Annotated in this window: 50 protein-coding genes and 1 pseudogene (2 of these 51 only partly in view); 20 read left to right on the forward strand and 31 right to left on the reverse strand. The window is 72.9% G+C overall.

Annotation, left to right across the window (positions count from 1 at the left end):
- Positions 1-198, reverse strand: partial view of a glycosyltransferase family 4 protein gene (locus BS83_RS15460; protein ID WP_037604404.1) — the start only. 939 nt of this gene lie to the left of the window's left edge; 198 of the gene's 1,137 nt are visible here — the first part of the coding sequence; the start codon lies at positions 196-198; its stop codon lies beyond the left edge, outside the window.
- A 572-nt stretch (positions 199-770) separates the two neighbouring features.
- Positions 771-2,180 (reverse strand): hypothetical protein, encoded by a 1,410-nt coding sequence (locus BS83_RS15465; RefSeq protein ID WP_037604405.1) that lies wholly within the window; start codon positions 2,178-2,180, stop codon positions 771-773.
- Positions 2,181-2,573: 393 nt separating this feature from the next.
- Between BS83_RS15465 and BS83_RS15470 the strand changes: the two genes are divergently transcribed.
- Entirely contained in the window at positions 2,574-3,098 is a 525-nt protein-coding gene (locus BS83_RS15470; protein WP_051943090.1) for a PAS domain-containing protein, read from the forward strand.
- 45 nt (positions 3,099-3,143) lie between these two features.
- On the opposite strand, the gene BS83_RS15475 is transcribed toward BS83_RS15470, so the two are convergent.
- Complete coding sequence (locus BS83_RS15475; protein ID WP_037604406.1) at positions 3,144-4,619, reverse strand: DNA-binding protein NsdB; 1,476 nt, start codon at positions 4,617-4,619, stop codon at positions 3,144-3,146.
- 373 nt (positions 4,620-4,992) lie between these two features.
- Between BS83_RS15475 and BS83_RS15480 the strand changes: the two genes are divergently transcribed.
- Positions 4,993-6,078 (forward strand): phosphotransferase, encoded by a 1,086-nt coding sequence (locus BS83_RS15480; RefSeq protein ID WP_037604407.1) that lies wholly within the window; start codon positions 4,993-4,995, stop codon positions 6,076-6,078.
- A gap of 158 nt (positions 6,079-6,236) precedes the next feature.
- Here BS83_RS15480 and BS83_RS15485 read toward each other — a convergent pair whose 3' ends face one another.
- Both BS83_RS15485 and BS83_RS15490 read right to left on the reverse strand, forming a co-directional pair.
- Entirely contained in the window at positions 6,237-7,280 is a 1,044-nt protein-coding gene (locus tag BS83_RS15485) for an acyl-CoA dehydrogenase family protein (RefSeq protein ID WP_037604408.1), read from the reverse strand.
- Between the two features lie 12 nt (positions 7,281-7,292).
- On the reverse strand, positions 7,293-7,787 hold the full coding sequence (locus BS83_RS15490; RefSeq protein WP_037604409.1) for a hypothetical protein: 495 nt from the start codon (positions 7,785-7,787) through the stop codon (positions 7,293-7,295).
- A 113-nt stretch (positions 7,788-7,900) separates the two neighbouring features.
- Here BS83_RS15490 and BS83_RS48915 point away from each other — a divergent pair, with 113 nt between their 5' ends.
- Together BS83_RS48915 and BS83_RS15495 are read left to right on the forward strand one after the other, a co-directional pair.
- Positions 7,901-7,996 carry a putative leader peptide gene (locus tag BS83_RS48915; protein ID WP_408641005.1) on the forward strand — a complete coding sequence of 32 codons (96 nt, stop codon included), beginning with the start codon at positions 7,901-7,903 and terminating at the stop codon, positions 7,994-7,996.
- Between the two features lie 413 nt (positions 7,997-8,409).
- Positions 8,410-9,903, forward strand: a complete 1,494-nt coding sequence (locus BS83_RS15495; protein ID WP_037604410.1) for an ankyrin repeat domain-containing protein — start codon at positions 8,410-8,412, stop codon at positions 9,901-9,903.
- A gap of 23 nt (positions 9,904-9,926) precedes the next feature.
- On the opposite strand, the gene BS83_RS15500 is transcribed toward BS83_RS15495, so the two are convergent.
- Positions 9,927-10,268 (reverse strand): MerR family transcriptional regulator, encoded by a 342-nt coding sequence (locus tag BS83_RS15500; RefSeq protein ID WP_037604411.1) that lies wholly within the window; start codon positions 10,266-10,268, stop codon positions 9,927-9,929.
- Between the two features lie 64 nt (positions 10,269-10,332).
- Here BS83_RS15500 and BS83_RS15505 point away from each other — a divergent pair, with 64 nt between their 5' ends.
- The gene (locus BS83_RS15505) at positions 10,333-11,118 is read left to right on the forward strand and encodes an amidohydrolase family protein (RefSeq protein ID WP_037604412.1); all 786 of its coding nucleotides are present in this window, start codon (positions 10,333-10,335) and stop codon (positions 11,116-11,118) included.
- Between the two features lie 24 nt (positions 11,119-11,142).
- On the opposite strand, the gene BS83_RS43975 is transcribed toward BS83_RS15505, so the two are convergent.
- The 5 genes and pseudogenes from BS83_RS43975 to BS83_RS15530 all read right to left on the reverse strand — a co-directional run bounded on the left by BS83_RS43975 (position 11,143) and on the right by BS83_RS15530 (position 15,749).
- The gene (locus BS83_RS43975; RefSeq protein ID WP_084713540.1) at positions 11,143-11,427 is read right to left on the reverse strand and encodes a DUF397 domain-containing protein; all 285 of its coding nucleotides are present in this window, start codon (positions 11,425-11,427) and stop codon (positions 11,143-11,145) included.
- 124 nt (positions 11,428-11,551) lie between these two features.
- Positions 11,552-12,730, reverse strand: coding sequence for a thiolase domain-containing protein (locus BS83_RS15515; RefSeq protein ID WP_037604413.1), 1,179 nt, complete (start codon positions 12,728-12,730; stop codon positions 11,552-11,554).
- Positions 12,731-12,785: 55 nt separating this feature from the next.
- The gene (locus BS83_RS15520; protein ID WP_037604414.1) at positions 12,786-13,850 is read right to left on the reverse strand and encodes a thiolase domain-containing protein; all 1,065 of its coding nucleotides are present in this window, start codon (positions 13,848-13,850) and stop codon (positions 12,786-12,788) included.
- Positions 13,847-14,832, reverse strand: a pseudogene (locus tag BS83_RS45440) (Zn-ribbon domain-containing OB-fold protein). Before BS83_RS45440 ends, BS83_RS15520 begins: the two are co-directional and overlap by 4 nt.
- A 113-nt stretch (positions 14,833-14,945) precedes the next feature.
- Positions 14,946-15,749, reverse strand: coding sequence for a crotonase/enoyl-CoA hydratase family protein (locus BS83_RS15530; protein ID WP_037604415.1), 804 nt, complete (start codon positions 15,747-15,749; stop codon positions 14,946-14,948).
- 161 nt (positions 15,750-15,910) lie between these two features.
- On the opposite strand from BS83_RS15530, the gene BS83_RS15535 reads away from it, so the two are divergent.
- Positions 15,911-17,524 carry an acyl-CoA synthetase gene (locus BS83_RS15535; protein ID WP_037604416.1) on the forward strand — a complete coding sequence of 538 codons (1,614 nt, stop codon included), beginning with the start codon at positions 15,911-15,913 and terminating at the stop codon, positions 17,522-17,524.
- Positions 17,525-17,702: 178 nt separating this feature from the next.
- Positions 17,703-18,347, forward strand: coding sequence for a hypothetical protein (locus BS83_RS15540; protein ID WP_198035244.1), 645 nt, complete (start codon positions 17,703-17,705; stop codon positions 18,345-18,347).
- Between the two features lie 132 nt (positions 18,348-18,479).
- Here BS83_RS15540 and BS83_RS15545 read toward each other — a convergent pair whose 3' ends face one another.
- A complete protein-coding gene (locus BS83_RS15545; RefSeq protein WP_037604417.1) occupies positions 18,480-19,154 on the reverse strand; it encodes an NUDIX domain-containing protein in 675 nt (224 codons plus the stop codon).
- 49 nt (positions 19,155-19,203) lie between these two features.
- On the opposite strand from BS83_RS15545, the gene BS83_RS15550 reads away from it, so the two are divergent.
- Both BS83_RS15550 and BS83_RS15555 read left to right on the forward strand, forming a co-directional pair.
- A complete protein-coding gene (locus BS83_RS15550) occupies positions 19,204-19,962 on the forward strand; it encodes a DeoR/GlpR family DNA-binding transcription regulator (RefSeq protein WP_037604418.1) in 759 nt (252 codons plus the stop codon).
- A 61-nt stretch (positions 19,963-20,023) separates the two neighbouring features.
- A complete protein-coding gene (locus BS83_RS15555) occupies positions 20,024-20,680 on the forward strand; it encodes a GNAT family N-acetyltransferase (RefSeq protein ID WP_037604419.1) in 657 nt (218 codons plus the stop codon).
- 311 nt (positions 20,681-20,991) lie between these two features.
- On the opposite strand, the gene BS83_RS15560 is transcribed toward BS83_RS15555, so the two are convergent.
- Positions 20,992-22,104 carry a DUF2332 domain-containing protein gene (locus BS83_RS15560; RefSeq protein ID WP_232248347.1) on the reverse strand — a complete coding sequence of 371 codons (1,113 nt, stop codon included), beginning with the start codon at positions 22,102-22,104 and terminating at the stop codon, positions 20,992-20,994.
- Between the two features lie 130 nt (positions 22,105-22,234).
- Between BS83_RS15560 and BS83_RS47560 the strand changes: the two genes are divergently transcribed.
- Positions 22,235-22,747, forward strand: a complete 513-nt coding sequence (locus BS83_RS47560; protein WP_037604420.1) for a DUF2087 domain-containing protein — start codon at positions 22,235-22,237, stop codon at positions 22,745-22,747.
- On the opposite strand, the gene BS83_RS15570 is transcribed toward BS83_RS47560, so the two are convergent.
- The 4 genes from BS83_RS15570 to BS83_RS15585 all read right to left on the reverse strand — a co-directional run bounded on the left by BS83_RS15570 (position 22,711) and on the right by BS83_RS15585 (position 27,907).
- Positions 22,711-23,736, reverse strand: coding sequence for a ketopantoate reductase family protein (locus BS83_RS15570; RefSeq protein ID WP_037604421.1), 1,026 nt, complete (start codon positions 23,734-23,736; stop codon positions 22,711-22,713). The two genes, BS83_RS47560 and BS83_RS15570, sit on opposite strands and share 37 nt — an antisense overlap.
- A gap of 390 nt (positions 23,737-24,126) precedes the next feature.
- Positions 24,127-25,677 (reverse strand): acyl-CoA synthetase, encoded by a 1,551-nt coding sequence (locus tag BS83_RS15575; protein ID WP_037604422.1) that lies wholly within the window; start codon positions 25,675-25,677, stop codon positions 24,127-24,129.
- A gap of 5 nt (positions 25,678-25,682) precedes the next feature.
- Entirely contained in the window at positions 25,683-26,810 is a 1,128-nt protein-coding gene (locus BS83_RS15580) for an NAD(P)H-dependent flavin oxidoreductase (protein WP_037604423.1), read from the reverse strand.
- A gap of 131 nt (positions 26,811-26,941) precedes the next feature.
- Positions 26,942-27,907 carry a serine/threonine-protein kinase gene (locus BS83_RS15585; RefSeq protein ID WP_051943092.1) on the reverse strand — a complete coding sequence of 322 codons (966 nt, stop codon included), beginning with the start codon at positions 27,905-27,907 and terminating at the stop codon, positions 26,942-26,944.
- 86 nt (positions 27,908-27,993) lie between these two features.
- Between BS83_RS15585 and BS83_RS15590 the strand changes: the two genes are divergently transcribed.
- Positions 27,994-29,172, forward strand: coding sequence for a CopD family protein (locus BS83_RS15590; RefSeq protein ID WP_037604424.1), 1,179 nt, complete (start codon positions 27,994-27,996; stop codon positions 29,170-29,172).
- Between the two features lie 12 nt (positions 29,173-29,184).
- Here BS83_RS15590 and BS83_RS15595 read toward each other — a convergent pair whose 3' ends face one another.
- Together BS83_RS15595 and BS83_RS15600 are read right to left on the reverse strand one after the other, a co-directional pair.
- Positions 29,185-29,679, reverse strand: a complete 495-nt coding sequence (locus BS83_RS15595) for a carboxymuconolactone decarboxylase family protein (protein ID WP_037604425.1) — start codon at positions 29,677-29,679, stop codon at positions 29,185-29,187.
- Between the two features lie 181 nt (positions 29,680-29,860).
- Positions 29,861-30,880: an AraC family transcriptional regulator gene (locus BS83_RS15600; RefSeq protein WP_051943093.1), complete on the reverse strand. Its 1,020-nt coding sequence runs from the start codon at positions 30,878-30,880 to the stop codon at positions 29,861-29,863.
- A 98-nt stretch (positions 30,881-30,978) separates the two neighbouring features.
- Between BS83_RS15600 and BS83_RS15605 the strand changes: the two genes are divergently transcribed.
- Complete coding sequence (locus tag BS83_RS15605; RefSeq protein ID WP_037604426.1) at positions 30,979-32,241, forward strand: APC family permease; 1,263 nt, start codon at positions 30,979-30,981, stop codon at positions 32,239-32,241.
- 447 nt (positions 32,242-32,688) lie between these two features.
- Positions 32,689-33,240, forward strand: coding sequence for a universal stress protein (locus BS83_RS15610; protein ID WP_051943094.1), 552 nt, complete (start codon positions 32,689-32,691; stop codon positions 33,238-33,240).
- A gap of 121 nt (positions 33,241-33,361) precedes the next feature.
- Here the strand turns inward: BS83_RS15610 and BS83_RS48330 are convergent, their stop codons facing one another.
- Both BS83_RS48330 and BS83_RS15615 read right to left on the reverse strand, forming a co-directional pair.
- A complete protein-coding gene (locus tag BS83_RS48330) occupies positions 33,362-33,493 on the reverse strand; it encodes a hypothetical protein (protein WP_269664898.1) in 132 nt (43 codons plus the stop codon).
- Between the two features lie 345 nt (positions 33,494-33,838).
- Entirely contained in the window at positions 33,839-34,684 is an 846-nt protein-coding gene (locus tag BS83_RS15615; protein WP_232248350.1) for an SDR family NAD(P)-dependent oxidoreductase, read from the reverse strand.
- Positions 34,685-35,160: 476 nt separating this feature from the next.
- Here BS83_RS15615 and BS83_RS15620 point away from each other — a divergent pair, with 476 nt between their 5' ends.
- Complete coding sequence (locus tag BS83_RS15620) at positions 35,161-35,565, forward strand: winged helix-turn-helix domain-containing protein (RefSeq protein ID WP_051943095.1); 405 nt, start codon at positions 35,161-35,163, stop codon at positions 35,563-35,565.
- Positions 35,566-35,578: 13 nt separating this feature from the next.
- Here the strand turns inward: BS83_RS15620 and BS83_RS15625 are convergent, their stop codons facing one another.
- The 6 genes from BS83_RS15625 to kdpF all read right to left on the reverse strand — a co-directional run bounded on the left by BS83_RS15625 (position 35,579) and on the right by kdpF (position 43,427).
- Positions 35,579-36,262: a response regulator gene (locus BS83_RS15625; RefSeq protein WP_037604428.1), complete on the reverse strand. Its 684-nt coding sequence runs from the start codon at positions 36,260-36,262 to the stop codon at positions 35,579-35,581.
- Positions 36,259-38,820: a sensor histidine kinase gene (locus BS83_RS15630; RefSeq protein ID WP_408641092.1), complete on the reverse strand. Its 2,562-nt coding sequence runs from the start codon at positions 38,818-38,820 to the stop codon at positions 36,259-36,261. Before BS83_RS15630 ends, BS83_RS15625 begins: the two co-directional genes overlap by 4 nt.
- A 76-nt stretch (positions 38,821-38,896) precedes the next feature.
- Positions 38,897-39,526, reverse strand: coding sequence for a potassium-transporting ATPase subunit KdpC (gene kdpC, locus BS83_RS15635; RefSeq protein ID WP_051943097.1), 630 nt, complete (start codon positions 39,524-39,526; stop codon positions 38,897-38,899).
- Positions 39,527-39,547: 21 nt separating this feature from the next.
- Entirely contained in the window at positions 39,548-41,674 is a 2,127-nt protein-coding gene (gene kdpB / locus BS83_RS15640; protein WP_037604430.1) for a potassium-transporting ATPase subunit KdpB, read from the reverse strand.
- Positions 41,674-43,338 carry a potassium-transporting ATPase subunit KdpA gene (gene kdpA, locus BS83_RS15645; RefSeq protein ID WP_037604431.1) on the reverse strand — a complete coding sequence of 555 codons (1,665 nt, stop codon included), beginning with the start codon at positions 43,336-43,338 and terminating at the stop codon, positions 41,674-41,676. Before kdpA ends, kdpB begins: the two co-directional genes overlap by 1 nt.
- Positions 43,338-43,427 carry a K(+)-transporting ATPase subunit F gene (kdpF, locus tag BS83_RS42835; RefSeq protein WP_037604433.1) on the reverse strand — a complete coding sequence of 30 codons (90 nt, stop codon included), beginning with the start codon at positions 43,425-43,427 and terminating at the stop codon, positions 43,338-43,340. Before kdpF ends, kdpA begins: the two co-directional genes overlap by 1 nt.
- A gap of 573 nt (positions 43,428-44,000) precedes the next feature.
- Between kdpF and BS83_RS15655 the strand changes: the two genes are divergently transcribed.
- The 4 genes from BS83_RS15655 (at position 44,001) to BS83_RS15670 (ending at position 49,403) form a co-directional block, all read left to right on the forward strand.
- Positions 44,001-45,515, forward strand: a complete 1,515-nt coding sequence (locus BS83_RS15655; RefSeq protein ID WP_051943098.1) for a hypothetical protein — start codon at positions 44,001-44,003, stop codon at positions 45,513-45,515.
- 248 nt (positions 45,516-45,763) lie between these two features.
- Positions 45,764-48,292 (forward strand): ATP-binding protein, encoded by a 2,529-nt coding sequence (locus BS83_RS15660; protein ID WP_269664856.1) that lies wholly within the window; start codon positions 45,764-45,766, stop codon positions 48,290-48,292.
- A 1-nt stretch (position 48,293) separates the two neighbouring features.
- The gene (locus tag BS83_RS15665; RefSeq protein WP_037604434.1) at positions 48,294-48,989 is read left to right on the forward strand and encodes a response regulator; all 696 of its coding nucleotides are present in this window, start codon (positions 48,294-48,296) and stop codon (positions 48,987-48,989) included.
- A 33-nt stretch (positions 48,990-49,022) separates the two neighbouring features.
- A complete protein-coding gene (locus BS83_RS15670) occupies positions 49,023-49,403 on the forward strand; it encodes a hypothetical protein (RefSeq protein WP_037604436.1) in 381 nt (126 codons plus the stop codon).
- 30 nt (positions 49,404-49,433) lie between these two features.
- Here the strand turns inward: BS83_RS15670 and BS83_RS15675 are convergent, their stop codons facing one another.
- The 3 genes from BS83_RS15675 to BS83_RS15685 all read right to left on the reverse strand — a co-directional run bounded on the left by BS83_RS15675 (position 49,434) and on the right by BS83_RS15685 (position 52,386).
- On the reverse strand, positions 49,434-49,817 hold the full coding sequence (locus BS83_RS15675; protein WP_037604437.1) for a DUF3592 domain-containing protein: 384 nt from the start codon (positions 49,815-49,817) through the stop codon (positions 49,434-49,436).
- A 577-nt stretch (positions 49,818-50,394) separates the two neighbouring features.
- Entirely contained in the window at positions 50,395-51,033 is a 639-nt protein-coding gene (locus tag BS83_RS15680) for a class I SAM-dependent methyltransferase (RefSeq protein WP_051943099.1), read from the reverse strand.
- A 174-nt stretch (positions 51,034-51,207) separates the two neighbouring features.
- Positions 51,208-52,386: an acyl-CoA dehydrogenase family protein gene (locus tag BS83_RS15685; RefSeq protein WP_037604438.1), complete on the reverse strand. Its 1,179-nt coding sequence runs from the start codon at positions 52,384-52,386 to the stop codon at positions 51,208-51,210.
- 170 nt (positions 52,387-52,556) lie between these two features.
- On the opposite strand from BS83_RS15685, the gene BS83_RS15690 reads away from it, so the two are divergent.
- Together BS83_RS15690 and BS83_RS15695 are read left to right on the forward strand one after the other, a co-directional pair.
- Positions 52,557-54,209, forward strand: coding sequence for an FAD-binding dehydrogenase (locus BS83_RS15690; RefSeq protein WP_037604440.1), 1,653 nt, complete (start codon positions 52,557-52,559; stop codon positions 54,207-54,209).
- Between the two features lie 2 nt (positions 54,210-54,211).
- Positions 54,212-55,243 (forward strand): 2-dehydropantoate 2-reductase, encoded by a 1,032-nt coding sequence (locus BS83_RS15695; protein WP_232248352.1) that lies wholly within the window; start codon positions 54,212-54,214, stop codon positions 55,241-55,243.
- A 206-nt stretch (positions 55,244-55,449) separates the two neighbouring features.
- Here the strand turns inward: BS83_RS15695 and BS83_RS15700 are convergent, their stop codons facing one another.
- On the reverse strand, positions 55,450-56,465 hold the 3' portion of the coding sequence (locus BS83_RS15700) for a HEAT repeat domain-containing protein (RefSeq protein WP_037604441.1). Its footprint extends 343 nt past the window's final position; the window shows 1,016 of its 1,359 coding nt (coding positions 344-1,359); its start codon lies beyond the right edge, outside the window — the gene reads right to left on this strand; the stop codon is at positions 55,450-55,452.

A 56,465-nucleotide genomic window follows, 5' to 3' on the forward strand; every position in this document is an offset into this window, starting at 1 on the left:
CGGGTAACCGGGCAGCGGCATCGCGGGCACCCTGACCACCGGGCAGGGGTCGGCCCCGGCCGGCGGCGTGGCGGGAGCGGGAGCGATGACGAGGGGGTGGTGTCCGCGACGCACCAGGTGCTCGGCGGTCCTGAGCACGGAGTGGGCGACGCCGTTGATGTCGGGAGGAAAGGACTCGGTGACGAGGACGACACGCATGTCAGCGTTATTCCGAGCCGGAGCGTGCAGGGAGGCACGTCGATCTGACCGAACGGCGAACGCCGCACGAATCCTCGTGCACACGCGTTCGAGACGCCCCCTGGCAGGCGCTCCCGTCCGCCGCGACGGGCCCCACGCAGGCCCGCTCCCGGCCGGAGGCTGTGGAGGGCGACAACCGCCGTTGCCCGTCACCACCACAGCTCGCGGGCCCAGCCCGCAGAGACCCGCACCCTGGCCGAAGCGGCCGCGCCGCCCAGCCCAGGGGCGGGTGCCGCCCGGCCGAAGACCGTGGGGGCAAAAGTGCTCCTGGGGCCGCTGGCCTGCGCGCCTCCGGACGTGGCCGTCCACCGGGGGGTGGGTGCCGCCAAAACCGAATGCCGTGGGAGGCCGTGTCGGTCGCTGGGGCCCGGGCACCACACCTCAAGGTCCGGCCGCGTGGCCGCTCAGGACGCAGCGGCCCGGGGCGCGAGGCCTCTGTCGCGGGCTGTCGCGGGCCGCACAGATCTCCGCAGCCCCGGCCGACCGCAGCGCCGCTTCGGGCCGCGGTGGCGCGCCTCAGGAGCGGCGGGCGGTCAACCCGCGCTGAGGCGGCCGCGGACCGCAGCGTGGACCTCGGCTTCTTCGCCCGGGTCGGCCGCCATGCGGCGCAGGCGGTCGAGGACGCGTACGTCGCCCTTGGTCAGGACGTGGCGGGCGGCCAGCTCGCGGGTCGCCTCCTCGCAGTCCCAGAGGCATTCGACCGCGGCGCCCGTCGCGAAATAGGGGTCGACGACGGCCAGGCCCCTGGCCGCGCTCTGGCGGAGCTGGGAGCAGACGGTCTCGGCGTAGATGTGGCGCAGGACCGACACCGCCTGCACGGCCTCCAGCCGGCCGACGCCCTCGACCAGCGGGAAGAGCAGCTCGCTGTCCGTACCGGTGGCGGAGACCTCGCGGTGCAGGGCGGCGACGACGTGGGGGGCGTCCTCGGGGCCGCCGGCGCAGGCGAGCAGCCGGGCCGCGGCCTCCGACAGGCGTCCGCCTTGGTGGCGGCCGGCCCAGGCGCGCGCGTGCGCGAGAATGCGCTCGCCGCGCATCCGGCCCAGGGTGTCCAGCGCGAAGTCGGCCACGGGCTCCGAGCCGTCCTCGACGGCGAGCTCCATCAGGCCCGGCAGGGACTCGTCCTCGGCCTCGGCCAGGTGGCGCAGCGCGGCACAGCGCGCGGCGGGACGGCCCTCGCGGGCCGTGGTCCGCAGCAGCGGGAGGTCCGCGGGACCGGCCACCGCGCCGAGCAGCCGGGCCGCCGCGGCGGCCTTGCGGACCAGGGCGGGTCCGTCGGCGGCGGGGTCCGCGTCGGCCCAGGCCAGGACGGCGGTGGTGCTCCACTCCGGCGTCTGCGGGCGTTCCATCTGGCGCTGCCACAGGTCGAAGGGCGCGCGCTCGGTCGCCGCGGCGACCCGCGGGTGCTCGGCCGCCCAGAGGTGCCAGGGCCTGGGCTCGTAGGCGTCCCGCACGGCGGCGCGCAGTTCCGCGTCCCCCTCGGGGCCCTGCGGGAAGCGCGCCAGCACCGGTTCGGCGAGCGAACGCAGGCCCTCGTCGGTCTCCCGCACGGCCAACTCGTCCAAGGCCCAGGCCCAGTTGCTGCCCTCGGCCGTGTAGCGCCGCAGCAGTTGCAGCGCGTCCCGGCGGCCGTAGCCGGCGAGGCGACCGAGCACGGCCAGGGTCAGGCCGGTGCGCGACTCGCTGTCGTCGAGCGAGTCCCACGCGTCGAAGAGGTGCGCCTCGAGCCCGGAGAGCGGCGCCTCCAGCTCCATGTAGAGGCGCGCGTAGTAGAGGGAGCGGTTCTCCACCTGCCAGTTGCGGCGGGGGTCTCTGGTGACGCACTCCTCCAGGGCGGCGAGCGCGTCGAGACGCTCGGCCGCCAGAGCGTGCAGGGTGCCGTCCCCTCGGCCCCGCTGAAGCAGGCCGAGAAGGGAGGCGCTGGGCGCTATCGCGGGCTCGAACATGAGGTCAGCATCCGTTGCGGCGGTCCTGGTGGCAATGGAATTTCAGTACGCGGGGCGGTGGACCTGGTCGGTCCTGCCCGCGTACGGGGGTGGTTCGGGTCCGCGACGGTGGCCGCGGGGGAATTCTGGCACCGGCTGTCGAGAGGCCGCCAGCCGGAAGCACGGAATCCTACCGTCCGCCCAGCTCCCCGCGCATCCGCCGCCCCTCCGACATGGGGTCGGCGACGGGCCGGAGAGGTGGAGGAACGGGACCGGACCGCGCCGGGACCGGCCGTCTGAGGCATATGCCAAAGGCAAAACTTGCCCTACTTTCGAAAAAGCCACCCCCCGTCGCCACGCTCTGTGCAAGAGTCGTAACGGTCACCGGTCACCCCGAGAAAACCGTGGGACGCCATGCACCCCCAGCTACCTCCCCCGTCACTGCCCCAGCAGCTCCAGGCCCTGCGCGAGCAGCTGGACGCCGCCTTCGGCGCGACCAGGGACCGGAGCGAGCGAGCGCTTCTGGGGCATGCCCGCTCCCATCTCGAGGAGCTCGCGCGCGTCGTCGAGGCCCTGACGGGCGCCGCGACGCCGGGCGACGGCGTCGCCCTGCTCGGCGACGCCGAATGGGATCTCACGAACGACAGGGTCGCCTGGTCCGCCGAGATGTACCGGATCTTCGCGCGCGCACCGCAGGAGGGCCCGCTGACCCTCGACCAGCTGCCCAGCGCGCTGCACCCGGAGGACCGCCGCACGGTCTCCGGCCTGCTCACCGCCGCCCTGGTCGACGGCAAGCCGATCGACGCCGAGTTCCGGCTCCAGTTCGAGGACGGCTCCGTCCGCACCGTCCACTGCGTCGGCGCCCCACAGCTCGCCGACGACGGCGGCGTCCACGCCGTCTGGCTCGCCCTCCGCGACCTCGGCCGCGCCGCGGCCTGAACGGCCACGCAGCGCCACGCCGCGCCAAGCTGGCGCGCGGCCCTGTCAGATGATCTGCGGGCGAGCCTTGCGCGGCATCGCCCTGCTGATCTCCGAGCGCAGCTCGGAAACGGCCGGCAGTCTCTCGTAACGCGCTGTCAGGCGGTACATCTGCCGCAGCCGGTCCCAGGTGCGGTGCGAGGACATCTCCCCGGTCGCGCTGAGCGCGAGCTGCGCGTAGCGCTGCGCCTCGTCCGGCTTGTTGGCCAGGTAGCAGGCGGAGGCCATCGAGATGTGGTCGAACAGCTTGGACCTGTCGTGGCCCCCCTCGCGCAGCTCCAGCGCCAGCAGGGCGTGCCGCTGCGCCAGGGGCGCCGCCGTGGGGTCGTGGTCGGCCAGGGTGCGGTAGGTCAGCGCCTGCATGCCGTGCAGGTCGGCCAGGTCGAAGAACTGCAGCCAGCTCGGCCCCGGCTCACCGGTGTCCTGGGCGAAGAGGTCCTCCGCCTCGCCCAGGGTGCGCCGGGTGGCCTGGCTGTGGCCCAGTGACGCGTGCGCCCAGGCCTCCACCGTGCGCAGCATGGCGCGCGTGCGCGGCAGGGTGCCGCCGCCCGCGCCGGCCTCGGCGACCCGCATCAGGTCCAGGGCGTCGCCGGCGCGGCCCAGGTGGACCATCTGACGGGCGGCGCGCGCCAGCGCCTCGCTCGCCCGCGGCTTGTCCTCCGCCTCACGGGCGGCGTGCACGGCCATGACGAAGTACTTCTGCGCCGTCGGCTCCAGCCCCACGTCGTGGGACATCCACCCGGCCAGCACGGCCAGGTTCGCCGCCACGCCCCACAGGCGGCGCTCCAGGTAGTCGGGGTGATCGTAGGTCAGCATGCCGCCGACCTCGTTGAGCTGGCCTACCACCGCCTTGCGCTGCAGTCCTCCGCCGCGGGAGGCGTCCCACCGGCGGAAGACCTCCACCGACTCCTCCAGCGCGCTCACCTCGTCCTCGCCCACGGGGCCGGCCTCGTAGAAGTCGAGCGCCGGCAGGGCCGAGGGGCTGCGCACCGCGGCGGCCGACGAGCCGGCCGGGGGCGGTGGCGCGGCCGGGGACCGCATCCAGTCGTACAGGGGGTTGGCGATGGCGGCGCCCGCCGCGAGGGCGGTGCTCGCGCCCATCAGTCCGCGTCGATTGAGCATCAGGTCCATTCCCGTGAACTCGGTGAGGACCGCGGCTGTCTGCCCTGGCGCCGGTCTGGAGCTGTCCGGCGCGCCTCGTCGCGCGCCGGGCCCACTGTGCCGTTCCCGTTGGAAGCCGAGGTCCTCTGGCGTGACTACTCGGCCGAGCTGCTCGCTGAAGAGAGCCGCCAGGATGCGCGGGACGGGATCGCGGGGAATCTCCCCGCGCTCCATCCAACGGCGCACCCGCGAGGTGTCGGTCGACAGCTGCTGCTGTCCGGCCGCCGCCCCACGGCGGTTGACCATCCGCGCCAACTCGCCTTTCGACCAGCCCGTCAGGGCGAACAGATCGGCGAATCGGGTGTTCGGTCCTCGGTTCACGTCAAGCCCCCAGGTTCCTCGGCACTTTCGAGGCTAACCACCCGTCATGTGCCAGGCGAGCATTCGCCAGGGTTCGCCAGGGTCCGCTAGCTGTCCCGCTATCTGTGCCTCGGTGTGTTGTAGAGCTGCGCCACCCCAACCTGGTCCATCGCCGGTCCGAGAGTCGGGGAACAGCCCAGGGGCAGGGGTGGCGCGAGGGGTGGCGTGCGGATCGCCACGCGCCAGGACTCGCCCGGGAGGCACAACTCCCCAGGGTGTGCCATCCGGGCCCCGGCCCGTCACGAGCCGCGCGCCACCCCGAGCAGCGGCAGGCCGACCAGGCCCGCCGGCGGCAGCCCGCCACCGGACACACGAAGGGACCAGGACCCACCCCATGTACTCACAGGCTCTCTCCCCCGCCCCGGTGTCCCGACCGCAGCAGCCGTCCCCCACCGGCCCGCTGCGGCGCCGGCCCGCGCTGGGCCTCGACCCGCGCCCCCGCGAGATGAGCGGCCCCCACGCCGCCCAGCAGCTGCGTCGGCCGATGCCCGCCCCGGCCCGTCCGGGCGTCGCGGCCCGGCCGGAGAATCCCGCCGAGCGCTCCCCGCAGGTCCGCGCCGCGCTGGCCCACATCGCGCGGATATCTCCCGCCTTCGTGCCGCGCCAGCTGCTCCGCGACGGCCGCCACGTGCTGATCGCGGGCACGGCGGGCCGCACGCCGGTGGTGGCGAAGGCCCTGGCGCGCCCTGGCGAGGATCTTGAGGGGACCGAGCAGTTCCACCGCGAGGTCGCCGCCTACCGCGCCTTCGTCCGTCACCGTCCGCCGGCCCGGCTGCCCAAGCTGGTCGCCGCCGACGCGGACCGCTGCGTCCTGCTGATGGAGCGCGTCCCCGGTCGTCCCGCCGCCCGCGAGCGCCACCCCTCCGACACCCCCACGCCGGGCGAGGTCCGCGCGATCCTCGGCGCGGTCCGCGCGCTCAACCTGTGGCGTCCTCCGACGGGGGTCTTCGACCGCCCGCTCGACTACCCCAAGGAGATCGCGCGCTACCACGCGCTGGGCCTGCTCACCGACCGCGACGCCGGGGATCTCCAGCAGCTGCTGCACGGCCTGACCCACCAGCCCTGGCAGTTCTGCCACGGCGACGCGCTGCTGACCAACGTGCTGCTCGCGCCCTCGGGTCCGGTCCTGGTCGACTGGGAGCAGACCGGCTGGTACCTGCCCGGCTACGACCTCGCACTCCTCTGGGCCGTCATGGCCGGGGACACCGGGGCGCGCCGCCAGCTCAGCCAGGTCGCGCAGGCCTCGGGCACGCTGCCCAGGGACGCCTTCCTGGTCAACCTGATCCTGGTGCTGATGCGCGAGATCCGCCGCCACGACGTGCCAGGTGCGGGCGAGGAGCAGCGGATCCTGATCCGCCGCCTGCACGAGGACGCCGGGCTGGCCCGACGTGCCGTCCGCGCCGCGGTCGGCACTCGCTAGGGGGCCTGTCCTCGCACCCCTTCCTGGCCGCCTGACAAGGTCTCCCCCGGCCACCGGCCGGGAGGCACCCCTGGCTGCGCCACCGGGTCATCCACGTACGGTCCCGTACGAGGACGCCCCTCCGCCCTGAGGGTTCGAGGACCGGCCCCAGCTTCCGGTCAGAGGGGTGAGGAGCCCGCCTCGTGGAGGACGACGTCCTCGCGGGGCAGCAGGGCCCTGACGCTGACCGCGTCGCGCAGATGACGTTCGAGCGGGACGACGCGGCTGAGACCCGTGGCCCCGGAGAGGGCGACGACCCGCTGCACGACGGAGAGGCCACGCTGCGCGATGCCGGGAGCGAGCCAGGCGGCTCGCCGGTCCGCGCCCGCCAGGTCCGCGTCGAGGCCGCCGGCGATGCCGTTCAACAGCTCCTCCGCCTCCGCGAGTTCGAGCGCCACCCGGCCGAGCTCCGAGGCCGGCAGCCCCCTGCCGTTCCTGGCCAGCCAGGTGTGCGCGCCGCCGCCGATGCCCAGACAGACCGCGGCGATCGCCAGCCGACGGCAGGCCTCGTCACGGGGGGTGGGCGAGGCGAGCCGGTGGGCGTCCTGCGCCTGCACCTTCTCGAAGTGCACGTCCTGCACCGCACCGGCGCGCAGTCCGAGCTGCTCCCAGCCCGGTTCGACGGCGACTCCCGGGCTGTCCCCCGGCACCAGGAAGGTCGCCCGCTCCTCCGCCGTGTCTTCGAGCCGCGCCTCGACCGTCATCCAGGCCAGTGCCTCGGCACCGGGAACCGCCTGCTCACGGCCGGTCAGCAGCCATCCCTCCGAGCCGCGCGAGGCCGTCACCCCCGCCCCGCCCTCGGCGGCGCGCAGCGAGCCGACCAGCGCCGGACCGCGCCGGGAGTCGGCGAGCAGGGACTTGTACGCGGCGGCGGGCCAGCGGGCGGCCCGCGCCTGGGCGGCATGGGTGAGCAGGGTGTCCGCGGCGAGCAGCGCGACCGAGGGGTCGCCACCGCCGAGCGCCGCGAGCAGCCGGACCGTGTCCGCCACCCCCGCGCCCACGCCGCCGTGTTCCGTGCCGACGGTCAGCGTCAGCAGACCGGCCTCGTGCAGCGCCTCCACTCCCCGGTAGGGGAAGGCCGCCTCACGGTCGTGCTCGTCGGCCCGCGCGGCGAGCAGGTCGACGACGCGCGGCAGCCGCGCCATGGCTTCGTTCAGCGACATCCGCGGACCCGATCAGATCTGGAACATGTCCGCGGGCAGGGGCTTCAGCAGCCGGTAGAGATCCTCGCTGACCGGCCGGTCCCAGGTCACCACGGTCACCTGGACGTCGTCGCTGCGACCGAACTGGACACAGGCGAGCCGGCTCTCGCTCAGCTTGACCTTCTTCACGATCAGCAGCGCGTCGTCCAGCATGACCGGGAAGTCCTCGCTGTCGAGGACGCCGACCGGCTCGTCGTTGCCGATGGCCGCCAGCATCTGCCGCACCTCGAGCGGCACGCCGTCCTCGGGCTCCCTGGCCGGCGAACCCGGACGCAGGTTGCCGATCATCATCGAGGGGCCCCGCCCGCCCATCAGGTCGTAACGCAGCACCACTCCGTGGCAGCTGCCGTCCTCCGGATCACTGAGCAGCGCGGCGCCGAAGTCGCCGGGCCAGTCGCTCGGGTCCATGGCGAGAATGTCGAAGTCCGGGCCTGCGGGTGTGCCGGAGCGGCGGCGAAGAAAAGCCATGGGGCAATCGTACGTGTCCGCCGAGGTCGCGAACGCGTGCCAGGGGGCCGGTTCGGGTCCGGCCCCGAGACGCAGGTTGACGCGGCGATCACGTTCCGATTACGGTCGGCGACATGCAGAGATCGCCGCATCTGGTGAGCAGGGGTCATATCGACCTGCTACGGGTGGCTTCCGCTGCGTGTTTCCGCGCCTGCCCCCCGAGCCGTTGACGCCTCGGTGAGCCCGCAGCGGCCGTCGGACGACCCACTGGGATCGCTCGGGATCACTGGTGAGCCTGCGGACCGGCTGCGCGTTCTGCGAACCTGGACCCCGTAACCCGGAAGAAACCGAAGTACTCGCCTGCCCTGCCCTGACCGGCCGGGTCGGCGGGCCCGCTCCGCACCGCGTGGGGGCGAGCGAGAGCGGGCTGGGCGCCGCGTCGACCCCGTGGGGGTGGTCGGCGCGGCGCCTTTTTCGGTTCCCCCACAGCGGGTGCCGAGGCTCTAGACTTCCGGTGGCGCTCCGGGGCGCCACCCGTCCGCGGACAGGGCCGAGCCCACCCGGCTGTGCGTTGCGGCATCGGCATCGCCCTCCCTCCTTTCAGCCCGGCGCAGCGGACCGCGGGCCCTGGAAGGAGGTCGCCGTGGCGACCGTGCGTCTTCCCGACGACCCGAGCTTCGAGCAACTGCGCAAACAGGCCAAGGATCTTCGCGACCACGCCAGGTCCGGCGCCCCGGACGCGCTGGCCCTGGTGGGCGCTCACCACCCGGACGGGCCGCACCCGCCGTCACTGGCCGGTGCGCAGCTGGTCGTCGCCCGCCACCACGGGTTCCCTTCCTGGGCCGCGCTCAAGCGGCACGTCCAGACCATCCGGCAGTACCGCAGGGTCCCCGACCAGGTGGACGCGGCGATCTCCCGCGCCGACGAGTTCCTGCTGCTGGCCTGTCTCCGGTACGGCCACGACGACGACCCGGCCCGCTGGCGGCGGGCCGCGGCACTGCTCGCCGCCCACCCCGACCTCGCCACTGCCTCGGTGCACGTGGCGGCGGCCGCGGCCGACGGCGACGCGCTCGCCGGCCTGCTCGCCGCGGATCCGTCGGCGGCCGCCGCGGAGGGCGGCCCGTTCGCGTGGGAGCCGCTCCTGTACCTGGCGTACGCCCGGCACGATCCCTCCGTCAGCGCGGACGCCGTCGCCCGGACCGCCGGCATGCTGCTCGACCACGGCGCCGACCCGAACGCCGGCTATCTGTGGCACGGTCTGACCTCGCCCTTCACCGCGCTGGCCGGAGCCCTGGGCGGCGGCGAGGGCGGGCAGCCGGCCCATCCGCGAGCCGCCGCTCTGGCCCGCACCCTGCTGGCCGCCGGCGCCGATCCCAACGACGCCCAGGCCTTGTACAACCGCCAGTTCGGGTCCGCCGACGACCACCTGCGGCTGCTGATCGACCACGGCCTCGGGCACGGCGACGGCGGCCCGTGGCGGGCACGGCTGGGGAACGCGATCGCCTCCCCCGCCGACCTGATCGCCGATCAACTCTGGTGGGCGGTCTCCCACGATCTCGTCGGGCGGGTGGGTCTGCTGGCCGAGCGCGCCGACCTGCGTGCCGCCTTCAGGTTCCGCGACGATCGCCCGGCGCACCGGCGCGTCTGGGACGGCAGCACACCGGCACGCCTGGCCGCGCTGTGCGGCAGCACCGAGGTGCTCGGGTACCTGGCCGCGCACGGCGCTCCCTGGTCACCGGCGGACGACGTCGACGCACTCGTCGCGGCGGCCCTGGCCGGCGATCGGGCCGGCGTCGAACGCTTGCGCGCGCACGCCGACGCCGCGCGCCGGCAGCGACCAGGGCTGGTCGTCTGGGCGGCGGCCCGCGGAGCCTGGCGCGCCGTGCCACTGCTGGTGGCGCTCGGATTCGACGTCAACGCGCTGGGCCGCGGCGACATCCCGCTCGACCAGCCGTGGGAGACCGCGCTGCACCAGGCGGCGGCCGCCGACGACGTGACCGGCGCGAACCTCCTGCTCGACCTGGGCGCCGACCCGGACATCCGCGACGCCCGGTTCGACGCCACCCCCCTGGGCTGGGCCGAGCACTTCCACCACACCGCCGTCGCCCACGTCCTCCGGCCACGAACGAGCCGATGAACCGGCCGCCGGAGCCGGAGGGGTCAGAGCCGGGCGAGCTCGTCGGCCAGCATGCGACGGGTGGCGCGCAGCGATGCCATCCTGGCGTCGATGTCGGTGATCTGGGCGTGCAGCCGTTGCCGCGCGCGCTCGCACGGCGTCAGCTTCCCGTCCTCGGCGAAGCACGGGAGCAGCCGGGCGACATCGTCGAGGTCGAGCCCGATCTCCAGCAACTGCCTGATCCTGCGGACCCGTTCGACGGTGGGCTCGGGGAAGTCACGGTAGCCGTTCGCCAGCCGTTGCGAGGGCAGCAGCCCGTTCTGGTCGTAGTGCCGCAGCGCCCTGGGGCTGACCCCGGTCCGTCGGGCGAGCTCGCCGACGCGCATGACTGTCCCGATCCCCCGCCGCCGCCTTGACCTTCACACCGGTGTCAAAGTTTAGCGTGACGGAATGATCATCGACTTTCACGCGCACGTCACCGTCGACGTCCCCGCTCAGCTGGCTCGTGCACGGCGGGCGGGGGTGACGCGCACGGTGCTGCAGTCCACCCGCGTCCATCCCGAGGCGCCGACGACACTGGACGGCCTGCGTGCCGAGTTCGCCCGGCTGGTCGGGGTGGTCGGCGGCGAGGCGGCCGCGGAGGAGGAGTTCCGCGCGGCGATGGCGGAGCTCTGCGCCGCTCTGGACGCACACCCGCAGGAGGCCGTCGGTCTCGCGAGCGCCCGCCTGGGGGTCGACGCCGAGCGGACGACGGCCGCCTGGCTCGACTCCGCGCTCGCCCGACCCGGCATCGTGGGGATCGGCGAGCTGACGCCCGCCCCCGGCCGGGCCGAGCTCATCGAGCCGGCACTCGCGGTCAGCGCCGACCACGGTGGCGTGCCCGTCCTGGTGCACGGCTTCGCCCCGAACACCGTCGAGGACCTGCGCACCTACGCCGCGCTGGCCGCGCGGTACCGCACCGTGCCGCTCGTCGTGGGCGCGCTGGGCGGGTTCAACTGGCTGGAGCTCGTCGACCTGGCCCTGCAGACGCCCAACCTGCACATCGAGCTGTCCAGCGCGCTGCAGGTGTTCGCGGTCCGGGCCGCGGTGCGCGAGCTGCCGGAACGCTGCCTCTTCGGCTCCAATACGCCCTACGGTGACGTCGTCGCGGCGCGCCGCACCGTCGAGGCCGCCGTGGACGACAGGGCGGTGCTCGCCCTGGTCCTCGGCGGCAACGCGGCGCGCCTCGTCGGGTGATCCGGCCCGGAGAGGTCGGCCGGATCAGGTCAGGTCGAACTCGCCGTCGCGGGCGCCGAGTACGAAGGCGTTCCACTCGGCCGGGGTGAAGATCAGCGACGGGCCCTCGGGGCTCCGTCCGTCGCGCATGGCGATGAATCCGTCCACGAAGGCGATCTGCACGTCGCCCACGCCCTGGCTGCTGGACAGCCACTCGGCGCCGCTCAGATCGAGAGGGGGTTTGCTTCCGTCAACGCCACTCTCGAATGGACCCCGCTGAGTGAGAACCCCGGCCCCCGCGGATTCGTCGAAGAATGCGTCGCTCGTCACGTCGTGCTCCTCCCGCCGTCAGTTGATCCCACTGTAATCTCCGCGACACGCCTGGGTGGAGGCCTTCGACACGATCCGCCCGTGCGGGTGAGGACGGGCGGATCGGGGTGACAGCGGGGGCGGTTCAGTGCTCCGGCTTCTCGTCGCCGACGAGCCACATGGAGAAGAACTGCGCGCCCCCTCCGTACGCGTGGCCGAGCGCGCGGCGGGCGCCGTCGATCTGGTGCTCGCCGGCCTGGCCGCGCACCTGCATCGCCGCCTCGGCGAAGCGGATCATGCCGGAGGCGCCGATGGGGTTGGAGGAGAGCACCCCGCCCGAGGGGTTGACCGGCAGGTCGCCGTCGATCTCGGTGACCCCCGCCTCGACCAGCTTCCAGCCCTCGCCCTCCTCGGCGAAGCCGAGGTTCTCCAGCCACATCGGTTCGTACCAGGAGAAGGGGACGTAGATCTCCGCGACGTCGATCTGCCGCCGCGGGTCGGTGATCCCCGCCTGCCGGTAGACGTCCGCGGCGCAGTCACGGCCGGCCTGCGGACTGACGTAGTCCTTGCCCGCGAAGATGGTCGGCTCGCTGCGCATCGCCCCGCCGTGCACCCACGCCGGTCGCCGCGGCGCGCGGGCGGCGCCGCGCTCCCCGGTGAGCACCAGCGCGCACGCGCCGTCGGAGGAGGGACAGGTCTCCGAGTAGCGGATCGGGTCCCACAGCATCGGCGAGGTCTGCACCTTCTCCAGCGTCAGGTCGTGCTCGTGGAGATGCGCATAGGGGTTCTTCAGCGCGTTGTGGCGGTCCTTGAACGCCACCAGCGAGCCGACGGTGTCAGGTGCACCGGTCCGCCGCATGTAGGCGCGCACGTGCGGCGCGAAGAAGCCGCCCGCGCCGGCGGTCAGCGGCTGCTGGAACGGGACCGGCAGCGAGAGTCCCCACATGGCGTTGGACTCCGACTGCTTCTCGAACGCCACCGTCAGCACGGTGCCGTGCACGCCCGCCGCGACCAGGTTGGCGGCGACCAGCGCCGTCGATCCGCCCACGGAACCGGCGGTGTGCACCCGCAGCATGGGCTTGCCGACCGCCCCGAGCGCGTCGGCCAGGTAGAGCTCCGGCATCATCACGCCCTCGAAGAAGTCGGGCGCCTTGCCGATGACGACGGCGTCGATGTCGGCCCAGCTCAGCTCGGCGTCGGCGAGCGCCCGCACGGCGGCCTCGCGCAGCAGGCCGGCGATGGAGACGTCGTGGCGTGCGGCGACGTGCTTGGTCTGGCCGATCCCGACGACGGCGACGGGTCGCCTGTTGCGCTGCGCGCTCATGCCGTGTCCTTTCGCGCTCCGATTCGGCCCTGCTCAGGACCGGTGGCCCAGGCGCTCATCGCGCCTCTCCTTCCAGCACGGCGACCAGGTTCTGCTGCAGGCAGGGACCCGACGTGGCGTGGGCCAGCACGCGCCGCGCACGGCCGTCGTGGATCAGGGCGGCGGCCTCGCCGATCCTGATGAGGCCCGCGGCCATCACCGGGTTGGCGGCCAGCGCGCCGCCGGAGAGGTTGACCGGCACCGCGTCGTTCAGGTCCAGCGCGCGGCGGAGCACGATCTCCTGCGAGGTGAACGGCGCGTGCAGTTCCGCCGCGTCCAGCGGAGCGTCGAAGGCTCCGGCCGCGACGGCGGCGGTCCGGGTGGACGGGGACTCGGTGAGGTCGCGCACGCCCGGCTGGTGCGCCTCGATCCGGTGGTCGATGCCGCGGATCCAGGCGGGGTTGGCGTGCAGCGCGCGGGCGGCGTCGCCGGCCGCGAGGACCACGGCCGCGGCGCCGTCGCTGATCGGCGGGCAGTCGTGCCGGCGCAGCGGCTCGACCTCGTAGGGCCCGCGCAGGAGTTCGGCCGCGTCGGCGCTGCCGCGCAGTTGGGCGTGCGGGTTGCCGGCGGCGTCGCGGCGGCTGCGCACCGCGGTCTCCGCGAGCGCGGCCTCGTCGGTGAGCCCGGAGTCGATCAGCGCCCGGGCCTGGAGCGCGGCGAGCGCGACCGAGTCGGGCCAGAGCGGCGCGAGGGTGTAGGGGTCCAGCTGCCGGGTGAGCACGTCACGGACGCTGCCCGGCGAGGACTTGCCGTAGGAGTAGACCAGGGCCGTGTCGGCCTCGCCGGTCCGCAGTTTCACCCAGGCCTCGTAGAGCGCCCAGGCGCCGTCCATCTCCACGTGCGACTCGGAGATCGGCGGCCAGGCCCCGACGCCGTCGAGCGCCATGGTGAAGGAGAAGGCGCGGCCGGCCAGGTAGTCGCTGCTGCCGGAGCAGGTGAAGCCGATCCGGTTGGCCGCCAGACCGGTCTGCTTGAGCACGTCGTGGATCACCGGCATCACCAGCTCGACCTCGCTGAGCTGGTCGGTGCGGCGGGTGTGGCTCGTCTGCGCGAAGGCGACGACGGCGATGTCGCGGGTCACATCCACCTCCGGTAGGACTCAGGGTCCGCGTCGGGCTCTCCGGTGGGACGGAAGTGGCTGATGGAGGCCAGGGTCGGGCCGAGCTTCGCCTCGTTCCACACGGCCTCGACCCGCTGGCCGATGTGGACCTCGGCGTACGGGATCTCGCCGATCCGCGCGTGCAGCCCGACGTGCGCGCCGTCGATCAGCACGTAGGCGTAGCAGTAGGGCACCTCGAGGTCGAGGCCCTTGGCGGCGATGTTGACGATGCAGAAGGTGGTGACGGTGCCGGTGTGCGGCAGTTCCAGCTGCTCCGTGGTGGCGATCCCGCAGGTCGGGCAGGCGCCGCGGGGCGGCACGTACACGCGGGTGCACTGCGGGCATCGCTCGGCGAGCAGGCGTTTCTCGGGCAGCGCGGTCAGGAAGCGGGTCTGCGCGGCGCCCGGGGAGTGGGTGTAGTCCAGGCGGGCCGGGAGCGTGACCCTGGTGACGGGTTCGACGCCCGCCAGTTCCGGTATGCCCGCCAGGAGTTCGGCGACTGAGCTCATGCGGCGGAGGCCTCCGCGGTCGGCGCCGGCACGAAGCAGGCGATGTCGGTGATGGCGCCGGTGCGCTCCTCGGCCCAGCGGATCGCGACCCGCATGCCGCTGCGCACACTGTGGCGCGGCGCGTCGAGCGCGTGCAGCAGCGCGGTGTCGGCGCCGTCGAGGCGGACCAGCACCCAGGCGAAGGGGGTGTCCAGCGGCTGGTAGGGCCGGGGGCGGTCGTTCCAGGCCCAGGTGGTGACGGTGCCGAGCTGTCCGAGCGGGACCAGGTCGGTCAACTCCTCGGCGGTGACCGGGTCGTACTCGGCGGGCGGGCAGATCACCCGCCCGTCCCCGGCCCGGACGCCGAGCACGACGCGTTCGCGCAGCCCGGTGAGGAAGGCTCCGAGCACGGGTCCGGTGGAGCGGGTGAAAGGGAACTCGACGACGAGCGGTGCGCTGAGCACCTCGGGAGGCATGGCGGCGTCCTTGGGGTGGGGGGTGGGGGTCGGATGAGGTGATGACGGGTGCCCTGTCGGTCGGCCCCGGTCCGCTCGGCGGCCGACGGGGCTTCCGGTCCGCCGGACGGGCGCTAGCGGCGGCGGTAGACGGGGGCGCGCTTCTCGGCGAAGGCGCGGGGGCCTTCCTTGGCGTCCTCGGTGGCGAAGATCGGCCAGCCGATCTCCAGCTCGCGCTTGAGCCCGTCCTCCTCGCTCAGCGCGGCCGTCTCGTAGACGGAGTGCTTGACCGCCTCGACGGCGAGCGGCGCCGCCTCGTTCACGGCCTCGGCCAGCTCGAGGGCCCGCTTGAGCGCGGTGCCGTCCGGGACCACACTCCCCACCAGGCCGATGTCGCGCGCCTCGGCGGCGCTGTAGCGGCGGCCGGTGAGCAGCATCTCCAGGGCGTGGGTGTGCGCGATCTGGCGGGTCAGCCGGACCGTGGAGCCGCCGACGGGGAAGAGGCCGCGCCGGACCTCGAAGAGCCCGAAGCTGGCGGACTCGGCGGCGACGCGGATGTCCGTGGCCTGCAGCACCTCGGTGCCGCCGGCGACGCAGACGCCCTCGACGGCGGCGATGACGGGCTTGCGCGGGCGGTGGTGCCGCAGCATCGCCTTCCAGTGCAGGTCCGGGTCGGCGGCGAGCCGCGCGCGGTAGGGATCGTCCTGGTCGAATCCCCCGCCGGCCAGCGCTTTGAGATCCATTCCGGCACAGAACGCCCCGCCCGCACCGGTGAGAACGATCGACCTCACCTCGTCGTCCGCGTCCGCCTCGATCCAGGCGTCGTGCAATCCGACGAGCATCGGTATCGAGAACGCGTTCTTGGCCTCAGGGCGGTTCAGCGTCAGTACGAGCGTCGCGCCCTGCCGTTCGATGATCAGATGTTCTGTGCCCGCCATGGAGCAGCCTCCGCAGCCTCGCCCACCGATTCCGGTTCAGATCTAGAACAGGTTGCAGTCTTGCTGACGGGTTTTCAAGTGCAGTTCCAAGAACAAGTTCCAGGAATGTTCAAGATGCCGGAGGCCTGGAGTTCTCAAGGTGCCGCTCCTACTCTCCGGCCATGGAATTCAACCTGGCCGATCTGTTCGAGCAAGCGGTTGACCACTTCCCCGCACGGGAGGCGATCAGCTGCGCCTCCGCCGACGGCGCCGCCGTGCACCGGCGCAGCTTCGCCGAACTGGACGAGCGGGCCAACCGGCTGGCCCACCACCTCCAGGAGACCGGCCTCGGACCGGGCGACCGGATCGCCGTCTATGCGCTGAACTGTGCGGAGTGGGTGGAGTCCCTGCTCGCGATCTGCAAGATCCGCGCGGTCTGTGTCAACGTCAACTACCGTTATGTCACGGATGAGTTGAGCTACCTGCTGGGGATGGCCGAGCCCACCGCGCTGATCTACCAGGAGCACTGGGCCGACCGCGTCGCCGAGATCCTGCCCGGCCTGCCCGGCCTGCGGCACCTGATCGTCATCGACGACGGCAGCCCGGCCTCCGGCCTGCAGGCCGTGCCGTACGAGAAGGCGCTCGCCTCCGGCGGCCCGCAGCGCGACTTCGCGCCGCGCTCCCCCGACGACCACTACCTGCTCTTCACCGGCGGCACCACCGGTCTGCCCAAGGGCGTGGTCTGGCGGCAGGAGGACGTCTTCTTCGCCCTGGGCGGCGGCATCGACGTGACCAACGGGCACCGGATGGCCACGCCGGAGGAGATCGTCACCACCGGCTACGACAATCCCATCACCTTTCTCCCGATCGCGCCGCTGATGCACGGCGCGACCCAGTGGGCGCTGATGCAGCAGCTGTTCCGTGGCAACCGGGCGGTGCTCGTCGACCGCTTCGAGGCCCGGCGGATCTGGGAGCTGGTGGGGAGCGAGAAGGTCAACGTCGTCATGATCACCGGGGACGCGATGGGCCGACCGCTCGTCGAGGCCCTGGACGCGCCCGGCGCCGACTACGACCTGAGCTCGATGTTCGGCCTGGTCAGCAGTGCGGCACTGTTCTCCGCCCCGGTCAAGAAGCGCTATCTGGAGCTCCTGCCGAACCTCTACCTGAGCGACGCGATCGGCTCCTCCGAGGGCGGCGCGGGCGGAGTGAGCCAGTGGCGGGCCGGCGACGAGGGCGGCCAGGGCACCGTGACCACGAACGCGATCGGCGACTCCGAGGTGGTCGACGACGACCTCAACCCCCTGCCCGCCGGCGTCATCGGCAAGCTCGCCCGACGGGGCAACATCCCGCTGCGCTACCTCGGCGACCCGGTCAAGAGCGCCGAGGTGTTCCGCACCGCCCCCGACGGCACCCGCTACTCGGTCCCCGGGGACTGGGCCCGGCGGGAGGAGGACGGGCGGATCACCCTGCTGGGACGCGGCTCGTCGTGCATCAACTCCGGCGGCGAGAAGATCTTCCCGGAGGAGGTGGAGTCGGCGATCAAGGCGCACCCGGCCGTCTACGACACGGTGGTGGTCGGCGCACCCGACGAACGCTGGGGAGAGACCGTGGTCGCCCTGGTCCACCAGCGCGACGGCTCCGCGGAGCTCACCCTGGACGCGCTCCAGGAGCACTGCCGCGGCCATGTGGCCCGCTACAAGGTGCCGCGCCGGCTGCACCTCGTCCCCGCCATCGAGCGCACGCCCACCGGCAAGCCGGACATGCGCTGGGCCAAGGAGGTCGCGGAGCACTCCTGACCGCGAACTCTCCCCGACCGGCCCGTACAGGCCGCTGACCTGCGGGCGCCCCTGACCTCCCTCAGGGTTCTCCCCCAGTGATCCCCCAGCTCCCTCCGTTCGGACCCGCCCCCGTCCGCGCCAGGGGCTACCGTGGAGTTCTCGGTCCGGGGGTGCAGGTGAGGGAGGCAGGCGGACGATGGAGGCTGTGGGGATCCTGATCGCGCTGGTCGGGTGCATCGTGCTGGTGCTCGGCACCCTGGTCGTCCTGGGCGCGGTGCGGGCCGCCCGTGCCGTGAGCGCCAAGGCGGAGAACGTCGCCCTGAAGGCGCGTGCCTACACCAATCCGGGCGCGCCCGGCCGGATCGCGTCCGTGCGACTGCGGCTGCGCAACTCCCTGGCGGGCACCCGCCAGGCCCTGGACGCGGCCGCCGCGCAGGACGCGCAGGTCGGCGAGTCGCTGGCGCTGCTCAAGCGCCTGGACGAGCTCGCCGCGGACCTGGACGGCCAGCTCAGGGTGCTGGAACACGAACCGGACGCCGCCAGGGTCGACGCGAAGCTGCCCGAGCTGCGCGAGCGCGCCGGGCGGATCACGCACGCCGCAGAGGAGCTGCGCTGGGCCGTGCAGGACCGCCAGCACCGCTTCGCGGACGACGAGCTGGCCCGCCTCAGCGCGGAGTGCTCCCAGGAGGCCGACGCCCTGCGTCACTGGAGCGAGCCCGTCACCGCCGAGGAGGTCTCGCCCGAGGAGCCCAAGCGCCTCGGTGCCGCCCGCTGGCCCTCCGCCGAGGAGGTCCTCGGCCTGGTCGACCGCATACGCAAGCCCAGCGGCGAGGCCCGCTAGGTAGGAACTCTCCGGATCAGCCGGGGCATCCGGCGCGGTCGGCCGCCGGACGGCAGGGCGACCTCCTGCCGCCCGCTGTCGGGCGATTCGGCACCACGGCAAGGGGGCTCCGGGACGCCTCCCGGGCGGGCGCTACCGCGCGAAGGGCCCGTCGAGGGCGGCCCACTGCAGCAGCAGGACGGTCTTGCCGTCGGTGATGCGTCCGTCCCTGACCATGGCGAGGGCCTCGGCGAAGGGGAGTTCGAGCACCTCGATGTCCTCGCCGTCCTCCTCGAGTCCGCCGCCGTCCCCGGTCCGGTCACCCGGAGTGTAGGGCGCGGCGTAGAAGTGCAGGCGCTCGGTGACGGAGCCCGGGCTCATGTAGGCGTCGAGGACATGGGTGAGCTCGCCGAGCGTGACTCCGAGCTCCTCGGCGCTCTCTCGCCGGATGGCGGCGGCCGGATCGTCGCCGTCGAGCAGCCCGGCGGCGGCCTCGACGAGCATGCCGTCGGGGTGGTCGTTGACGTAGGCCGGGTACCGGAACTGACGGATCAGCAGCACGCAGCCGCGTTCCACGTCGTAGGGCAGCACGACCGCGCCGTTCCCCCGGTCGTAGGTCTCGCGCTGCTGGGTCACCCAGCGTCCGTCGCGGCGCCGGTAGTCGAGGGTGGTGCGGCGCAGGACGTGCCAGCCCTGCGAGGTGAGCTCCACGTCGCGGACCCGGACGCCGGAGTTGCGGTCCAGCCCACGCCCGGCCCGGTCGAGGCCGGTGCGGCCGCGGTGGTCGGGAACGTCGATGCCGGGAACGCGCAGGGGCTTGTCGGTCATGACACGCTACGATACATGCAACAACGTGCAAGAACAGGAGAGAACGCGGATGCTGGCTGCCGAGAGGCGCGACCACCTGCTGGGTCTGCTCGCCCGCGAGGGCAAGATCGTCGCCAAGGGCGTGGCCGCCGACCTGGGCATCTCCGAGGACAGCGTGCGGCGCGACCTGCGCGACCTCGCCGCCGAGGGGCTCTGCCAGCGGGTCTACGGCGGAGCCCTGCCCGCATCCCCCGCCGTCGCCGACTTCGGCACCAGGCAGACGGTCACCCCCGACGGCAAACGCCGGGTCGCCGCAACCGCCGCAGCGCTGCTGCGCCCCGGCAGCGCCCTGATCCTGGACGGCGGCACCACAGCCCTCGCCCTCGCCCACGCCCTTCCGTCGGACCTGGCCTGCACCGTCATCACCCACAGCCCGACGATCGCGGTCGCGCTGGTCGACCACCCGCAGGCCGAGGTCTTCCTGCTGGGCGGGCGGCTGTTCAAACACTCGGTGGTCACCTGCGGCGCAGCCGCAGTCGAGGCCGCCCAGAACGTCTCGGCCGATCTCTGCTTCCTCGGCGTCACCGGCGTCCACCCGGACGCCGGACTGACCACCGGCGACGCCGAGGAGGCCGCGATGAAACGCGCCCTCGCCGCCCGCGCCGCGGACACCTACATCCTCGCCTCGTCCGAGAAGATCGGCGCCGCCTCCCCCTTCCGTGTCCTGCCCTGGGCGGACATCAGCGGCCTGATCACCGACGCCGCCCCCGACCACCCGGTCCTCGACCGGCTCTCGGCGCACGGCGTGGAGATCCTGACCGCCGACTGACACAGGCTCGGGTGCCGTAAATCCGGATGCCGCGCCCCGCCGCCGTCTTCGACAATGCACCATGCTGATCGACCACTGGCCGCTGCTGGGCCTGCGCGTGACCACCCCCCGTCTGGAACTGCGCCTCCCCGACGACGACGAGCTGGCCGAGTTGGCCGAGCTCGCCGCCGGGGGTGTCCACGAACCCGACCGGATGCCGTTCCTCGTGCCCTGGACCGACCTTCCGCCAGCCGAACGGGCCCGCTCCGTGGTCCAGCACCACTGGCTGTGCCGGGGGAACTGGACCCCGGACGACTGGGCGCTGAATCTCGCGGTCTTCGTGGACGGCCGGGTCGCCGGCCTGCAGACCGTCGCGGGCCGCCGCTTCGCCGTGCTGCGCGAGATCGACACGGGCTCCTGGCTCGGCAGGCGCTTCCAGGGGCAGGGCATCGGCACCGAGATGCGGGCCGCCGTGCTGCACCTCGGCTTCGCCGGCCTGGGGGCGGTGCAGGCGACGTCGGGGGCACTTGAGGACAACGCCTCGTCCTTCGCCGTTTCGCAGAAGCACGGCTACGAACCCGACGGCGTCTCACGCCACGTGGTGCGCGGCGTGCCCGTCACCTCCAGGCGGCTCCGGCTGACGCGCGAGCGCTGGAAGGCGCGCGCGCAGGTCGAGGTGTCGATCAGCGGTCTGGCCCCGTGCCTGCCGATGTTCGGGGCCGCCTCCACCGGAGGCTGACCGGATCGCGACGTCGGCGGAGAGGCCGGAGTCCTCCGACGGCGCCCCGCAGCACCGCGGGAGTGGTCCACGAGCCCGCGGGTACCCGTGGACGTCCCGCGCCGGGTACCGGACCGAGACCATCGGCTCGCGCCCGTGCCCGTGACCGGCCACGGGGTCCGGGCGCGAGCGGCCGACCAGGTGCAGCGGGACCGCGCCCGGCGGCCCGGCCGCCCCGTGCGACCCCACGGATCATGGGGCGACGAGCCCGGGGGCGGGCGCGATGGAGCGGGGCCCACGTCCGGGGTGGGTGCACCCCTACCTGCCCCTCCCTACATCGCCCAGGCGGGGAGGCCGTGGGGATACGCCTCGGCGAGCACCTGCCGTTCCTGCCGCCCCACGCGCACGGAGGCGCGGAACGGGAAGCTGCGGCCCACCCGCTCCGGCTCGAACGCCACGTGCGCGAAGGGCGCTTCCGGGCCGCTCTCCGCCGCCAGGCGCTCCAGCTCCGTCTCCACCTCGGCCCACTCCGCCGCAGGCACGTACTGCTTCATGATCGAGTGCCAGACCACCGTCAGCGTCCCCTCCCGCACGCTCACGCCGCGCAGGAACTGCGCCGCGCCCAGCCGCTCCACGCCGGCCGGACGCTCCGACGCCAGCCGGAGGGCACCGCTCAGCCGGGCGAAGCGGGCGGGCTGGTCCGCCCAGACGTAGGCGCGCAGCGCCAGCGCGCCGTCGTCGGTCAGCGGGTCGATCGGAGTCAGGTCGCAACCGCGGCGCTCGACGACCTGGAGCGTGGGCCGCTGCTGCGCCGCCTCGGCGAGCCACGTCGGCACCGCTCCCCGCCAGGCGTCCTCCAGATGGACCGGCGAGTCCGGGTCGCCCCAGGCGTAGCCGGGGGCGGTGTAGCGGAAGAGCTCGGGCCGCAGGTTGAGTCCGGCGCTGGATCCCAGCTCGAAGAGCCGGACCGGCAGCGGGGAGCCTGACGCGAGTGTGCCGGCCCGCAGCAGGCCGGTGATGAGCAGGTTGGCCCGGCCGACCTCGTTGGTCTGCGGCGGGCGGGTCATCCAGTCCCTGACCCAGGGCAGTTCGGCGGCCACCGCCTCGCGGAACGCCGTCCAGCAGGCGTCCAGCAGGTCCGGCTGCCAGCTCCCGCCCGCGGAGGGGTAGTGGGCGGCCAACTCGGGGGCCCGTCCGGTGAGCACCAGGGCGTGCACGCCACCCAGCAGCCGCAGCGCGATCGCGTCGGGACCGGGGGCCCGCTCGTAGCCGGCGACGGCCGCGGCACAGGGCCCGCCCGCCCGGACGTCCTCGGCGGCGCGCCGCAGCAGCGCCGCGTAGAGGCTCGAGCCGAGTTCGGCGCACCCGTCCGCCTGCCGCTCGAACATCCCGGCCGCCCGCTCCAGCCCCGTGGCCTCCACCGGCGATCCCTCCGTGCGCATCATGCCCCGCTCCTCTCCGAACTGTTCATGATCATGCACCGGTGGACCGCCCGAATCCAGCAGCCGGGTCCCACCGGGCCCTGCGCCGGAATTCGATGGCGCGGGCGAGCGGGCTCTCCCTAGCCTGCTGCCCATGCCTGATATCTCGCTGCTCGCCCCGCTCGCCTCCGCGCTCTCCGACCAGGACCGTCTGCGCGCCTACGCGACCGTCGTCCTGGCCGGTCCGGAGGGCGCCGACCCGGCCGCCGTCGCCCCGCACGCCGCCAGGCTGCAGCAGGCCGGGCTGGTCGAGGCGGGCGCGGACGGACGCCTGGTCGCCCGGTCGGGCGCGTTCGCCGACGCGCTGCGCTCCCCCGCGGCGGCCGAGGGCGGCGCGGGGGCCGAGCTGGCCGTGTTCTTCCGCGACGGGCGGCTGACCGAGATCCCGGTCCGCCCGGCCCGCCGTCTGGCGCTGCTGGCGCATCTGACCGCGCGCGTCTTCGAGCCCGGCGTCTCCTACGGCGAGCCCGAGGTCAACATCGCGCTCAAGCAGTACTGGGACGACTGCGCCGCGCTCCGCCGCTACCTGGTCGAGAACGGCTTCCTGACCAGGTCCGCGGACGGCACGGTCTACCGGGTGGCCGACCCGGCGCCTTCGGCCAGCTGAGCGCGGAGTTCCTCCGGGGTGGCGCTGCCCGGCTGCAGGCCCTCCTGCGCCAGGCGCGTCACCTCACGCCGCATCAGGTCGTTGACCGGCGTGGGCACCCCGTGCTCACGACCGAGCAGGGCGATCTCCCCGTTGAGGTAGTCCGCCTCCACGCTGCCGCCGCGGCGCAGGCTCTGCCACGTCGAGCCGCCGGCCCGGGGCACGTCGGCGATCGGCGCGACCTGCATCCGCTCGCCCTGGACGGCCCTCCGCTCCTCCTCCGTCGAGTAGGCGATCCCGGCCGCGTCGAGCACGGCCACGCCCTCCGCCCGCCCGGCGTCCCACAGATCCTCGGCCTTCTCGATCTGCTCCCGCCCGACGAGCGCCTCCAGCGCGTTGGCCAGGTTGTTCAGCAGTTTGCCGTACTTCCAGCGCATCACGTCCGGAACGACGGGCGCGTCGAAGTGCGCCCCGACCAGGTCCGCGGCGACGGCGGCGAGGACGGCGTCCGCGTCGTCGCCGCCCCGCGGGTAGCGGCCGAGGGTGAGGATCCCGCTCTGCGGCGCGCAGTGCGCGATGACGGTGCCGGGCTGCAGGTGCGTCGACGGCAGCCAGACGCACATGCCGACGACGTTCGCGAAGTACCGCAGCGCGACCCGCTCGTTGGCGACGCCGTTCTGCGCGCAGACGACGGTGAGCGTCTCGCCCGCGGTGCCGCCACCGCTCACGGCGGCGTTCGCCCAGTCGCGCAGCACGCTCTCGGCGTCCTGCGACTTGACCGCCAGCACCAGCACGTCGTCCCGGCGCAGCGGACCGAGGTCCTCGTGGTGGGCGTAGGACGGGATCCGCAGCAGTTCACTGCCCTGCGGCGTGATCAGCCGCAGCCCCTCCGTACGGAGCGCATCCAGATGCGCGCCGCGCGCCACCAGGGCGACCTCCCGCCCGCTCTGGGCCAGCCGCCCGCCGATCGCGCCGCCCACGGCGCCCGCCCCCACGATGATGTAGCGCATGATCGCACCCTAACCCGCCGACGGCCCGTCAGGGGCAGGACCCGTCGAGCGGGTCCTCAGGCGCGTCGGCGGACAGCAGGATCCGGCCAGGGGCCCGCGGGTGACGTCGGGCTCGGTGGCGGGACGGTCACGGTCGCTCTCCCCGTGCGCGTCTGGTGGCGATCTCGGCCATCAGGGCCACCAGGTCGGCGGCGGCGTCGCGCAGAGGTCGTTCGGTCGACGGCCGGGCGGGTCCGCTCCCCGCGGGTGGCGCTGTCCGCGGCCCCACCTGTTCAGCGATCCGTCGATGCTCCTGGCTGATTGACGGGTCACCGGCGCGGAGCGGAGGCGGGATGCGCGAAACGGCCCCGTCCCCCATGGGACAGGGCCGGTCCGCGGTGCTTCGGCGGCTCAGACCTGGCGGGTGCGGCCCTCCCAGTACGGGTCGCGCAGGCGTCGTTTGTAGAGCTTGCCGTTGGGGTCGCGCGGCAGCTCACGGACGAAGTCGACCGAGCGGGGGCGCTTGTAGGTGGCCAGCTGCCGTTCGCAGTGCGCCAGGATGTCGGCGGCGAGCTCGGGGCCCGGCTCGTGGCCGGGGGCGGGCTCGACGACCGCCTTGACCTCCTCGCCCCAGTCCTCGTGCGGGATCCCGAACGCCGCCGCGTCGGCCACCGCGGGGTGGGTGAGCAGCGCGGACTCGATCTCGGCCGGGTAGATGTTGACCCCGCCCGAGATGATCATGTCGATCTTGCGGTCCCGCAGGTAGAGGTAGCCGTCCGCGTCCAGCAGTCCCAGGTCGCCGACGGTGAAGAAGTCGCCGATCCGGTTGGCCCGCGTCTTCGCCTCGTCCTTGTGGTAGGTGAAGCCGCCGGTCATCATCTTCAGGTAGACGGTGCCGAGTTCGCCGGAAGGCACCGGCTCGCCCGCGTCGTCGAAGACCGCGATCTCGCTGATCGGCCAGGCCTTGCCCACCGTCCCCGGCCGCTCCAGCCACTCCCGCGCGGTCGCGAACGTGCCGCCGCCCTCGCTGGCCGCGTAGTACTCCTCGACGCACTCGCCCCACCAGTCGATCATGGAACGCTTCACGTGGTCGGGGCAGGGTGCCGCCCCGTGGATCGCGTGGCGCATCGAGCTGACGTCGTAGCGCGCCCTGACCTCGCCCGGCAGCGCGAGCAGCCGGTGGAACTGGGTGGGCACCATATGGGTGTGGGTGGCCCGGTGGCGGTCGATCAGCCGCAGCATCTCCTCCGGCGTCCAGCGGTCCATCAGTACCACCTCGTGGCCCAGGTGCAGCGAGGCGGCCGCGAACTGCAGCACGGCGGTGTGGTAGAGCGGGGAGCAGACCAGGTGCACGTGACCGTCGCCCGGTCGGATGCCGAAGATGCCGAGGAAACCGCCGAGCGAGGTCTCCTCCGGCGGCTTGCCGATCAGCGGACGGCGGATGCCGCGTGGCCGCCCGGTGGTGCCCGAGGTGTAGTTCATCACCCAGCCGGTGGTCCGGCCCTCGGGCATAGCCTCGCTCCGGCCGTCCAGCAGCTCGGCGTAGGGGCGGAAGCCGGGCAGCTCTCCGACCGCGTAGCGGCGCTCCTTGGGCAGCCCCGCCTCGTCGGCCGCGGCGGTCGCCGCCTCGGCGAAGCGCTCGTGCGCGATCAGCACCTTCGCCCCGCTGTCGGCCACGATCCAGCCGATCTCGGGGCCGACCAGGTGGTGGTTGACCGGGACCAGGTAGAAGCCGGCCTGCGAGGCGGCCAGATAGGCGGTGAACAGCTCGATCCCGTTGGGCAGCACGACGGCGAACGAGTCGCCGACGTCCAGGCCGGCCTCCCGCAGGCCGTGGACCATGCGGTTCGCCGCGGCCAGCAGCCGGCCGGCGGTCCAGGCCCCGCCGTCGGGCGCGTGCATGACGGTGCGCTCGGGGTCGCTCTGGGCCTGCGCCCAGAATCCGGGCAGGGGCGTGGTCATGGGGGTCACTCACCCTTCGCTGGGGCGTCGGAGACGTTGGCGGCGATGCGGCCGAGCCGGGCCACGGCCCGCTCGAAGCCGCGGGTCAGCTCGTCCATCACGGCGGCGACGGGCCGGACCTCGTTCATCTGGCCGACGATCTGGCCGACCGGAGTGCCGATCAGTTCCGGGGTCTCGTAGGACTGGATCCGGCTGAGCGCGTCGGCGACCAGCAGGCCCTGCAGCGGCATCGGCAGCGTGCCGGGACTCTCCGCGCCGTCCCAGGCCTCGGTCCACTCTGTGCGCAGCTGGCGGGCCGGCTTGCCGGTCAGCGAGCGCGAGCGGACGGTGTCGCCGCTCCCCGCGGCCAGCAGCTTCTGCCGCAGCACCGGCGAGGTCAGGTCGGACTCGCTGACGGTCAGCCAGACCGAGCCGAGCCACGCGCCCTGCGCACCGAGCGCCAGCCCGGCGGCCACCTGCGCCCCGGTGCCGATCCCGCCCGCGGCGAGGACCGGCAGCGGGTCGACGGCGGCGACGATCTCGGGGACCAGTACCATGGTGCCGATCTCGCCGGTATGGCCGCCCGCCTCGTGGCCCTGGGCGACGATGACGTCGATGCCGGCCTCGGCGTGCCGCCGCGCGTGCCGGGCGCTCCCGGCGAGGGCGGCGACCAGCACCCCGGCCTCGTGGGCGCGCGCGATCACGTCGGCGGGCGGCGAGCCCAGCGCGCTGGCCAGCAGCTTGATCGGGTGTTCGAGCGCCACGTCCACATGGGACCGGGCGACCTCCTCCATCCAGCCGGTGATCCGCCAGCCGCCGCGCTCCCCCTCGGGCAGCTCGGGCACGCCGTGCCTGGCCAACTGCTCCCGCACGAAGGCCCGGTGGCCTTCGGGGATCATGGCCTCGACCTGCTCGACGGTGACGCCCTCGACCTTCTTGGCGGGCATCACCACGTCGACGCCGTAGGGCAGGCCGCCACACTGGGCGTCCATCCAGTCCAGGTCCTTCGCCAGCGCCTCGGCCTCGCCGTAGCGGACCGCGCCGAGGACGCCCATGCCGCCGGCCCGGGTGATCGCGGCCGCCACGGCGGGGAACGGCGTGAAGCCGAACACGGCGTGCTCGATACCGAGTTGGTCGCTGAGTCGGGTTCTCATCGCTGCTCCCAAAAGCTGCGGACTCATGCTGCTGGGGGCAGCATGGCGCACGGAGCAGGAGAGCGGAAGAGATTTTCTGACACAGCGTCAGATAACTGGGGTGGCGCCCCCGGGGAGCGCCCCGCGGAATCTCAGGGCCAGCGGCGGGTCAGCGCGGCGAGGGCCGGCGGCTCCGGCACCACCCGGATCAGCGAGACCGGAACCGGCCCTATCCCCCGCGCCCACGACGGCAGCGCGCCCCGCGCCGGGGGCGCCTCGGCGGCGGCCTCCTCCAGCCGCCGGAGCACCTCGCCCGCACTCGCCGGCCGGTCGTCAGGATCCTTGGCCAGCAGGTCGAGCACCAGTCGCTCCAGCGACTCGGGGATCTCCGGCCGCTCGGCGCGCGGCGGCGGCGGCGCGGTGTCGCGGTGGTCGAGCAGCACGACCAGCGGATCGCCCTGATGGAAGGGCGGGTGACCGAGCAGCAGTTCGTAGAGGACGCAGCCGAAGGAGTAGAGGTCGCTGCGCTCGTCGACCCCGGTGCCCTCGATCTGCTCCGGCGACATGTAGTAGGGCGTGCCCACGGCGAAGGTACTGCCGCCGAGCCGCGCGGTGCAGTCCTGGTCGGTCCCGAGGCGGGCGATGCCGAAGTCGCAGATCTTCACCGTGCCGTCGGCGGTGCGGATGAGATTGCCCGGCTTGAGATCACGGTGGATCACCCCGCGCTCGTGCGTGTAGACGAGCGCGGTCGCTATCTGCCGGGCGATCCCGATCGCCTCGGAGGGCCGCAGCCTGCGGCTGCGGGCGGCGTCCAGCAGCCGGCCCAGGTCCTCGCCGTCGAGGAGTTCCATGACCAGGAAGAGGATGCCCGACCACTCGCCGAAGTCGTGCACCACGGTGATCCCGGCGTGCTGCAACCCCGCAGCGAGCCGCGCCTCGCGGCGGAACCGCTCGCGCACCAGCTCACCGCTGCTCTGACGGCCCTCCGGCATCAGGCACTTGACCGCGACCAGCCGCCCGAGCGCCTCGTCCTCGGCGCGCCAGACCTCTCCGGCGCCGCCCCGACCGATCCGACGCAGCAGCCGGTACCGACCCTGGACCAGCGTGTTCTCCTCCACCCCCACAGTATGCGCGGTGCTCCCCGCTGCCGTGGACAAGTCGACGGGGTGGACAAGCCAACATCAACTTAGGTTAGCCTTACCTTATGAGCCTCCCTGCCTCTCTTCTCGCCGCCGCCGGCTACTCGCCCCCGCCCCTGTGGCGCGTGCTCACCAAGTCCGGCTACTTCCTGGGTCTCTGCGGGGCCATCGGCGCCACCCTCACCTACGCGGCCGCCGTGCGCCCGGCTCTGCGCTCCGGAGTCGGCGACGCCGCGGACGTCGACACGCTGCGCCGCCGCGCGGCCCGCTTCCTCGCCTGGTCCGGAGTCGTCCTGCTGGTGGCCGGCTACTTCCAGCTCGCCGCCCGGGTGGCGCGCGCGGGCAAGGGCATGCCCTTCGGCTCGGCCCTGGCGCCGGCCAGGATCGCGGACTACCTCAACGCCCCGGCCAAGCACGGCGCCTGGGTGGCGCAGGGGACGATCACCCTGGTGCAGAACCTCGTCCTGGTCGCGACCGCCGCCGTGCTGATCTCCCTGTTCGCCCCTCGCGCCGGGCGCCGCGTCGACACCCTCGCGCTTATCGCCCTGCCGCTCTCCGTCGCGACGACCCTGGTCGGCGCCGTCCCGACGAAGGCCTTCGCGGACCTCGACGACCTGCTCGACACCCTGCTGGTGCAGGTGCACATCGTCAGCGGCACGGTGTGGGTCGGCGGTCTGGCCCTGCTCGCCGCGCTGGCCACGGCCGGGCGCCGGCTCGGCGACGGCGCGGGCGTGCTCTGGGCGGACCTGTGGCGGCGCTTCGGACTGGTGGCGCTGATCTGCGTGGGCGCAGTCACGATCTCGGGACTCTGGCTGACCTGGAAGTCCGTCGGCTCGGTCCCGCAGCTGTGGACCACGACCTACGGAGTCTTCCTGCTCGTCAAGATCACGCTCGTGCTGGGCATGATCACCGCCGGCGGCTTCAACCAGTTCTGGCTCATGCCGCGGATCGCCCGCGCCCGCCGCGCCGACGCGACCTCCACCCTGCTGCACCTGACCCTGCGGCACTTCCCCCGCGTCGTCTGGGTCGAGGTCGCCCTGGGCGCGGCGGTCCTCGGCGTGCTCCCCTTCCTCAGCGGCTCCGCCCGCAGCGAGGCCGCCCCCGACAGCCCCGCCCCGACGGCGACCGGCGGCATCCTCGCCCTGGGCCTGGTCCTGGTGCTGACCCTGGCCGCCTCCCTGGTCGCGACGGCGAAGGTCTCCGACACCCTCGCCCGCCGCGAACCCGGGCTGGCGACCGCCTGACGCGGTGGCGTCTCAGCCGACCGGCCAGGGGCGGGCGATCGCGCCCAGCCGGTTCCAGGCGTTGATCACGGTGATCGTCCAGATCAGTTCGGCCAGCTCCGTCTCGCCGAATTGGTCTGCCGCCCGTCCGAAGACCTCGTCGGTGACGGGCCCTTCGGTGAGCCGCGTTCCGGCCTCGGTCAGCTCCAGCGCCGCGCGCTCGCGGGCGGTGAAGAAGGGCATCTCCCGCCAGACCGCCACCCCGCTCACCCGCCGCTCGTCCTGCCCGGCCTCGCGCAGGTCCGTGGCGTGGGTGTCGACGCAGTAGGCGCAGCCGTTGAGCTGGGAGGCCCGCAGGCGGACCAGGTCCAGCAGCACCGGCTCCAGGGTGGTCTTGCGGGAGACGTTGTCGAGGTGGGCCATCGCCTTGTCGATGTGCGGGGCCAGCGCGCCGGTGTCGAGACGGACCGGCGGGACGACAGGGGTGTCGGCGGTCGGCGTGTCGGTCGTCGAGATGTCAGAGGTCATGGCGTTCGCCCTTCGTGGTGGTCGGACCTGGAGCGCCGCCCGGACGGGTCTGGCAGTCGGTCGAGGCGGCTCGTCACCGAACCTATGGGCGCCCGAGCGGGCCACGACCGCCTCGGCGCGCCAGGAAGCGGGCCATTCGCGCCATGCGCCACCCGGTCGTCCGAGCGGACCGCCACGCCGATCAGGTCGGCGACTCGCGGCGAACGGCGGAGGGGGCCTGGCCGTGCCAGCGGTGGACCGCGCGGCGCAGCGTCCGGGCGTCGCGGTAGCCGACCCTGGTGGCGATCGACTGCAGGCTGAGGTCGGTCTCCTCGAACAGCCGCATGGCGCGCTGCTCCCGCACCTCCTCCAGTTCCTGACGGAAGGTGGTGCCGCTCTCGTGCAGCCGGCGCTGGAGGGTGCGCGGGCTGAGCGCCAGACGTCGGGCCGTCGCCTCCACGGTCGGCGTCTCGGCCCGGTCCGCCGAGAGGATCGCCGCGCGGAACCTGTCCCGCCAGCCGAGCACGGGCCTGGTCGCGGCCAGCGTCATGTCCGCGTGCCGGCGCAGCACTTCGGGCAGCCCGGGACGGAAGCCGGACAGCGGTGTCGCCGCGTCGTCGGCGAGGAAGGTGATGGAGTTGGTCGCCGCCCCGAACTCGACGTTGCGGGTGCCGAGCAGCCGGATCAGCGACCCGTGGTCGCGCGGCGCACGATGGGCCAGCCCGACGTGGACCGGGACGACGAGCTCCCGCCTCGCCTCCCTGACCCGGTCCAGGAACAGCATCATCGCGAACTCCCGCACCGCGGCCACCACGTCGGGCTCCGCCGTCGCACAGCTGAACCGCAGGGTCGCCTGACTGCCGTTCTCCACGACCTCGAGCACGTCGATGTCGGGGTCGGTGACCGACCGGAAGTACCGCGCGGCGTCCCGCGCGCCGTCGAGGACGGTGGCGCCGGAGGTGAAGAGGTGATCCCAGACGCCGAGGCTGCCGACCGGCGCGTGCGCGATCAGCCGCCCGGTCAGGCAGGTGTCGCGGGCGGCCACCACGAGGTGCTCCCAGACAACGGCTCCGGTCGAGGTCGGCACCCTGGCCAGGTCGTCCGCCAGCGTCTCCGTCTCCAGGCCCGTCAGTCCGGCATACCGCACCGGACTGACACCCGCCGCGCCCAGCCCCTCCAGGCAGCGGCGCATCAGTGCCGTGGATATCGTCCCCTCGATCATGAGAGGAAGATAGCCGTGCGGTCGGCCGTCCGGCCCAGGGAACACCTCGCACGGATATCGTGCGCCGGTATCGCAAGTCGTCCCCGAGAAGGCAGGTCATGAGCACCTCGGCGCCCACCACCGGACCGGCGGAACTGCAGCGGAACCTGGGCGTCTTCGACGCGACCGTGGTCGGGCTCGGGTCGATGATCGGCGCGGGCGTCTTCGCCGCACTGGCCCCGGCCGCCTCGGCGGCGGGGTCCGGTCTGCTGCTGGGCCTGGCGCTGGCCGCCGTCGTGGCCTACTGCAACGCCACCTCCTCGGCTCGCCTGGCCGCCCGTTACCCGCAGTCCGGCGGCACCTACGTCTACGGCCGTGAGCGTCTCGGCGAGTTCTGGGGCTATCTGGCCGGCTGGGGCTTCGTGGTCGGCAAGACCGCGTCGTGCGCGGCGATGGCGCTCACCGTCGGTTCCTACCTGTGGCCCGCCCAGGCACACGCCGTGGCGGTGGCCGCGGTCGTGGCGCTGACCGCGGTCGACTACGTCGGCCTGCAGAAGGCCGCCTGGCTCACGCGTGTCATCGTCGCCGTGGTCCTGGCCGTGCTGGCCGCCGTCGTCACCGCCTGCCTGAGCAGCACCGCCGCCGACACCGGCCACTGGGCCGTCGGCGCCGGCGCGGGTTGGCACGGCGTGCTGCAGGCCGCCGGGCTGCTGTTCTTCGCCTTCGCGGGCTACGCGCGCATCGCGACCCTCGGCGAGGAGGTCCGCGAGCCCGCGCGCACCATCCCCCGGGCCATCTCGATCGCCCTGGGCATCACCCTGGTCGTCTACACCGCCGTCGCACTCGCCGCACTCGCGGTGCTCGGGCCGGAACAACTGGGCCACAGCGCCGCCCCACTGGCCGACGCCGTCCGCGCGGCGGGCGTGCCCGGCCTGGTCCCGTTCGTGCGCGCCGGGGCGGCGGTGGCCGCTCTCGGGTCACTGCTCGCGCTGATCCTCGGCGTCTCCCGCACCACGCTGGCCATGGCCCGCGACCGGCATCTCCCCCACGCCCTCGCCGCCGTGCACCCCCGCTACGCCGTCCCGCACCGCGCCGAACTGGCCGTCGGCGCGGTGGTCGCGGTCCTGTCCGCCTTCGCGGACGTACGCGGCGCGATCGGCTTCTCCTCCTTCGGCGTGCTGGCCTACTACGCCATCGCGAACGCCTCCGCCTGGACCCTCACCCCCGAGGAGGGACGCCCACCGCGGCTGGCGCCCCTCGCGGGAGCGGCGGGGTGCGTGGTCCTGGCGCTCGCCCTGCCCGCGGTCTCCGTGCTGTGGGGCGCGGTGGTGCTCGCGCTGGGCGCAGCCGTCTACGGCGCCCGCAGGGTCTTCGCCGGCTAAGGGCACGTGGCCGTTCCCGTCCACGTGCCCCTGCGGCTGCTCTCCCACCAAGGGACGGTCGGGGTGCCCTGCGGCCCCTCGCCGTCACCGGAAAGCGTCCCGGCCCGTCAGCTCCCCACGAGGTTCCGAGCCGGTCCCCCGGTCGACCAAGGTATCCCCGCCCGCCGACGGGGCGGAGCGCTCCTGACGCTCCCTTGGCGGCTGACGCGTGAACCCTGACGCAGCCTTGACGCGGCGTCCGCCAGGACCGCAACCCCGCACCCCGCCCGGCGATCCAGAGGACCTCAGTGGCCGTCGTCACATCGGTCGTAAGAGCGCGTCAAGGCTGCGGGCCGCGCCGTACACGCGACGTCAAAACGGTCGGGACCTGCCCCGTTCCTGCGTTGGAATAGCCGGTGACGGTCCTCCGGGCCGCCCTTCCCCCGTCACAGGAGTAGTGAGTTCGCCATGTCCCACTCGGGGCGCGTCGTCGTCGGAGTCAGCGGAACACCGACCAGCCTGCAGGCCCTGCGTGTGGCCGTGACCGAGGCCCGCAAGGCCGGGTCCCGGCTGAGCGCCGTACTGGCCTGGACGCCTCCGGGCGGTGAGCTGGGCTACCGGCGCGCGCCCTGCCCCCCGCTGCTGCGGATCTGGGAGGACACCGCCGAGTGGCCGTTGCGCAACAGCTTCGACGAGGCGCTGGGCGGAGTGCCGACGGACCTGCCGGTGGAGCTGGTGGTGATCCGCGGCGACGCCGCGGAGTCCCTCGTCGAGTTGGCCGACGGGGCGGACGACCTGCTGGTCGTCGGCGCGGGAGCGCGCGGCGCGTTCGCGCGCCTGGTCCACGGCGGGACGGCCCGGCGGTGCGTGGGCCGGGCTCACTGCCGGGTACTGACGGTCCCGGCCCCGGAACTGCTCGGCTCGCTGCCGTGGCGGCAGCGACACCGCGTCCCGAGCCCCCCGCACGAGCCCAGCCCGCCGACGGGTTCCCCGACGCCACGGGACCGCGCGCCGCACTGACGCCGAACCGCACGGGCCGGTGCCCGGAGTTGACGGCCGCGCTGCTGGGTGTGCTCGCGGCGGACCGGATCCTGGTACGCCGCTGGGCGCGCCGGGGACTGTACCGCCGGGCTGACGTCGATCAGCCCGCGGATCGGACGGGGAGGACCAGCACCATGGTCAGGCCGCCGCCCGGGCTGTCCTCGGCCTCCAGCGTCAGGCCCATCGCCTCGGCGTACCCGCGTGCCAGGGCCAGATGCAGGCTGGGGCTCACAGGCGCATCACCCCACGGGCGATCAGCGCGAGCGCGCCGAAGACCGACACCGTGACGGCGACGTAGACCACGTCGGCCATGAATCGCTCCGCTGGTGCGTGGCTCCCGGCTCAGGCGACCGGATCAGCCCCGATCCGTCACCCCACAAGCTCGTAGGCAATCCGGCCCCGCCCCCCGGTCCCCCGGTCGGCGAGCAGGGCGGAGGGTCGACGTCCGGTCAGGAACCGTCGCGTTTGCCGTGATTGCCGGCCTTCTTGCGGCGGTCGTGCTTCCTGCGGGCGCGCTTGGACATGGTCGGGTCCCTCGGGTTCTGTGCGGGTGGTCGGAAGTCGGGGTGGTACACCGTCACGGGACGGGCACGAGCTCGGAGGTGAGCCTCTCGCTGAGCTTGAGCAGGCGGTCCACCGAGCGCTTGTCGCTGACCTGCGGCCCGGCTGCGGTGACGGAGTCGCGCTCGTAGTAGCCGCCGTTGACGACCTCCGCACCCGGGTCGCACAGGTGCACGACCGTCTCGGCGACCTCGCCTGCCGGACGGCCGGTCGTGCCGTAGAGGGGACGGGTGGCGGTCTCGGCCACGCCCGGGTGGACGGTCAGCGCGGTGTGGCCTGCGGGCAGCCACTGGGCCAGCGCGGTGACGAACGTCGTCAGCGCCAGCTTGGACTGACCGTAGGCGGCGATCCGCGAGTAGCGCTTGGCGCGGGTCAGGTCGGTCCAGTCGATGTTGGCGGTGCGGTGCAGGGTCGAGCCCAACGCGACGATGCGCGTGTCGGTGCCCCGGGCCAGCGGTCGCTCCAGCAGTCGGGTCAGCAGGTAGGGAGCGAGGTAGTTGACCTGGAAGGCCAGCTCGTTCCCCTCGTCGGTGAGGGTGCGCCGCTCGGGCGCGGAGATTCCCGCGTTGAGCACGAGCAGGTCGATCCGCCGGTGCTCCTCGGCCAGCCGGTCCGCGAGCGCGCGGACCGCGTCGAAGTGGCGGAAGTCGGCGACGGCCTGCTCCAGACGGCCGGTGGGCGCGCCCAGTTCGACCAGCGCCGCCGCGGCGGTGTCGGTGTTCTGCGCGGTCTGCCCGTGCACGATGACGCGGGCTCCGCCGCGGGCCAGGCGCAGCGCGGTCTGCAGACCGAGCCCGTTGGTGGCCCCGGTGACCAGGGCGGTGCGGTCGGCGAAGGGGTATCCGGACATGGCAGTGGACACAGTGATCCTTAGAAGGCGTGGTTCTGACGGGACGGCATGCGCAGTGCCGCCGCACCCGGCCGACGAGGCGAAGGGTGCGGGCGACGCGGAGTTGCGCGGGAGTACGGCGGTTCAGTCGCGCTGCGCGCGATGAGGCGGACGGTCGTCGTGCCGCGCCGGCGCGGCTGCGCAGCCCGGCGCGGGAACCGCGCGGACGTGGCTGCTGACGAGGAAGTCCATGCCGACCATCCCAGCCCCGGCGAGGTCCGGCCGCAAGTGCCGGGGCCCAACCCTGACGCCAACGATATGTCCGCGATGCCGTTCTTGATCCCGGCTTAGCGCCTGCCCGCGGCCACGACCGCGACGCCAAGGCGACGTCAAGAGCCGACTCGTTCGCATATGAGCGCCGTCAGGACCGGTCCGCAGGCGCTGACCTGGCTGTTCCCCCGGGTGTTGACTGATCGTGGTCCGTCCCGGACGACGAAAGGACTACCCACGTGTCGGTCAGCTACCCGCGTGCGGCGCGGCACTGCCAGCGCCCTGGCATCCGAGCCCTGCCGCTCACCCTGCCCTCCGGACCCCCGCCGCTTCCGCGGCCGGTCACGCCGCCGGACCCGACCGCGCTCGCGGTGGACCGCGAGCGACGCACCGCACGTGCCGGCGGCCGGCCCTTGCACCTCACCAAGGTGGAGTTCGACCTGCTGGCCCAGTTGCTCGATCACCCGCTGCGCGTCTTCACCCGGGGCCGGCTGCTGGAGAGCGTCTGGGGCGTACCGGCCTTCGGAGACGGCCGCACCGTCGATGTCCACGTCACCCGGGTTCGCCGCAAGCTCGGACCGGGCTACCGCGAACAGATCGTCACGGTCCGCGGCGTCGGCTACACCTACGACCCGGCCAGGTAACCGCGGCGGCGGGTCACGGCTCGAAGCGGTACCCCATGCCCGGCTCGGTGAGCAGGTGACGCGGGTGGGCCGGGTCCGGCTCCAGCTTGCGGCGGAGCCCGGCGAAGTACACCCGCAGGTAGTTGGTCTTCTGCTCGTGGCCCGGCCCCCACACCTGTTGCAGGATCTGGTGGCCTGTGACCAGCTTGCCCGGGTGCGCCAGCAGCACTCCGAGGATGCGCCACTCGGTCGGGGTGAGCCGCACCGCGGACGCGCCGCCGGCGGAGAGCACCTGGGCGCTGCCGACGTCCACGGTGAACTCACCGATCACGACCCTCGGGGCGAGAGCTTCGGTACGAGTGGGCCGGCGCAGCGCGGCCCGCAGTCGGGCGAGCAGCTCGTTCATGGCGAACGGCTTGGTGACGTAGTCGTCCGCGCCGGCGTCCAGAGCGGCGATCTTCTGGGCGAAGTCGGAGCGCCCGGACAGCACGATCACCGGCACGTCGCTCCACACCCGCAGTGCCTGGATCACCTGGACACCGTCGATGTGCGGCAGGCCCAGATCCAGGATGATCGCCTCCGGCGGCGTCCGTGTGGCCTCGAGTAACGCCTGTCTGCCGTCCAGGGCGACGGCCACCTGGTACTTCCGTGCCTGCAGGTTGATCTGAAGTGCCTTCAGCATCTGCGACTCGTCGTCGACGATCAGGATTCGGGTCACGCTGGTGCCGTTCCGTTCCTCACCGGATGGTGGTCGAGGGCGACGGGCAGGTCGAGGACCATGGTCAGTCCGCCGCCGGGGGTGTCCTCGGGGGTGAGCGTGCCGCCCATGGCCTCGGTCAAGCCCCTCGACAGGGCGAGGCCGAGGCCGACCCCGGTGGTGTTGTCGGTGTCGCCCAGCCGTTGGAACGGCTGGAAGATGCGCTCTCTGTCCGCCTCGCGGACCCCGGTGCCGCGGTCGACGATCCGGATCTCGACGCGGCCGGCCAACTCCCCCGCCGTGACCAGCACGGAACGGCCGCCTCCGTGCCGCAGGGCATTGGCGGTCAGATTGGCCAGCACCCGCTCCAGCAGGGGCGGGTCGACCAGCACCGGCGGCACGGCGTCCAAGCCGCGGCGGTCCACGGCCGGGTGCTCCTCGGTCAGGGAGTCGAGGGCGGCGCGCATCGCGTCGGCCACGCCGACGGGTTGCAGGTGCAGCGTGAGCGCTCCGGCCTGCAACCTGCTCATGTCGAGCAGGTTGTCCACCAGGGTGTTGAGCCGCAGCAGCGAACTCTGTGCGGTGCCGAGCAGTTCGTCGCGATCGTTCGCGGTGAACTCGACGTCGTGGCTGCGCAGTGAGGTGACGGAGGCGAGTGCGACGGCGAGCGGGGTGCGCAGGTCGTGGCTGACGGCGGCGAGCAGTGCGGCACGCAGCCGGTCGGCGGCTCTGACAGGCTCCACCTCGGCGGCGGCCTCGGCCAGCCGGGCGCGTTCGACCGCACCCGCGACGTGCGCCGTGAAAGCGGCCAGGACACGTCGATCGGCCGCGGGGAGCGGTCGGCCGCGCAGCACGAGCACCGTGCCGGGCTCGATCGCGATCTCCTCCAGGGCGGTCTGCGCCTCCGTCTCCGCCGCGCCGTCAGCGGCTGGCCGGGCGCCCTCGGTGGTGGTCACCGCCCCGTCGTGGTGGAGCTCGACGGCGTCCATGCCGAACGTCTCCCGCAGGCGTTCGAGCAGCGCGGGCATGGCGTGCTCGCCGCGCAGCACGTTGCCGGCCAGCGCGGAGAGGGTCTCGGCCTCGGCTGTCGCCCGCGCCGCGCGGCGCGAGAAGCGGGTGCCGGTGTCCACCACGGCTGCCACCGTGACCCCGATCAGGACGAAGACCACCAGGGCCAGCACGTTGTTGGGATCGCTGACGGTGAGTTCGTCGATCGGCGGGACGATGTAGTAGATCAGGAGCAGCGAGGCGACCAGGGAGGCCAGCAGCGCGGAGGTGATGCCGCCGAGCAGCGCCACCCCGACCACGACGGCCAGGTAGAGCAGGGCGTCACTGGTCAGGTTGACCGAGCCGCGCAGCAGGATGAGGATGCCGGTCAGCGCGGTGGGCAGCACCAGTCCCGAGACCGGCCCGGCGATGCGACGGGCCCGGGAGTGCAGTGCGCCGGGCAGTGCGAGCCTGCGCCCCCGCCCTGCGGCCTCGTGGGTGACCATGTGGACGTCGATGTCGCCGGAGAGCTCGACGATGGTCTCGCCGATGCCGCGCCCGGACAGGGCGCGCCGCAGAGCGCCGCGCCGGGAGGTCCCGAGGACGAGCTGGGTGGCGTTGGAGGCGCGGGCGAAGTCGAGCAGCGCGGTGGGGATGTCGTCGCCGACGACGGAGTGGTAGCTGCCGCCCAGCGATTCGACCAGCCGGCGCTGGGAGAGCAGGGCGGCCGGGTCGGCGTCGGCGAGGCCGTCGCTGCGGGCGACGTGGACGGCCAGCAGCGCGTCGCTGCCGGCCCGGTCCGCGATCCTGGCGGCGCGGCGGATCAGCGTCTCGCCCTCGGGGCCACCGGTCAGGGCGACGACCACCCGCTCGCGGGTCTCCCAGACCTTGGAGATCTCGTGCTCGGCCCGGTAACGCTGCAGCCCCTCGTCGACGCGCCCGGCCAGCCAGAGCAGCGCCAGCTCCCGCAGTGCGGTGAGGTTGCCGACGCGGAAGTAGTTCGACAGCGCCGCGTCGACCTTCTCCGCGGCGTAGACGTTGCCGTGCGCCATCCGGCGGCGCAGCCCCTCCGGGGCCATGTCGACCAGCTCGATCTGGTCCGCCCGGCGCACCACCTCGTCCGGCACGGTCTCCCGCTGCGGCACCCCGGTGATCTTCTCGACGACGTCGTTCAACGACTCCAGATGCTGCACGTTCACGGCCGCCAGCACGTCGATGCCCGCCGCGAGGAGCTCCTCGACGTCCTGCCAGCGCTTGGCATGGCGACCACCGGGAACGTTGGTGTGCGCCAGCTCGTCCACCAGTGCGACCTCGGGGCGGCGGGCGATGACGGCGTCCACGTCCATCTCGGTGAACCCGACGCCGCGGTAGTCGCGTTCGAGACGCGGGACGGCCTCGATGTCCGCCAGCAGGGCCTCGGTGCGGGGGCGTCGGTGGCACTCGACGTAGCCGATCACCACGTCCTGGCCGCGGCTGAGGCGACGGTGCGCCTCGTCCAGCATCCGGTATGTCTTGCCGACACCCGGCGCGGAGCCGAGGAAGACCTTGAGCCGTCCCAGTGGCGACGGCGGCGACGGACCGTTCCATCGCACTGACACGCGAACTCCCTTGCGAATGGCGAAGAGTGCGGTCCGGCCGCACGGGAGTCCCGTGCGGCCGGACCTGGTCTCAGCTGAGCTGCGTCAGCGCGAGGTTGAGCTCGAGGACGTTCACCCGGGGCTCGCCGAGGAAGCCGAGGGTGCGGTCCTGGGTGTACTGCTTCACCAGTGCCCGGACCTTGTCGGCACTCAGGCCGCGGGCCTGGGCGACGCGGTCCACCTGGACGGCGGCGTAGGCGGGGCTGATGTCCGGGTCCAGACCGGAGCCGGACGAGGTGATCGCATCGGCCGGGACCGCGCTCTCCGCCACGCCGTTGAACTTGGCGATGTCGGACTTGAGCTGGGTGTAGTTCGTCACCAGGGTGGCCGAGTTGGTGCCTTGGTTGGTGCCGGCCGAAGCCGTCGGGTCGTAGCCGTCGGCGCCGGCCGCAGAGGGCCGGGACTGGAACAGCTTGGGGTCCGGCGACTGCGTCTTGCCGTCCTTGGACACGATCGTGAAGTTCTGCCCGATGAGCGAGGAGCCGACGAGGTTTCCGTGGGCGTCCTTGAGCAGCGAGCCGTTGGCCTGCTTCGAGAAGGCCACCTGCGAGATCCCGGTGATCGCCAGCGGGTAGGCGAGGCCGCACAGCACGGTGAAGATCAGCAGGATGCGCAGACCGGTGAGGTGGTTCCGCACCGAGGTCGGAAAGGGCTTAGCCATGGTTGGTCACATCACTTCTGGTCAGTGCAGGCCGGGGATGTACATCACGACGAGGTCGATCAGCTTGATCCCGACGAAGGGCAGGATCAGGCCGCCGATGCCGTAGACGCCCAGGTTGCGGCGGAGCAGCGACTGGGAGGAGGAGGGCTTGTAGCGCACGCCGCGCAGGGCGAGCGGGATGAGCCCGATGATGATCAGGGCGTTGAAGATGATCGCGGAGGTGATCGCCGACATCGGGCTGTGCAGGCCCATGATGTTGAGGTGCCGCAGGCCCGGGTACACGCTCGCGAACATCGCGGGGATGATCGCGAAGTACTTGGCGACGTCGTTGGCGATGGAGAAGGTGGTCAGCGCGCCTCGGGTGATCAGGAGCTGCTTGCCGATCTCGACGATCTCGATCAGCTTGGTCGGGTTGGAGTCCAGGTCCACCATGTTTCCGGCCTCCTTGGCGGCCGAGGTGCCGGTGTTCATCGCCACCCCGACGTCCGCCTGCGCGAGCGCGGGGGCGTCGTTGGTGCCGTCACCGGTCATGGCGACGAGCCGGCCGCCCTCCTGCTCCTTCTTGATGAGCGCCATCTTGTCCTCGGGCGTGGCCTCCGCGAGGAAGTCGTCCACGCCCGCCTCCTCCGCGATGGCGGCGGCCGTCAGCGGGTTGTCACCCGTGATCATGACGGTCTTGATGCCCATCGCCCGCATCTCCGCGAAACGCTCGCGGATGCCGGGCTTGACGACGTCCTTGAGGTAGATCACCCCGAGCACGCGGGCCGGCGCGTCGCCCTTCCTCTCGGCGACCACCAGCGGGGTGCCGCCCAGGTTGGAGATCCGCTCCACGGCCACGTCGAGCTCGTTGTCGCTCTCGCCACCGTTCTCCTTGACCCAGTTGGCGACGGCGGCCGCCGCGCCCTTGCGGGTCGAGGTGCCGTCCACGTCCACGCCGGACATACGGGTCTGGGCGGTGAACTCGATCCAGGTGGCGTGCGCCAACTCGCCCTGCGCCCGCTCGCGCAGGCCGTACTTCTCCTTCGCCAGCACGACGATGGAGCGGCCCTCGGGCGTCTCGTCCGCCAGGGACGAGAGCTGCGCGGCATTCGCGAGCTGGTCCTGGTCGGCGCCGCCGACGGCGACGAACTCGGCGGCCTGGCGGTTGCCGAAGGTGATCGTGCCCGTCTTGTCCAGCAGCAGCGTGGAGACGTCACCAGCGGCCTCGACCGCACGCCCGGACATGGCCAGCACGTTGCGCTGCACCAGCCGGTCCATGCCCGCGATGCCGATCGCCGAGAGCAGGGCGCCGATCGTGGTCGGAATGAGAGCCACGAGCAGCGAGACCAGCACGATGATGGTCTGCTCGGCGCCCGCGTACTTCGCCATCGGCTGCAGCGTCACCACGGCGAGCAGGAAGACGATCGTCAGGGACGCCAGCAGGATGTTGAGGGCGATCTCGTTCGGGGTCTTCTGCCGGGCCGCACCCTCGACCAGGGCGATCATGCGGTCGATGAAGGTCTTGCCGGGCTCCGAGGTGATCTTCACGACGATCCGGTCGGACAGCACCTTCGTGCCACCCGTCACCGCACTGCGGTCACCGCCCGACTCACGGATCACCGGAGCGGACTCACCCGTGATCGCCGACTCGTCGACGCTCGCGACGCCCTCGACCACATCGCCGTCGCCGGGGATCACCTGACCGGCCTCGACCACGACGAAGTCGCCGAGCGTGAGCTGGGTCGCCGAGACCTCCTCCTCCTGCACGCCGGTGGCACCCGGCGCCCAGTCGCCGCGCACCCGGCGGGCCATCGTGTCCGTGCGGGTCTTGCGCAGCGTGTCCGCCTGCGCCTTGCCGCGGCCCTCGGCCACGGCCTCCGCCAGGTTGGCGAACACGACCGTGAGCCACAGCCACACGGTGATCACCCAGGCGAAGACCGAGGGCTTCTCTATCGCGGAGACCGTGGTCAGCACCGAGCCGACCTCGACCACGAACATGACCGGGTTCTTGAACATCACCCGGGGATCGAGCTTCCTGCAAGCGTCGGGAAAGGACTTCAGCAGTTGCCTGGGGTCCAGCAGACCGCCGCCGATGCGGCGTTCTGCCGACTGCTCGACCTGGGGGGTCTCCGGCGCCTGCGCCGGGGAGTTGATGGTAGGAGTGGACATCAGTGGAGGCCCTCCGCGAGCGGCCCGAGCGCGAGGGCCGGGAAGTAGGTGAGCCCGACGACGATGAGGATCACGCCCGAGAGCATGCCGACGAACAAGGGGCTGTGGGTCTTGAGGGTGCCGGTCGTCTCCGGCGTGAGCTGCTGCCTGGCCAGCGAGCCCGCCAGCGCCAGCACGAACACCATGGGCAGGAAGCGGCCGAACAGCATCGCCAGGCCCAGTGCCTCCTGCCAGTGGTTACTGGTCACCGTGATGCCGGCGAAGGCCGAGCCGTTGTTGTTGGCGGCGGAGGTGAAGGCGTAGAGCACTTCGGAGAAGCCGTGCGGGCCGGTGTTGGCCATGCCGCCGCCGTGACCTGCCTTGAGCGACATCGCCAGGCCGGTGCCGACCAGGACGACCGTCGGGGTGGCCAGGATGTAGAGGGAGGCGAACTTCATCTCCCGCGCGCCCAGCTTCTTGCCCAGGTACTCCGGAGTACGGCCGACCATCAGGCCCGCGACGAACACGGTCACGATCGCCAGGACGAGGATGCCGTACAGGCCGGAACCGGTGCCGCCGGGCGCGATCTCGCCGAACATCATGTTCAGGATCGCGGTCCCGCCGCCGAGCGGGGTGAACGAGTCGTGCATCGAGTTGACCGCACCCGTGGACGTCAGCGTCGTCGAGGCGGCGAACAGGGAGCTGCCCGGAATACCGAAGCGGACCTCCTTGCCCTCCATCGCCGCACCGGCGATCTGCGCGGCGGCGCCGGAATGCCGGCTCTCGAAGAACGTGATCAGCGCGGCGGAGGCCATCCAGTACAGGCCCATGACCGAGACGATCGCGTAGCCCTGCTTCTGCGACTTCACCATGGTGCCGAAGGTCCGGCACAGCGCGAACGAGATCACCAGCAGCAGGTAGATCTCCAGCCAGTTGGTGAACGGGTTCGGGTTCTCGAAGGGGTGCGCGGAGTTGGCGTTGTAGAAGCCGCCGCCGTTGGTGCCCAGCTCCTTGATGACCTCCTGCGAGGCCACCGGACCGCCGGGAATCGACTGCGCGGAACCGCTGAGGGTGTGGACGGTCTGCGCCATGTGGAGGTTCTCCACGACGCCGCCGGCGACCAGGACCAGCGCGAAGACGATCGAGATCGGCAGCAGCACACGCAACGTGAGCCGGGTCAGGTCGACCCAGAAGTTCCCGAGCCGGTCGGTCTTGTGGCGGATGAAGCCGCGGATCAACGCCGTGACGACACAGATGCCGACCGCCGCCGACAGGAAGTTCTGCACCGCGAGACCGGCCATCTGCACCAGGTGGCCCATCGTGGCCTCACCCGAGTACGACTGCCAGTTCGTGTTGGTCACGAACGACGCCGCCGTGTTCCACGCCATCGAAGGCGAGACCGCGGGGAAGCCCAGCGACAGCCACAGATGGTCCTGCAGGCGCTGCAGGGCATAGAGGACGATCACCGAGACGAAGGAGAAGGCCAGCACCGAGCGGAGATACGCCGCCCAGGTCTGCTCCGCCTCGCCGTCGACGCCGATCAGCTTGTAGATGCCGCGCTCGACCCGCAGGTGCTTGCGCGTGGTGAGCTCATAGGCCATGTAGTCGCCCAGCGGGCGGTAGGACAGAGCCAGCGCCCCCACCAGGGCGAGGGCCTGCAGCAGGCCGGCAACAGTTGGGTTCACTAGAACTTCTCCGGACGGATCAGAGCCGCGACGAGGTAGGCGATCAGGGCGATCGCGACGATCAGCCCGATGACGTTGTCGGCACTCACAGCCGCTCAACCCCCTTGACGATCAGGGCGAGGATCGCGAACACGACGACCGTCACCCCCACGAAAAACAGGTCCTGCATGGGAATCGCACCCCAGACGAACGAGAGCTTCGACCCGGCCAGGGAAAGCCTCCCGACCGGTGCCGCCGTGGCGGCACGGGCTAGGTAAGCGCATCCGAGCAGGGACGTTGCGACTCCTTGACGGGCTCCATGCGCCGCCGCCGGGAACCTGAGCGCGGTCTTAGCGCCACCGACGCCGGACGGTGACCACCGTGACCTGAGCGAGACCTCCGGCCGCCGCCGAGCCGCCCGTGGTGAGGGGTGCCGGCGTCCTCCTCACGCGGTCGCGACCTACCGCCCGCCGACTCCGCAGGTTTCCCGCCTCGGACATCCGCCCAGCTCAGCGCGGTGGCTAAGGAAGCGTCAAGATTTGCCGGCGGCGCGTCAGGACAGCATCAGGGACGCTGCCGTGAAGCCGACGGACCGAGCAGAGTGATCGTCCACAAGCCCGCAACGGCTCGGAATAAGGGGACGGGGTCGCGTGCTCGCGCCTCGCGGAAGGACAGTGCTCGGAATGGCCGTTCTCAGCGAGGGGACGCACGCGACCCCCACCCAGGGCGAGCGCCCACTGCGCGGCACGGACCCGGAGGAAGCGGGCCCGCGCCGGAGCGTGCGACACTCCGGCAGGTCGTGGCGGCCGCGTGCCTCGGTGCCCGCCCGCCTGCGCCAGGGCACGGCGTTGTGCCTGCTGCTCACCGTCGTCCTCGGTCTGCTCGGCCTGAGCGTCGCCGTCGGTGCGCAGTCCACCTGGACCGCGGTGGGATCGCAGCAGGCTCCGCAGGTGCTGGACGCCACGGGGCTCTACCAGGCCCTGACCGACCTGGACGCGCAGAGCGCCAACCTGATCATGTTCGGCGCCGACCCCGCCCTGGCCGCCAACCGCGCCGACGCGCTCAAGGCCTTCAGTGCCGACCGCACCGCCGCCGACCGGGACCTGCAGCAGGCCACCCTGGCCGCCGCGGGCAGCCCATCGGTGCAGCGTGCGCTCGCCGACGTGCTCGACGGCATGGGCCGCTACCAGGACCTCGACGGCCGCGCGCTGGCCCTCAACGACGCGGGGCACCGCCCCGCGGGACAGCCGAGCCCGGACGCGCTGACGGACTACCGTCAGGCCACCGACCTGATGCGGGGCACCCTGCTCCCTGCCGCCGACCGCCTGGTCACCGCCAACAACGACGCCTACAACCGCAGCTACGACGCGGAGCGCTCCGCGCTCGGCACCGGGCTGTGGTGGCTGCTCACGCTGGGGGCGGCCCTGCTCGCGGCGCTGATCGGACTCCAGGTCTGGCTCAGCGCCCGGTTCCGGCGGCGCGTCAACCCGGCCCTGGCCGCGGCGACGCTTCTGGCCGTCCTCTTTCTCGCCCTGGCCGGCAGCCTGTGCACCAGCCAGCGCGAGGACCTGCGGGCGGCGCGACGCGACGCCTTCGACTCGGTGGTGGCGCTGTCCCGCGCTCGAGCCGACGCCTACGACGCCAATGCCGACGAGAGCCGATACCTGCTCGACTCAGGCCGCGCCGCCCAGTACCAGGACGCGTTCGAGACCGAGAGCCAGCTGATCGCGGCTCTTCCCGGCACGTCACTGCCGGACTACGACGCCCGGCTCGCCGACGCTGTGACCGCCTACCACGGGAACCACGGTGACATCCGCTTCGGCGGCTTCCTGGGCGCCGAGTTCCACAACGTCACCTTCCCCGGCGAACGCGCCGCGGCGGAGCGCACTCTGGCCGCCTACCAGCTCTACGAGCGTGACGACCGCACGATCCGCGCCCTGGCCGGCCGGGGCCGGCTGCACGACGCGATCGCCTACGGCACCAGCTACGCCCCTGGCGCCTCCAACGCCGCCTTCGCCGCACAGGACACCGCACTCCAGCAGGTCATCAGCATCAACACCACCGCCTTCGACCACAGCATCGACCAGGCCCGCGGTGAACTCTCGACCCGCGTCCCGCTGCTGGCGGCGGCAGCCGCGCTGATCCTGCTGCTCTGCCTCCTGGGCGTCCGTCCGCGCCTCGCCGAGTTCCGCCGTTGACCGGGCTCCCGCCCTGCGTTAAGAGCACGTGAAGGATCGTTGCCCGGCCGCATGGAAGGCGTTAAGAGAGGCGCCGCGGCATGCCCTCACGGGGTTTCCTTGACCGAGCCGCCGTAGGCGGCTGACCAGGCGCAACAACACTCGTGAGCCGTCCCGTCGCACGGCGGTCCGGGAACGGAGACACTGTCGTGGCATCGCAAGCCCCCCGGTCCGCACCCCGCCTCAACGGCGGCGGCCGGGGCCGAGGCGTGCTGAAAGTCTTTCTGGGCTCCGCGCCCGGTGTCGGCAAGACCTACAAGATGCTGGACGAGGCGCACCGCCGGGCCGAGCGCGGCGCCGACGTGGTCGTCGCCTTCGTCGAGTGCCACGGCCGACGCCACACCGAGGAGATCCTGGACGGCCTGGAGGTGGTGCCCCGGCTCAGCCGGGAGTACCGGGGCACCGCGTTCGAGGAGCTCGACACGGACGCCGTCATCGCCCGCCGCCCGCAGGTCGCCGTCGTCGACGAGCTGGCGCACACCAACATTCCCGGCGGTCGCCATGCCAAGCGCTGGCAGGACGTCGAGGAGCTCCTCGCGGCGGGCATCGACGTGCTCACCACGGTCAACGTGCAGCATCTGGAGTCGCTCAACGACGTCGTCCGGAAGATCACCGGGGTGCCGCAGCGGGAGACCGTGCCGGACGAGGTGGTGCGCCGGGCGGACCAGATCGAGCTGGTCGACATGGCCCCGGAGGGGCTGCGCCGCCGGATGGCGCACGGCAACGTCTACGCCGCCGAGAAGGTCGACGCCGCGCTGTCGAACTACTTCCGCGTCGGCAACCTCACCGCACTGCGGGAGCTGGCGCTGCTCTGGCTGGCCGGGCGCGTCGACGAGGGCCTGCGCCGCTACCGGGCCGAGCACGAGATCTCCAAGGTCTGGGAGACCCGCGAGACCGTGGTCGTCGCCCTGACCGGCGGCCCCGAGGGCGAGACGCTGATCCGCCGCGCCGCCAGGATCGCGGACCGGGCCGGCAGCGACGCGCTGCTGGCCGTCCACGTCGCCCGCAGCGACGGCCTCGCCGACGCCGACCCGGCCGCCCTGCTCTCCCAGCGCCGGCTGGTCGAATCGCTGGGCGGCAGCTACCACTCCGTCGTCGGCGACGACATCCCCACCGCGCTGCTCGACTTCGCCCGCGCCTCCAACGCCACCCAGCTCGTCCTCGGCACCAGCCGGCGCGGCGCCCTGCGGCGGGCGCTCACCGCGGGGCGCGGCATCGGCGAAGCCACGATCGAGCTCTCCGGCGACATCGACGTCCACATGGTCACCCACGAGAACGCCGGCCGCAGTCGGCTCCCCTTCGTGGCGAAGACCCGGCACCCCACCACCGAGGGACGTTCTACGCCACGGCGCTGGGCGGGCCTGATCAGCGGCCTGATCCTGCCGCCGCTGCTCACCCTGGTGCTCGCGCAGACCCGCGACGCGATCAACCTGACCAGCGACACCCTGCTCTTCCTCGCCCTCGTCGTGGGCATCTCGCTGCTCGGGGGCATGGCTTCGGCCCTGGTGGCCTCGGTGGTGGCCTCACTCCTGCTCAACTACTACTTCATCCCGCCCATCCACGAGTTCACCATCGCCTCCCCCAACAACGTGCTGGCGCTCGCGGTGTTCGCGACCGTCGCGATGGTGGTCGCGGGAATCGTGGACACCGCCAGGAAACTCGCGCAGCGCGCCGCCCGGGCCACCGCCGAGGCCGAGACCCTCTCCGCGCTCGCCGGCAGCGTCCTGCGCGGGGACCAAGCGGTGCCTGCGCTGCTGGACCGGCTGCGCGAGACGTTCGGGATGGTCAGCGTGGACCTGGTCGACGGCGTCCCGCAGGCTCGGGTCGGTGAAGAGATCATGCCCGTCGGCGGCGACGCGGCGCTCGTCCTGCGCGGCCGCCCGCTGCCCGCCTCGGACCGGCGGGTGCTGGCCGCCTTCGCCGCGCACGTCCAGGTCGCCCTGGAACGCGACCGGCTGGCCGAGGTGGCGGCGGAGGTCGAACCCGTCAAGGCCGCCGACCGGCTGCGCACCGCGTTGCTCGCCGCCGTCAGCCACGACCTGCGCACGCCCCTGGCCGTCGCGCTCGCCTCGGTGTCGTCGCTGCGCAGCGACGACGTCGAGTTCACCGCCGACCAGCGGGCCGACCTGCTGTTCGCGGCCGAGGAGTCACTGGGCCGGCTGTCCTCGCTGGTGGAGAACCTCCTCGACATGAGCCGTCTCCAGGCCGGCGCGCTCACCCTCGATCTCGGCCCGACCGCGCTGGAGGACGTCTGGTCCGCCGCCGTCGCCTCCCTGCCCGCTCCGACGGCTCCCGTGGAGGTGCGCGGGCTGGACGAGGTCCCGCCGGTCCACGCGGACGGGCCGCTGCTGGAGCGGGTGCTGGCCAACCTGGTGGCGAACGCGGTGCGGCACGCACCAGGCTCGCCGCTGCTGGTCTCCGCCAGCGTGCTGGGAGACGGCGTCCAGGTCCGCGTCGTGGACCGCGGTCCAGGCATTCCCGAGGGTGCTCGGGACCGGGTGTTCCAACCCTTCCAGCGGCTGGGCGACACCGACAACACCAACGGCGTCGGCCTCGGTCTGGCCCTCGCCCGCGGTCTGACCGAGGCGATGGGCGGCACCCTCACCCCGGAGGACACCCCCGGCGGCGGACTGACCATGGTCCTCACCCTCCCCGCCCACCTCCTCGACGAGGAGGACGAGGTGCCCGAAACGGGCGAACACCACCAGGCCGTCCCCACTCTGACCGAGAGGAACTGACGTGACCCAGGTCCTGGTCGTCGACGACGAACCGCAGATGCTGCGGGCACTGAAGATCAACCTTCAGGCCCGGAAGTACGCCGTGAGCACCGCTGCCGACGGCGCCGAGGCCATCCGGGAAGCCACCCGGGCCATGCCTGATGCGATCATTCTCGATCTCGGGCTGCCCGACATGGACGGCGTCAAGGTGCTCGAACGGGTCCGCAGCTGGTCCAGCGTTCCGGTGATCGTGCTGTCCGGGCGCTCCGACTCCTCGGAGAAGGTGGCCGCGCTCGACGCGGGCGCCGACGACTACGTCACCAAGCCGTTCGCCATGAACGAACTGCTGGCCCGACTGCGGGCGGCGCTGCGCCGCCCGACGGCCGAGGGCACGGAAACCCTCACCAGCGTCATCGGATCGTGGACCGTCGACCTGCTCACGCACACCATCCGACGTACCTCCGACGACGGGACGGAGCCCGCTCTGCTGCGGCTCACTCCCACCGAGTGGAAGATCCTCATCGTCCTTCTCCAGCAACCCGGCCGACTCGTGACCGCCGGTCAACTGCTGACCAGCGTCTGGGGCCCCGGGTACGAGAAGAACAACAACTATCTCCGGGTCTACTTCACCGGCCTGCGCCGCAAGCTCGAACCCGATCCGTCGCACCCGCGGCACCTGGTGACCGAACCGGGGCTGGGGTACCGCTACCAGCCCTGAGCTCGGGGCTACCCCGCCTACGACCGGATCACGGTGCTGATCCCCGAGGTCGAGCCGGAGCACTGGTGGACCTGGCCGCTGCACAACCAGCGCGGCGCGCTGATCTCCCGCGCGGTCCGGCGCGGCAGCGACGCCACCGTCTGCCGGCTCCGACTGCGCCTGGGCACCGCCGACTTTGGTTTCTTCGGCGAGATCCTCCCGCGACGGGTCCTCGGGCCGCGCGCCCCTCTCGTGCTCTCCCACCTGGACCGGTCGTCCGCCCTGCAAGGCTGGACCGGAGGAGGAGCCGGAACCGGCCCTGCGCTCCCCCACAGAGCTCTCCCCCAAAACCGTTCCCGTTGCAGAAACTACCCCGCCGGATCGCCCCTGGCCGCCGTCCTGACGCCGCCTTGGCGCTCCCGGCCGAAACTCTGACAGCGTCTTGACGCGGGACGTTCTCCCAGCTCAGCCGGGTATGGTGAGCACCACAAGCGCGGCGAGCACCGCAGTGACGCCGAGGACGACGAAGAACCGCTCGCGTCGTCGCCCCTCGTGCTCCTCCACGAGCACCTCGCGCGGATCGGCCGGGTCGTAGCGCAGCCAGATGTCTGTCCCGTCCTGAAGACCGGAGGGCCCGAAGACCTCCATCACCTGCTCGCGCTCGTCCTCGGTGGTGAACTGCAGCAGCGGCCGGGTGGAGCCCGGGCGTGTCCGCACCAGCGCCCGCACGCGCCGTCCGTCCCGCCGCAGCCGCCGCACCTCACCGAGGCCGGACACTCCGCTGAGATAGGCGGCGAACCCGCCGATCCCCAGGAACGCCGCAGTCACGATCGCACCCGGACCACCCATGGCTCACCTTCCGCCCGCCTGTCGCCGCGCCTCCTTCCCAGTCTCCGCCGCCTTCGAACCGTCCGATCAGGACGGGGTCAAGGGAGCGTCAAGGACCAGGCCTTCGGCGTCAGAGCGGCATCAAGGCGGCTTCCGTCGCGGACGGGGTCGCCGCGCAATGGAGTTGGGCGGGCGCGCCCCACGGTGTCGCGCTCACCCACCGACGCCGACCGACTCGACCGGCCGGGGTCGGGTCAGCGCTGCGTGGCCGCCCCCACGCGCGTGGTCCCCGGCCGGCCGGTCGGCCCGGCTGCTGCCACGGGTGACATCACGAGTCCCGGAAACCCGCGGCGACGGTACTGCCGGGATCGGGCGGGCACTCAATAATCCTGGACCGCGTCCAGTTGACGGATCATCGCCGCAGCCAGGCACACGCCGGCGTGGCGGATCTTCTCGAGGGCACACTGCGCCATCCGCTCGTACGACGCCTGAGAGGCGAGCGCCGCACGTAGCCCTCGACGTCCCCTGCACGCGTTGCGGGCGCCCACCGCTGCGCACCGGAGCCGCCTGTGGTGCCCGGTCCAGGGCGCGGGTCCCTCTACCCCCGGGCGCGGCTCAGGATCCAGACACCGTAGGTGTCGTTCGCGGGGTGCAGTTCGTAGCTGCCCGCCCTGAGGTCGACGTGGAGTCCGACGGCGTCCAGATCCGCTTCGAACTCCGCCGCCGCGTAGAGGCGGGCGTGCGGCGGCGGGTCCTGGAGGTGGAAGCCGACCAGCATGCGGCCGTTCTCACCCAGCACGTCGCGCATCGCCGCCAACGCGGTCCGCTCTGTGCCCTCGGCCAGGTAGACGATCACGTTGCCCACGCAGACGACCAGGTCGAAGGGACCGTCCCCGGGGCGGAGGTCAAGGATGTCCCGCTCCTCGACCGGCAGTCCGGGGTAGGTCTCCCGGGCCTGGCGGACCAGTGCCCCGTCGGGCTCGATCGCGAGCACGTCGTGCCCTCGCGACAGGAGCGCCGCGGTCACCCGGCCCATGCCGGCGCCGGCGTCGAGCACCCGGCCGCCACGGGGCAGGAGCGTGTCGGCGAGGCGGGCCTCGCCGTCGACGTCCTTGCCCGCGGCGATGAGCTCCGCGAACCTCTTGCCGAAGTTCCCGCTCGCCCCCGCCTCCTGCCAGCGGGTCGGCCGCTCCGTCATCGGCGTGCCGCCCACCCGCGGCGGCGTGACCTTGTCCATGCCTCGCATCCTAGAGCGGCCGCCGGGCGACAGTGGGTACGCGCGGGCCGGCCGGCCGTTGCCGTGCGGTCGGAAGGTTGCAGGTCGGCCCGGCACCGCCAGGGAAGGCTTCCCCAGCAGATGCCGGCGCGGGGTGATCACGGCGGTGGCAGCCATCGGCTTCGCCACCAAGGGTCAGCGGCGGACGCGGGGCATGCCGAGGCCGATCCAGCTGATGATCTCGCGCTGGATCTCGTTGTTGCCGCCGCCGAAGGTGAAGATGACCGCGCTGCGGTAGCCGCGCTCCAGGTTGCTGCGCAGCACCTCGCCCGCGGAGCCCTCCTTGAGCGGGCCGGCCGCGCCGACGACCTCGAGCAGCCAGGCGTAGGCGTCGCGGCGCGCCTCGCTGCCGTAGACCTTGACGGCGGAGGCGTCCTGCGGGGTCAGCACGTTGCGCTGGACGGCGTCGACCATCTGCCAGTTGAGCAGCTTGACCGCGTCGAGGCGGCTGTGGGTGCGGGAGAGCCGCTGGCGTACCCAGGGCAGGTCGATGACGCGCTTACCGTGGGCGAGTTCGGTCTCCCTGGCCCACTGCTGGACCTCGGCGAGGGCGCGGTTGGCCATGGTGGCGTGCGCGGCGAGGGTGACCCGCTCGTGGTTGAGCTGGTTGGTGATCAGCCGCCAGCCGGAGTTCTCCTCGCCCACGCGCATGCCGACCGGGACCCGGATGTCCTGGTAGTAGCTGGCGGTGGTGTCGTGGCCGGCCAGGGTGCGGATGATGGTGGTGGAGTAGCCGGGGTCGGTGGTGTCGACCATCAGCATGGTGATGCCCTTGTGCGGGGGCGCGTCCGGGTCGGTGCGGGTGGCGAGCCAGACCCAGTCGGCGGTGTCGCCGTTGGTGGTCCAGATCTTCTGGCCGTTGACGACGTAGGCGTCGCCGTCGAGGACGGCCCGGGTCTTCAGCGCGGCGAGGTCCGTGCCGGCGTCGGGCTCGGAGTAGCCGATGGCGATGTCGATCTCGCCGGACAGGATCTTCGGCAGGAAGAAGGCCTTCTGCTCGGGGGTGCCGAACTTCATGATCGAGGGTCCGACCGTGTTCAGCGCCATGATCGGCAGCGGCACCCCGGCCTGGGCGGCCTCGTCGAAGAAGATGAACTGCTCGAACGCGCTCATGCCGCGCCCGCCGTACTCGACCGGCCAGCCCACGCCGAGCCACCCGTCCGCGCCGAGGCGGCGGTTGGTCTCGCGGTAGAACTTCTTCTGCTGACGCGGGTCGTTGAGGCGGCCGTGCGCCTCCGGCGGCATCAACCGGGTGAAGTAGGCGCGCAGTTCGGCGCGGAGCCGCTGCTGCTCCGGCGTGTAGTCCAGGTGCACGACGCTCTCCCTCTGCAAGTCCGGCGGCGGGTCCGGTGCCGTCGCTGTGCAGACTAGAACGTGTTTCACAAACTCGGAAGAGTCAGGGCGCCGCAGCGCCGGTAAGGTGCACTCACCCGCCCGAGATACTCGGCAGTAGCCAAGTGCACCCGCCAGGAGGAGTCACAGCCGTGGACGCGGACGTCATCGTCGTCGGGGCCGGCCTCGCCGGACTGACCGCCACCTGCGAACTGGTCGCCGCCGGGCGCCGGGTGCTGCTGGTCGACCAGGAGAACCAGGCCAACCTCGGCGGCCAGGCCTTCTGGTCCTTCGGAGGACTCTTCCTGGTCGACTCCCCCGAACAGCGCCGGATGGGCGTACGGGACTCCTTCGAGCTCGCCTGGCAGGACTGGGAGGGCACCGCCGGCTTCGACCGCGAGGACGAGGACTCCTGGGGCCGCCGCTGGGCCCGCGCCTATGTCGAGTTCGCGGCCGGCGAGAAGCGCGCCTGGCTGCGCGAGCGCGGCGTCAAGCTCTTCCCCGTGGTCGGCTGGGCCGAGCGCGGCGGCTACGACGCGCTCGGGCACGGCAACTCGGTGCCCCGCTTCCACATCACCTGGGGCACCGGCCCCGGCATCGTCGAGCCCTTCGCCCAGCGGGTCACCCGGGCGGCGGCGAGCGGACTGGTGACCTTCGCCTTCCGGCACCAGGTCGACGAACTGCTGACCGGCGCGAACGGGGTCGACGGCGTGCGCGGCACCGTCCTCGCGCCCAGCGCCACCGCGCGCGGCGAGGCGTCCGACCGGGAGGCGGTCGGCGAGTTCGAGTACCGCGCCCAGGCGGTGATCGTCACCTCCGGCGGGATCGGCGCCAACCACGACCTGGTCCGGGCCAACTGGCCGGACCGGCTCGGCACCCCGCCCGCGCACATGCTCACCGGCGTCCCCGCCTACGTCGACGGCCGGATGCTCGGCATCAGCGAGGCGGCCGGCGCACGGCTGGTCAACCGCGACCGGATGTGGCACTACGTCGAGGGCATCACCAACTACGCCCCCATCTGGCCGGGTCACGGCATCCGGATCCTGCCGGGCCCCTCCTCGCTCTGGCTCGACGCCACCGGCAAGCGGCTTCCGGTGCCGCTCTTCCCCGGCTTCGACACCCTGGGCACCCTGGAGTACCTGCGCACGACCGGCCACGACCACTCCTGGTTCGTGCTCACCCAGAAGATCATCGAGAAGGAGTTCGCCCTCTCGGGGTCCGAGCAGAACCCCGATCTGACCAGCAAGGAGCTGCGGAAGGTCCTCGCCGCCCGGCTGGGCGGCGGCGCGCCCGCGCCGGTCGAGGCGTTCAAGCGGCAGGGCTCGGACTTCGTCGTCGCCGACACGCTGCCGGAGCTGGTCACCGCGATGAACCGGCTCACCGACGAGCCGCTGCTCTCCTTCGCGGACGTGGAGCGCCAGGTCGTCGCCAGGGACCGGGAGGTCGACAACGCGTTCACCAAGGACCTGCAGATCGCGGCGCTCCGGTCGGCGCGGGCCTACCGGGGCGACAAGCTGATCCGCGTCGCCAAGCCGCACCGGCTGCTGGACCCGAAGGCGGGTCCGCTGATCGCCGTCAAGCTGCACGTGCTGACCAGGAAGACCCTCGGCGGACTGCAGACCGACCTGTCCAGCCGGGTGCTGGGCCCCGACGGCGCGGCGGTGCCCGGCCTGTACGCGGCGGGCGAGGTGGCCGGCTTCGGCGGCGGCGGCATGCACGGCTACCGCGCCCTGGAGGGCACCTTCCTCGGCGGCTGCCTCTTCTCCGGCCGGGCGGCCGGGCGCGCGGCGGCGGAGGCGGTGTAGCGATGGCAAAGCTGCGGGTCGCGGTGATGGGCGCGGGCAGCATCGGCTGCCACCTGGGCGGGCATCTGGCCGCGCGCGAGGACGTCGAGGTGGTCCTGGTCGGCCGGGCGGCGGCGATGGCGGCGGTGGCGGAGCGCGGACTGACCCTGACGAGCGGTCGGCGCGCCGAGGTCGCGGTGCCGGCCGCGGAACTGACGCTCGCCACCGACGCGTCGGCCGCCGCGGAGGCGGACGTGGTGCTGGTGACCGTGAAGTCCGACGGGACGCGGGAGGCGGCCAGGCAGCTGGCGCCGCACCTCGCGCCGGGGACGGTCGTGGTCAGCTTCCAGAACGGTCTGCACAACGCCGAGGCGCTGCGCGAGGAACTGCCGGAGCAGACGGTGCTCACCGGCATGGTCCCCTACAACGTGCTGCAGACCGAGCCCGGCTCCTTCCACCAGGGCACCGGCGGCGCGCTGATGCTGGACGACGCCCCGGCGGGCGCGCCGCTCGTCGCCGCGCTCACGGCGGCGGGGCTGTCGGTGCAGGCGCGGGGCGACATGCGCGAGGTGCAGTACGCCAAGCTGCTGATGAACCTGAACAACGCCGTCAACGCCCTCTCCGGACTGCCGCTGCGGGCCCAGCTCAGCGACCGCTCCTACCGCGGCTGCCTGGCCCTGTGCCAGACCGAGGCGCTGGCCGCCTTCCGCGCGGCGGGCGTGCGCCCGGCCCAGCTCGGCGCGGTACGGCCGACGCTGACGCCGGTGCTGCTGCGCCTGCCGGACGCGGTCTTCACCCGGGCGGCGGCGAAGATGCTGGCGATCGACGAGAAGGCCCGCTCGTCCATGTGGGAGGACCTCCAGCGCGGCCGGCCGACGGAGGTCGACTCGCTGCAGGGCGAGATCGTCGCGCTGGCCCGGCGCCACGGCCGCGACGCGCCCGCGTGCGCGCGCCTGGCGGCCCTGGTGCACGAGGCGGAGCAGGACGCGGCACGGACCTGGTCCGGCCCCGAGCTGCTCACGGAGCTGCGCCGGGCGGTGGCTCAGTCGGTGTAGCGGAGGCCCGCCGGCGCCATGCAGATGGCGGTGCCGGGGCCCCGTCGTGCGTCGACCGTCCGGCCCGCACGGTGCTGGGCGAGGTGGTGACGGCACACAGGGTCAGCACATTCCCGGGCGTCGTGGGGCCCCGTGCTGCCGGATCGCGGTGGTCGAACGGGACGGTCCGCCAGGGTGCTCCGCCGTCCGCCCCGCCTTTCACACCGTCAGTCCTGGTTCGGACGGTTGCGCCGCTGATAGTGAAAGTAGGCGGAGATCCGGTGGTCGTGGTCGAACCCGGGGCCGAGCGGGCCGACGCGGGCGTAGGCCTGGTCGGTGCGCGGGTCGTCGCGCCACGCGAGGCCGAAGGCGGCCTCCAGTCGCAGCCCCTGGTCGTGCTCGTCCAGCAGCGCGGCGAGGGCCTCGACGGTGACGGGCGTCCGGTCTGCAGAGCCGGCGAGGGAGGCAGCGGCGGCGGCGCGGACGCCGGGGTCGGAGTCCTGGAGCAGCGCGAGCAGGGTCTCCCTGGGACCGGAGCCGAGCTCGCGCCCCGGAGCGGCGAAAACGTCGGCGACGACCCGCCGGACCTCGGCGGCCGGGTCGCGCGCGAGGACCAGCAGGGCGGCCGTGCCGGCCTCGGTCCGCGGCGTCTGGTAGCGGCTCAGGCAGTACGGCACCTCGCGGCGCACTCGGGGGTCGGGATGGTCGACGTACCGGAGGCCGACCGCCTCCCAGCCGGAGTACTCCCCTGCGGTGCAGGCATCGAGCACCCTGGCAAGCACCTCGCCGTTCGGCTCGTCGAGTGCCCAGGCGGCCAGCAGCTCGAAGTCCGGCCCGGCGTCCAGGCTGTCGTCCAAGCTCGCCAGGAAGTTCCGGGTCCGCAGGACGTCGGCGAGAAGACGGCGGTGGACGGGGGCCGGGTCGTGACGCAGGTCGGCCAGGGCGGACCAGTCCTCGGGGCCCCGTCGGTGGGCCAGGGCCCAGGCCGCCGCCGACCAGTTGGCGTGGGTCTCGTCCGGATGCACGGCAGCCCGGGCCAGCAGTTCCGCTACCGGCGGCAGCACGCCGAACGCCTGCTCCAGCGCGCTGAGCACGCCGCTGTGGCCCGCCCGCACGGTGAGCCCGCCGAGCGAGACCTCTTCGATGTCCGTGTACTGCTCCTCGATCGCTCGTCGGGTGGCCGGCCCCACGGCCCCGGTGCGGCGGCGCAGTTCCTCGGACGCGCCGGTCTCGTGCCAGTGCC

Origin of the sequence: Streptacidiphilus rugosus AM-16 (assembly GCF_000744655.1) — a bacterium.
In the GTDB taxonomy this organism is placed as follows: Bacteria; Actinomycetota; Actinomycetes; order Streptomycetales; family Streptomycetaceae; genus Streptacidiphilus; species Streptacidiphilus rugosus.

What these genes read in the sequence shown, in the direction of transcription:
- BS83_RS15465 (WP_037604405.1), bottom strand. Translation starts at nt 2,180, where the DNA reads ATGTTCGAGCCCGCGATAGCGCCCAGCGCCTCCCTTCTCGGCCTGCTT.
- BS83_RS15470 (WP_051943090.1), top strand. Translation starts at nt 2,574, where the DNA reads ATGCACCCCCAGCTACCTCCCCCGTCACTGCCCCAGCAGCTCCAGGCC.
- BS83_RS15480 (WP_037604407.1), top strand. Translation starts at nt 4,993, where the DNA reads ATGTACTCACAGGCTCTCTCCCCCGCCCCGGTGTCCCGACCGCAGCAG.
- BS83_RS15485 (WP_037604408.1), bottom strand. Translation starts at nt 7,280, where the DNA reads ATGTCGCTGAACGAAGCCATGGCGCGGCTGCCGCGCGTCGTCGACCTG.
- BS83_RS15490 (WP_037604409.1), bottom strand. Translation starts at nt 7,787, where the DNA reads ATGGCTTTTCTTCGCCGCCGCTCCGGCACACCCGCAGGCCCGGACTTC.
- BS83_RS48915 (WP_408641005.1), top strand. Translation starts at nt 7,901, where the DNA reads ATGCAGAGATCGCCGCATCTGGTGAGCAGGGGTCATATCGACCTGCTA.
- BS83_RS15500 (WP_037604411.1), bottom strand. Translation starts at nt 10,268, where the DNA reads ATGCGCGTCGGCGAGCTCGCCCGACGGACCGGGGTCAGCCCCAGGGCG.
- BS83_RS15505 (WP_037604412.1), top strand. Translation starts at nt 10,333, where the DNA reads ATGATCATCGACTTTCACGCGCACGTCACCGTCGACGTCCCCGCTCAG.
- BS83_RS15515 (WP_037604413.1), bottom strand. Translation starts at nt 12,730, where the DNA reads ATGAGCGCGCAGCGCAACAGGCGACCCGTCGCCGTCGTCGGGATCGGC.
- BS83_RS15530 (WP_037604415.1), bottom strand. Translation starts at nt 15,749, where the DNA reads ATGGCGGGCACAGAACATCTGATCATCGAACGGCAGGGCGCGACGCTC.
- BS83_RS15535 (WP_037604416.1), top strand. Translation starts at nt 15,911, where the DNA reads ATGGAATTCAACCTGGCCGATCTGTTCGAGCAAGCGGTTGACCACTTC.
- BS83_RS15540 (WP_198035244.1), top strand. Translation starts at nt 17,703, where the DNA reads ATGGAGGCTGTGGGGATCCTGATCGCGCTGGTCGGGTGCATCGTGCTG.
- BS83_RS15545 (WP_037604417.1), bottom strand. Translation starts at nt 19,154, where the DNA reads ATGACCGACAAGCCCCTGCGCGTTCCCGGCATCGACGTTCCCGACCAC.
- BS83_RS15550 (WP_037604418.1), top strand. Translation starts at nt 19,204, where the DNA reads ATGCTGGCTGCCGAGAGGCGCGACCACCTGCTGGGTCTGCTCGCCCGC.
- BS83_RS15555 (WP_037604419.1), top strand. Translation starts at nt 20,024, where the DNA reads ATGCTGATCGACCACTGGCCGCTGCTGGGCCTGCGCGTGACCACCCCC.
- BS83_RS15560 (WP_232248347.1), bottom strand. Translation starts at nt 22,104, where the DNA reads ATGATGCGCACGGAGGGATCGCCGGTGGAGGCCACGGGGCTGGAGCGG.
- BS83_RS47560 (WP_037604420.1), top strand. Translation starts at nt 22,235, where the DNA reads ATGCCTGATATCTCGCTGCTCGCCCCGCTCGCCTCCGCGCTCTCCGAC.
- BS83_RS15570 (WP_037604421.1), bottom strand. Translation starts at nt 23,736, where the DNA reads ATGCGCTACATCATCGTGGGGGCGGGCGCCGTGGGCGGCGCGATCGGC.
- BS83_RS15575 (WP_037604422.1), bottom strand. Translation starts at nt 25,677, where the DNA reads ATGACCACGCCCCTGCCCGGATTCTGGGCGCAGGCCCAGAGCGACCCC.
- BS83_RS15580 (WP_037604423.1), bottom strand. Translation starts at nt 26,810, where the DNA reads ATGAGAACCCGACTCAGCGACCAACTCGGTATCGAGCACGCCGTGTTC.
- BS83_RS15590 (WP_037604424.1), top strand. Translation starts at nt 27,994, where the DNA reads ATGAGCCTCCCTGCCTCTCTTCTCGCCGCCGCCGGCTACTCGCCCCCG.
- BS83_RS15595 (WP_037604425.1), bottom strand. Translation starts at nt 29,679, where the DNA reads ATGACCTCTGACATCTCGACGACCGACACGCCGACCGCCGACACCCCT.
- BS83_RS15600 (WP_051943093.1), bottom strand. Translation starts at nt 30,880, where the DNA reads ATGATCGAGGGGACGATATCCACGGCACTGATGCGCCGCTGCCTGGAG.
- BS83_RS15605 (WP_037604426.1), top strand. Translation starts at nt 30,979, where the DNA reads ATGAGCACCTCGGCGCCCACCACCGGACCGGCGGAACTGCAGCGGAAC.
- BS83_RS15610 (WP_051943094.1), top strand. Translation starts at nt 32,689, where the DNA reads ATGTCCCACTCGGGGCGCGTCGTCGTCGGAGTCAGCGGAACACCGACC.
- kdpC (WP_051943097.1), bottom strand. Translation starts at nt 39,526, where the DNA reads ATGGCTAAGCCCTTTCCGACCTCGGTGCGGAACCACCTCACCGGTCTG.
- kdpB (WP_037604430.1), bottom strand. Translation starts at nt 41,674, where the DNA reads ATGTCCACTCCTACCATCAACTCCCCGGCGCAGGCGCCGGAGACCCCC.
- BS83_RS15655 (WP_051943098.1), top strand. Translation starts at nt 44,001, where the DNA reads ATGGCCGTTCTCAGCGAGGGGACGCACGCGACCCCCACCCAGGGCGAG.
- BS83_RS15675 (WP_037604437.1), bottom strand. Translation starts at nt 49,817, where the DNA reads ATGGGTGGTCCGGGTGCGATCGTGACTGCGGCGTTCCTGGGGATCGGC.
- BS83_RS15680 (WP_051943099.1), bottom strand. Translation starts at nt 51,033, where the DNA reads ATGGACAAGGTCACGCCGCCGCGGGTGGGCGGCACGCCGATGACGGAG.
- BS83_RS15695 (WP_232248352.1), top strand. Translation starts at nt 54,212, where the DNA reads ATGGCAAAGCTGCGGGTCGCGGTGATGGGCGCGGGCAGCATCGGCTGC.